Source organism: Ruminococcus flavefaciens MA2007 (genome assembly GCF_000621845.1).
Lineage (GTDB): Bacteria > Bacillota > Clostridia > Oscillospirales > Ruminococcaceae > Ruminococcus > Ruminococcus flavefaciens_E.
This window is the reverse complement of record NZ_KK211356.1, coordinates 2,713-60,383: the sequence shown is the minus strand read 5'-3', so window position 1 is coordinate 60,383 and position 57,671 is coordinate 2,713. Positions and strand designations below refer to the sequence as shown.

At 46.3% G+C, this 57,671-nt stretch carries 32 protein-coding genes and 1 pseudogene (1 of these 33 running past the window's edge); 20 read left to right on the top strand and 13 right to left on the bottom strand.

Annotation, left to right across the window (positions count from 1 at the left end; translation table 11 throughout):
- Positions 1 to 174, top strand: the 3' end of a protein-coding gene (locus tag T497_RS0114795; protein ID WP_028516283.1) for a GGDEF domain-containing protein. The gene continues 1,251 nt to the left of window position 1, outside the view; 174 of the gene's 1,425 nt are visible here — the last part of the coding sequence; its start codon lies beyond the left edge, outside the window; its stop codon occupies positions 172 to 174.
- 135 nt (positions 175 to 309) lie between these two features.
- Here T497_RS0114795 and T497_RS0114790 read toward each other — a convergent pair whose 3' ends face one another.
- Positions 310 to 1,098 carry an NrtR DNA-binding winged helix domain-containing protein gene (locus tag T497_RS0114790; protein ID WP_051530705.1) on the bottom strand — a complete coding sequence of 263 codons (789 nt, stop codon included), beginning with the start codon at positions 1,096 to 1,098 and terminating at the stop codon, positions 310 to 312.
- Between the two features lie 266 nt (positions 1,099 to 1,364).
- Between T497_RS0114790 and T497_RS0114785 the strand changes: the two genes are divergently transcribed.
- Genes T497_RS0114785 through T497_RS17100 form a run of 3 tightly spaced genes read left to right on the top strand, consistent with a single transcriptional unit; the run spans position 1,365 to position 4,483 of the window.
- Positions 1,365 to 2,336 (top strand): J domain-containing protein, encoded by a 972-nt coding sequence (locus T497_RS0114785; protein WP_028516281.1) that lies wholly within the window; start codon positions 1,365 to 1,367, stop codon positions 2,334 to 2,336.
- A 26-nt stretch (positions 2,337 to 2,362) separates the two neighbouring features.
- A complete protein-coding gene (locus T497_RS0114780; protein WP_028516280.1) occupies positions 2,363 to 3,271 on the top strand; it encodes a hypothetical protein in 909 nt (302 codons plus the stop codon).
- 9 nt (positions 3,272 to 3,280) lie between these two features.
- Positions 3,281 to 4,483, top strand: a complete 1,203-nt coding sequence (locus tag T497_RS17100) for an adenylosuccinate synthetase (RefSeq protein ID WP_051530704.1) — start codon at positions 3,281 to 3,283, stop codon at positions 4,481 to 4,483.
- A gap of 393 nt (positions 4,484 to 4,876) precedes the next feature.
- On the opposite strand, the gene T497_RS0114770 is transcribed toward T497_RS17100, so the two are convergent.
- A complete protein-coding gene (locus T497_RS0114770; RefSeq protein WP_037325337.1) occupies positions 4,877 to 7,759 on the bottom strand; it encodes a carbohydrate-binding domain-containing protein in 2,883 nt (960 codons plus the stop codon).
- 352 nt (positions 7,760 to 8,111) lie between these two features.
- On the opposite strand from T497_RS0114770, the gene lepB reads away from it, so the two are divergent.
- The 7 genes from lepB to T497_RS17815 all read left to right on the top strand — a co-directional run bounded on the left by lepB (position 8,112) and on the right by T497_RS17815 (position 19,119).
- Positions 8,112 to 8,747 (top strand): signal peptidase I, encoded by a 636-nt coding sequence (lepB, locus tag T497_RS0114765; protein ID WP_242840029.1) that lies wholly within the window; start codon positions 8,112 to 8,114, stop codon positions 8,745 to 8,747.
- Between the two features lie 37 nt (positions 8,748 to 8,784).
- Entirely contained in the window at positions 8,785 to 11,349 is a 2,565-nt protein-coding gene (locus T497_RS0114760; protein ID WP_028516277.1) for an LPXTG cell wall anchor domain-containing protein, read from the top strand.
- A gap of 50 nt (positions 11,350 to 11,399) precedes the next feature.
- Entirely contained in the window at positions 11,400 to 13,133 is a 1,734-nt protein-coding gene (locus T497_RS0114755; protein WP_196243053.1) for an isopeptide-forming domain-containing fimbrial protein, read from the top strand.
- A 66-nt stretch (positions 13,134 to 13,199) separates the two neighbouring features.
- Complete coding sequence (locus T497_RS0114750) at positions 13,200 to 14,033, top strand: class C sortase (protein WP_028516275.1); 834 nt, start codon at positions 13,200 to 13,202, stop codon at positions 14,031 to 14,033.
- Positions 14,034 to 14,063: 30 nt separating this feature from the next.
- Complete coding sequence (locus T497_RS0114745) at positions 14,064 to 15,071, top strand: Cna B-type domain-containing protein (RefSeq protein ID WP_028516274.1); 1,008 nt, start codon at positions 14,064 to 14,066, stop codon at positions 15,069 to 15,071.
- Positions 15,055 to 15,699, top strand: a complete 645-nt coding sequence (locus T497_RS0114740) for a sortase (RefSeq protein WP_051530703.1) — start codon at positions 15,055 to 15,057, stop codon at positions 15,697 to 15,699. Before T497_RS0114745 ends, T497_RS0114740 begins: the two co-directional genes overlap by 17 nt.
- A gap of 336 nt (positions 15,700 to 16,035) precedes the next feature.
- Positions 16,036 to 19,119, top strand: coding sequence for a family 43 glycosylhydrolase (locus tag T497_RS17815; RefSeq protein WP_051530702.1), 3,084 nt, complete (start codon positions 16,036 to 16,038; stop codon positions 19,117 to 19,119).
- Between the two features lie 68 nt (positions 19,120 to 19,187).
- On the opposite strand, the gene T497_RS17085 is transcribed toward T497_RS17815, so the two are convergent.
- Genes T497_RS17085 through T497_RS0114720 form a run of 3 tightly spaced genes read right to left on the bottom strand, consistent with a single transcriptional unit; the run spans position 19,188 to position 22,901 of the window.
- Positions 19,188 to 21,533: a CotH kinase family protein gene (locus T497_RS17085; RefSeq protein WP_051530701.1), complete on the bottom strand. Its 2,346-nt coding sequence runs from the start codon at positions 21,531 to 21,533 to the stop codon at positions 19,188 to 19,190.
- A 12-nt stretch (positions 21,534 to 21,545) separates the two neighbouring features.
- A complete protein-coding gene (locus T497_RS0114725; RefSeq protein ID WP_028516272.1) occupies positions 21,546 to 22,217 on the bottom strand; it encodes a DUF4956 domain-containing protein in 672 nt (223 codons plus the stop codon).
- A 15-nt stretch (positions 22,218 to 22,232) separates the two neighbouring features.
- The gene (locus T497_RS0114720; RefSeq protein WP_028516271.1) at positions 22,233 to 22,901 is read right to left on the bottom strand and encodes a polyphosphate polymerase domain-containing protein; all 669 of its coding nucleotides are present in this window, start codon (positions 22,899 to 22,901) and stop codon (positions 22,233 to 22,235) included.
- Between the two features lie 283 nt (positions 22,902 to 23,184).
- Here T497_RS0114720 and T497_RS0114715 point away from each other — a divergent pair, with 283 nt between their 5' ends.
- The 4 genes from T497_RS0114715 to T497_RS0114700 all read left to right on the top strand — a co-directional run bounded on the left by T497_RS0114715 (position 23,185) and on the right by T497_RS0114700 (position 27,510).
- Entirely contained in the window at positions 23,185 to 23,856 is a 672-nt protein-coding gene (locus tag T497_RS0114715; protein ID WP_028516270.1) for a response regulator transcription factor, read from the top strand.
- Positions 23,856 to 25,067: a sensor histidine kinase gene (locus T497_RS0114710; RefSeq protein ID WP_028516269.1), complete on the top strand. Its 1,212-nt coding sequence runs from the start codon at positions 23,856 to 23,858 to the stop codon at positions 25,065 to 25,067. Before T497_RS0114715 ends, T497_RS0114710 begins: the two co-directional genes overlap by 1 nt.
- A gap of 678 nt (positions 25,068 to 25,745) precedes the next feature.
- Positions 25,746 to 27,071 carry a hypothetical protein gene (locus tag T497_RS0114705; RefSeq protein ID WP_028516268.1) on the top strand — a complete coding sequence of 442 codons (1,326 nt, stop codon included), beginning with the start codon at positions 25,746 to 25,748 and terminating at the stop codon, positions 27,069 to 27,071.
- Positions 27,072 to 27,135: 64 nt separating this feature from the next.
- On the top strand, positions 27,136 to 27,510 hold the full coding sequence (locus T497_RS0114700) for a hypothetical protein (protein WP_028516267.1): 375 nt from the start codon (positions 27,136 to 27,138) through the stop codon (positions 27,508 to 27,510).
- 364 nt (positions 27,511 to 27,874) lie between these two features.
- Here the strand turns inward: T497_RS0114700 and T497_RS17810 are convergent, their stop codons facing one another.
- A complete protein-coding gene (locus tag T497_RS17810; RefSeq protein ID WP_051530700.1) occupies positions 27,875 to 31,129 on the bottom strand; it encodes a carbohydrate-binding domain-containing protein in 3,255 nt (1,084 codons plus the stop codon).
- Between the two features lie 342 nt (positions 31,130 to 31,471).
- Here T497_RS17810 and T497_RS0114685 point away from each other — a divergent pair, with 342 nt between their 5' ends.
- From T497_RS0114685 to T497_RS0114675, 3 genes are all read left to right on the top strand, one after another.
- Positions 31,472 to 33,565, top strand: coding sequence for a S41 family peptidase (locus T497_RS0114685; RefSeq protein WP_028516266.1), 2,094 nt, complete (start codon positions 31,472 to 31,474; stop codon positions 33,563 to 33,565).
- Positions 33,566 to 33,761: 196 nt separating this feature from the next.
- Positions 33,762 to 35,018 carry a hypothetical protein gene (locus T497_RS0114680; protein WP_028516265.1) on the top strand — a complete coding sequence of 419 codons (1,257 nt, stop codon included), beginning with the start codon at positions 33,762 to 33,764 and terminating at the stop codon, positions 35,016 to 35,018.
- 203 nt (positions 35,019 to 35,221) lie between these two features.
- A complete protein-coding gene (locus T497_RS0114675) occupies positions 35,222 to 36,466 on the top strand; it encodes a hypothetical protein (protein ID WP_028516264.1) in 1,245 nt (414 codons plus the stop codon).
- Positions 36,467 to 36,534: 68 nt separating this feature from the next.
- Here the strand turns inward: T497_RS0114675 and T497_RS17805 are convergent, their stop codons facing one another.
- The gene (locus T497_RS17805; RefSeq protein WP_051530699.1) at positions 36,535 to 38,205 is read right to left on the bottom strand and encodes a carbohydrate binding domain-containing protein; all 1,671 of its coding nucleotides are present in this window, start codon (positions 38,203 to 38,205) and stop codon (positions 36,535 to 36,537) included.
- 358 nt (positions 38,206 to 38,563) lie between these two features.
- Here T497_RS17805 and T497_RS0114665 point away from each other — a divergent pair, with 358 nt between their 5' ends.
- Positions 38,564 to 40,021 (top strand): dockerin type I repeat-containing protein, encoded by a 1,458-nt coding sequence (locus T497_RS0114665; protein WP_028516263.1) that lies wholly within the window; start codon positions 38,564 to 38,566, stop codon positions 40,019 to 40,021.
- 150 nt (positions 40,022 to 40,171) lie between these two features.
- Here the strand turns inward: T497_RS0114665 and T497_RS17800 are convergent, their stop codons facing one another.
- The 4 genes from T497_RS17800 to T497_RS0114635 all read right to left on the bottom strand — a co-directional run bounded on the left by T497_RS17800 (position 40,172) and on the right by T497_RS0114635 (position 49,707).
- Entirely contained in the window at positions 40,172 to 43,321 is a 3,150-nt protein-coding gene (locus T497_RS17800; protein WP_051530698.1) for a carbohydrate binding domain-containing protein, read from the bottom strand.
- 624 nt (positions 43,322 to 43,945) lie between these two features.
- Positions 43,946 to 46,282 carry a dockerin type I domain-containing protein gene (locus T497_RS0114645; RefSeq protein WP_028516262.1) on the bottom strand — a complete coding sequence of 779 codons (2,337 nt, stop codon included), beginning with the start codon at positions 46,280 to 46,282 and terminating at the stop codon, positions 43,946 to 43,948.
- Complete coding sequence (locus T497_RS0114640) at positions 46,269 to 46,823, bottom strand: RNA polymerase sigma factor (RefSeq protein WP_028516261.1); 555 nt, start codon at positions 46,821 to 46,823, stop codon at positions 46,269 to 46,271. The genes T497_RS0114645 and T497_RS0114640 overlap by 14 nt, the downstream gene beginning before the upstream one ends.
- Before the next feature lie 271 nt (positions 46,824 to 47,094).
- Complete coding sequence (locus T497_RS0114635) at positions 47,095 to 49,707, bottom strand: CotH kinase family protein (protein ID WP_028516260.1); 2,613 nt, start codon at positions 49,705 to 49,707, stop codon at positions 47,095 to 47,097.
- A 186-nt stretch (positions 49,708 to 49,893) separates the two neighbouring features.
- Between T497_RS0114635 and T497_RS17795 the strand changes: the two genes are divergently transcribed.
- Positions 49,894 to 51,126 (top strand): dockerin type I domain-containing protein, encoded by a 1,233-nt coding sequence (locus tag T497_RS17795; RefSeq protein ID WP_028516259.1) that lies wholly within the window; start codon positions 49,894 to 49,896, stop codon positions 51,124 to 51,126.
- Positions 51,127 to 51,235: 109 nt separating this feature from the next.
- Here T497_RS17795 and T497_RS17790 read toward each other — a convergent pair whose 3' ends face one another.
- Complete coding sequence (locus tag T497_RS17790) at positions 51,236 to 56,071, bottom strand: glycoside hydrolase family 11 protein (RefSeq protein WP_155266927.1); 4,836 nt, start codon at positions 56,069 to 56,071, stop codon at positions 51,236 to 51,238.
- A gap of 853 nt (positions 56,072 to 56,924) precedes the next feature.
- A pseudogene (gene bglS / locus T497_RS18620) lies at positions 56,925 to 57,554 on the bottom strand (beta-glucanase); the annotation flags it as partial.
- Positions 57,555 to 57,671: the final 117 nt, after the last annotated feature.

Here is a 57,671-nt window from a genome sequence, read left to right as displayed (position 1 = left end):
ATAAAACAGCTAAGGCTGTACCAGACTCAGCCCGGTTCAGTCAGCTTCTCGCTGGGTTACTGCTATTCGGAGGGCGAGATAGACATACGTCAGGCTATGAGCACTGCGGATAAGCTCATGTACAAGGACAAGCAGCTTTTCTACGAAAAATACCCCGAACGCAAGAGAAAATAATACCGCTCACAAAAGGCATATGAGGAACAGTACGATTTGTCCGAAATATCCGATGAGCTGTATTAGTATCGGAAATTGAATTTATAATAACAAAAACGTCTGCACCGAAAAATTCATTCAGTGCAGACGTTTTTTCTATATATCGTCCTTTTTGCTGTAAAGCTTTGAGGGACGGTGTCCCGCTCCGCCCTCGATACCGCCTGTTTCCTCTACATAGGGAGCAATTTTGCGTCTGAAATTAGCCATTATCAGCTTCTTATCAAGTATGGCTTCATAGACCTGCTGGAGCTCGGTAAGAGTGAATTTATCAGGCAGGAGCCTGAAAGCGGCATATGGCTTCTCGAGACTGCTTCTCAGCTTCAGAAGCGCATTTACGATTATCTCGGCATGGTCAAAGGCAAGGCTGTTTTTCGGTATCTCAGCCTCTGCGGACTGATTATACAGCTCGTTGGGATTGTTTATCCTGACCTCTGAGACGTACTCCCTGCCGCTGTCATCGGTAAGCACAAGAGTATGCCTGCCGCCCTCCTCTTTCAGCGAGACCTCATACCACTGAGCGTTCTTATCAATAGCCGCCTTTGTGTGTTCAATGACAGTCCAGTAGCAGCATGAGATTATCCAGCCTCTGGGATCTCTGCCAAATCTGGAAAGATTGCACAGCAGCGAAATGGGCGGACAGTCAATGCCCGTTTTTTCTTTCAGCTTGCGGAATGCCGTTTCCTCGATAGTTTCCTCGCGGCAGCAGAAGCCGCCGGGAAGGGACAGCATATCCACAAATGGCTCCTCCGTGCGCTTTACAAGAAGCACCGAAAGAACAGGCTTTGCAAGATGCCTGTAGCTCTCGCTGTCGCCCTTGCGGACTGTAAACACCACAATATCGGCAGCTACCGACGGTCTGTCGTACTTAGTTATATCGTAATCCATAGGAACCTCCGTTGATAATATCTGATTAATAATAACACACTTTTCCTGCCAATGTCAATACATACGGGATTTTTGTAAACTCTGCACATAGTTAATATCATTTTGATATTATCTGATTGTGGATAACATAGAATCAGCCCAAATGCTATTGACAAATCAAGCTGTTAATGTTATTATGATAATAACAAAAGGACATTAATTCAAATGTCTTATTTTTTTAAGTCGTGTTAATATCATTTTGATTCTATTATAAGGAGGGAAGCTGTATGGATATATCCGAAATTCTGAACTGCAAATGCTGCACTGACATTTTTCCCGAGGATATTTCCCTTGCACAGCCGCTTTACATGGCTCTTATGCTGAAATATCACCCCGATAAATGCAGTGATCCGAGGGCTCCCGAAGCAACTGCGGTGATAAACGAGCTGTACGGAAAGCTGAAAAAGGCTCATGTCGCTCAGGAAAAGCTTTTCCGCTGCGGCAGCCGCGCTGTCGAGATAAAGTATCTTATGGAACTCTCGCAGGAATACGGCATGGAGTACATCGGCGAGCGGAACGTTTACTTCCTTATCAGCAATAAGTTCACCGACTGCTTCACTAATTCCGAAGCAAAGTCAGACCTGTTTTTCAGGGAGTATCTTCCCCAGCAGATACTTGCACAGGCAGAGGTGTTCCTGCCGCTGGTAACTCACATCTTCAACACCGATGAGGGGCTTCTCATCGAGACCTGCAAGCGCACAGGAGAGCTCCCCCTCTCAAGGATACTGGACTTCTACGGCGGCAGCCTTGACAGCCGACACGCCGCATGGATAATATCACGGCTTCTGGGGATATGCTGCTACGCCGAGACGCGAGGGATAGTCTGGAACTGTCTCACCGAGGAAAATCTCTTCATTGATCCTGCCGAGCATACCGTAAGAGTATGCGGAGGCTGGTGGTTCGCCGCAAGAGAGGGCAGCAGAATGACAGGAGTCCAGTCAAGAGTATACGATTCCCTCTCGTCACTGACAAAGACCGACGGCATTGCGCGGCATATCACCGACCTTGAATGTGTGAAGGCACTGGCAAGGCGGATACTCCCCGATGACACTCCCGACGCCGTAAGGGATTACGCCGAGAGCATTTGCAGCAGCTCGGCTTTTGAGGAAATGGAAAAATGGGAAAAGGTGATAATCGACGGCTTCGGCGGAAGAAGATTCACACAAATGAACGTCAGACTGCCTGATATTGCAGGCTGAAAATAAAAATCACAGGAGGTACTAATATGGGATACGGTTCATGGAATTCAGCAGACTGGAAAAAATACTCGTCTGCAAGGATAAGCGGAAAAAAGGTAAACGACATCTACAAGGCAACTTCTATCGATCCGAAATACGACCCGAAGAAGATAAAATTCAGAGAAAGCCTTGATTCAGCGGATCACCCTGTAACTACGCCTATTATCATAGGACTTGACGTTACAGGCTCAATGAGCGACCTGCTGGACGTAACAGCAAAACGTCTCGGCGAAATGGTCAAGGATATTATTGAACGTCAGCCTGTTGAGGGACCGCAGATAATGTTCTGCGCTGTAGGCGATTCAAGATGTGACCGCTCACCGTTACAGGCTACACAGTTTGAGTCCGACATACGCATTGCCAGCCAGCTCACAGAGCTTTGGTTCGAGCGCGGCGGCGGCGGAAACAACTTCGAGAGCTATCCTCTTGTATGGTATCTCGCCGCAAACAAGACAAAAACAGACGCATGGAATAAGCGCAGGCAGAAAGGCGTCATCTTCACACTTGGGGACGACGGATTCCCAGAAAAGCTCCTTACTAAGGAGATAGAAAGGGTATTCGGGGACTATGTAAAGAAGGATATCGACACTGGAGCTCTCCTCGCACAGGTAAGCAGACGCTACGACGTGTTCCACCTTATGGTCATGGACGGGAGAAACGAAAGCATTGTAAAGCTGCCGGAATGGCGCAAACTCATGGGCGAAAGGGCTATCTCCGTAACAGACGTCAACGCTATCCCCGAGATAATCGTTTCCCTGCTTGAAAGCGTTGCAGGAAGAGACACAGAGGATATAATCAATTCATGGAACGGCGATACACAGCTTGCTGTAAGGAACGCTCTCAGCGGACTTCCCACAAGAAAAAGGAGCGTAATGAACGGAATATTCAGATTCTGAGGTGATAATATGAAAAAAGCATATGCGGTCATAGGAGCAAATTTCGGCGACGAGGGCAAGGGCTTGATGACAGACCTTTTCTGCCGTACTGAGGGCAGCGTCATAAACATCAGAAGCAACGGCGGCGCTCAGGCAGGTCACACCGTATGCACAGCCGACGGCAAAAGACATATCTTCTCCCACATAGGTTCAGGCAGCTTCGCAGGGGCGGATACCTATCTTTCCGAGTATTTTATCCTTAACCCTCTGCTTTTTTCAAAGGAGCTTGAAAAGCTCGGCAGGGACATCGGCAAGATCTTCATAGACAGGCGCTGCAATGTGACTCTCCCCTGCGATATGCTTATGAATCAGTTTGTTGAGACCATGCGCGGAAACAGCCGCCACGGCAGCTGCGGCGTGGGGATTTTCGAGACTATCGTCCGCAGCAGAGACAGCAGGTACGCTCTTGACTATGACTATGTTTTAAAAGCAGATAGGGACGCTGTACGGGAGCTAATAAACAAGATAAACAATGAGTACTGCTGCAAGCGAGCCGCAGAGCTCGGCATCACAGGCGGCGCCGAAAAGGAGCTGCTTGATATACTGGCAAATGATATGCTGACGGAGAACTACCTCGACGACCTGTACGCTATGGCGGCGATATGCCGCGGCACTGACGAGCAGATAATCGAGGAATACGATACTGCTGTATTTGAGGGAGCACAGGGACTTATGCTTGACCAAAACAGGGAGGACTACTTCCCTCACCTGACTCCCTCGGATACGGGTATGAAGAATATCCGCGCCATACTGAACAGACTTGAAAAGCGTGATACCGAGGTGTGCTACATTACAAGGTCGTTCTTCACACGTCACGGCGCAGGCAGATTCGATACCGAATCAAAGGCTGTCGCAGAGGAATACGGACTTTACGACAAGACCAATGCTCCCAACGAATTTCAGGGCGTTTTCAGATACGGCTGGTTCGACCTGCCCGAATTCATGGCTTCACTTGCACTGGATAAAAAATACATCGCAAAGGGCGAAAGAATATCCATAGCCGTAACTCATCTGGATATGACAGACGGCATGGTAGTATGCCCAACGGGAAAGCTCATGCCCGAGGATATCGCATATATGGCAATGGCAGATATGCTGTATAAGGTCAGCGGCGAAACAGCAGAGGACGTTGCAGTCCAGCCAGTTACCGCAAAAGCCCTGTCGAGAAGATAACTGCTTCTGTTGCTTGCAGATATACGCAAAAAGCTCAGACCATGTCCACGATACTTATACAGAAATTTTATGCTTATTATTGAGAGAGCCCTTTTGAAAAGGGCTTTTCTCGTATCTCTATCAAGACCGTTATTTCATTTTTTCTATAATAGAGCCCATATAAAAACTCGCCCCTCTGTAGTTCTTACAGAGGGGCTCTGTTATAAAAAATCAGCTAAAAGTCTTTGGAAAGGGGTTCGGGGTGACTCCCCGCAGTGCGGGGAGATGTCCGAAGGACAGAGGGGCGCGCCTCCGTCAGAGGGAAACTTTCCTCAGAAAGGTTTTCCCCGATAAATAACTATAAGCTTCTATATAAGTATTGCGGTTATGGTCGGAGCTTTTTGGTGTATGACATTATTTTTTGAGAGCCTCACGGATTATCTCGAATCTCTTGATAAGGAAGTCAACGACTGAAGTCTGACCGCCGCCGAACATTCCGTTGCCCCAGTCCATATCACCGAAGTCCATGTCGCCCCAGTCCATATTGCTCCAATCCATGTTTTCCCAGTCGAAGCTTGCGTCGCCGCCGAAACCGGGCCAGCCGCCGTTCTCGCCGTCACCGAATGCAGGTAAGTTACCGTTTCCGTCGCCGAATCCCTGCCATGCACCGTTGGCGTCACCGTTTCCGTTGCCGAATGCAGGGAAATTACCGTCTCCTGCACCCTGCCAGTTGCCCCAGCTCATACCTGTATCCTCTTCGCTGTACTGGAGTCCCTCTGCGCTCTTTGACGTATTCACATCAAATTCCTCAATCGTGAATGAAGCGCGGGGATCAGCTATAACGTGTGAGCGTATCTTCTTGGCATAAGCAGAAACATATGCTTCGGGATCGCTGTAGTAATTCAGGATATCGTTTACGATATCAACATACATATCGTAGTACTCAGGCACCTGTAAAAGCTTCGCAAGAGGACGGTCCTCTATTGTGGACTGATAAAGACTTGTAGTTATATCAGATGTAACAGAGTTTGCGCCGCCTGTGAAGTTTCCGAGACAGAGATTGTAGTCCCAGCCTACGAAATGAGCCTTGCCGCCCGAGAACATCAGGTAGTAGTTATGTGCAAGGGAGCCGTTGTAGCTGTCATAGTTGCAGAAAATGGAGTTGACTGCAAATCCCTTGAGGAAACTGGGTACGTCGATAACGTCCTCGATAAACTTGTAATCAGTGGGAGTAAGCTTGTTTATAGCTGTCTTTACGTCCTGAATATGCTTGAATTCGTCGTCCTTGCCGAATTTGACGTCGAATCTGTCAAGAGGCATATTCTCAGTGAATGAGCAGTAGCTGTCGCCGCCGAAGCCGCCCCAGCCGCCTTCTGCACCGTTGCTTTCAGTAGCCTTGTAAAGCACGGAATCGTCATCTACGGCATAGCGCTCGGCTACGGTAGTACCGGGCTGCTCAGCAAGGAGATAGAAGCTGTAGAGCTCGCCGTTGAGGTACATATCAGTATGTGCGGCATGAGGTGCAACGCCGTCGACTTCATACATAGCGTTGTAGCAGAGGATATCTCTGAGGCATGAAGCGTCCATGAGCATATTGTTCATGCAAAGCTCTGTAAGTCCGTGGTAGTTTACTTCCTTGTCGAACTTGTCTGTCTTGATACGGAAGCTGTACTTGCCGTTCTTAGCCATCATAAGGGAGCTGTTGCCCTTGGTGCGGATACCCACGTTTTTGAGTTCCTCGCCGTCGATAACAACATCACATGGAGTCCATTCCTCCTTGCTGGCGTTCTTGAGGAGATTATCCCACTGGGCTTCGTCCATTTTGACATCTATCTTATGTATCATGTCCTGACTGAAAAGTTCGCTGTAGAGCTGCTCCTCATTCTCCATGTCGTTATTGACTTCCTTGTATGAAGCAGGCTTTCCTGCCTTGAAGGTACTTCCTGCACTGTGCTTCATCTTGATACCGCCGACAAAGAGCTTGTATTCAGCACCCTCTATCTTAGAAGAGGAAACTATTGCATATCTGAACTTCTTTGAGGTATTCTTGTCAAAGAGCTCCTTGTTTGAAGAATCTGTAATTGCAACAGGATTGTTCTTGCCCCATTCCTTGACAAAGTCGAACATGAGAGTATTCTGCTCTGTTGAGGTAAGGTTCTCGCACTGGCAGTCGGTAGCTGTTGCGATGAGCTCGCCGCCTGTGATACTGATAGTGCCTGCGCTTGTGAGTCCCTTATCGCCGAATGCGGAGATATCGCCGCCGCTGATATTGATAGCCGTTTCAGCCTGTACAGCGTCATTGCCGCACTTGATGACTACCTCGCCGCCTGAGAGGTCAACATTTCCCTTTGTGGACTTGATACCGTCGCCCTCGGACTTGATGACAAGCCTGCCGCCCTTTACTGTGACTGAGGACTTGCCCTTTACAGCGTCATTTGGCTCGGTCTCGTTTAGAGTTTCGATGTTGGTGATACCGCCTGTGAACTTTATATCGTTGTTGCAGACGATAGCAGGCTGTGTATTGGCAGTTATGGTCAGTGTACCCGTGCCCTTGTCGCCGCCCTTGATAGTGAGATCGTCCTTTGCCTCGATTACTGCATTGGTCAGATCGTCGCCTGAGTAAGGTGAAGTACCGTCGGAAACTGTATTCTCTGTGCCGTCAGCAAGAGTGATAGATGTCTTGTCTGCGTTCTTAATAAGAACAGCAGGAGCGCTCTTGCCTGTGATATTGACGCCGCTGAATATGAGCTTTACTGTGCCCTTATCAGCCTCAGCATCAGGTATCTCCACATATATCTGACCGTCTGAGAGAGTACCGTCGATAGTGTAGCTTCCCGAATGAGAGATAGTCACCTTTGAGCCGTCGGCTTTAGCATACTGCCCATCAACAGTAATGGCATTATCTTTAAGGTGTATCTTTGTGTTTACCTCGTCCTTTGAAGAGGTATCGCTGCCCTTTCCGTCAGCAAAGCTCTCGGGCAGACTTTTTATAGTGCCGAGAAGATAGCGCTGTATGGAGAGGGCGTCATTGGCGGTGATACCGTTGCCGCGGTCGGAAACATCGGCAAGGTCTGCACCGTCGGCAGTGAGGTGCCTTTCGTCTGTGCCGGTTGTGCCGAACTTTGAGGGATTAGCCAGCGACTGCATTACAAGAACGCAGTCCGACATATCCACAGAGCCGTCGAGATTGGCGTCACCGTACACCTTGTCGGCTGCGGCGCCTGTGAGAGACAGGACTGATGCCGTGCCAACTACGCAGGCAGAGAGTATGCCTGCAAGCATTGTTTTTTTCTTCATTTTTATCATCCTCCTATAAATTATAAAAAAACAATATAAATATATGTGCATAAATCATAACCAATCATTCTTAAAATACTCTTAAAATTTGATGAAAATGTTTAATCCAAATAAAAAAACTTCATTTTCGTCCGCAAAAGCTGCAAATTTTTCACCTACAGCCGTGTTTTTTCGTCTTTCTGCAATATAATTTCCATTTTACAGGGAATTCATTGTCTCTCTGCAAAAAATCAACAAATCAAAGCATTAATTTTTGTTGGTTTTTTTATTCTCATTTTATTGATAAAAATATGAACGTGTGCTATAATTACTACATATTGTAATTCATTTTTGACAAAGGCGGGATAAAGAAATGTCAAAAAAGGAATTTGGAGACCTGAATAAACGGGAGCTTGTTGACCTCGTTTATACTATGATGAATACCGAAGATGAAAATAATTCGGAGCTGCCGCCTGTCGAACAGGTCGCAGCAGAACGGACAAAGCTTGATAACAAGGCAAAATTCCGACGAATATTAAAAAGCACTGTTTCCGCGCTCCTTGTGGCAGCTGCTATAGCAGTACTGATATCCATGCTTTTCCTGCCTGTTATACAGGTTTCGGGAGACAGCATGATGCCCACACTGAACAATGGAGATATTATACTCCTTGTAAAAACAAAGCGCTTTTGTACAGGCGAGCTATGCTGTGTTTCGTGGCAGAACAAGCTTCTGCTCAAACGTGTAATAGGGCTTCCCGGTGACAATATCGATATTGACGAAAAAGGAAATGTGTATCTTAACGGAGAGCTTCTTGACGAGCCTTATGTTACCAATAAGGCTCTCGGCGAATGTGATATAGATCTTCCCTATACCGTTCCCGAAGGGAAGCTTTTTGTCATGGGAGATCAGCGTGAGACCTCCGTTGACAGCCGAAGCACTGCTGTCGGCTGTGTAGATTACGACCAGATGGTCGGCAGATATCTTTTAAGGATATGGTCGGCTGATTAAGCATTAAATTATATTAAATAGGAAAGGGGGGATGCATTTGAATAACTCCTTGAAAAAATATCTTCACGAGCTTCGCATGGAAAAGAAACAAAAACGGCGGCTGGCTTCATTTATAACCGCCATGTCTGTATTTGTTTCCATAGGCGTTTTCTGGCAGCTGCGCGGTATAGGCACAGCATTGACAGATGATACGCTCAGCCCGAATGAGAGCAGCTTAGCAGCTGCGCTGTCGGCTTCCGACGGCTCTCTTTGCGAAACAAGTGAGATATGGGAATCGACACTTCCTGAGCTTACGGACGATATGGCAGAAAATGCCGCTCTTATAGCAGCTTCACAGTTGGACTATACCGAAAACGCTCAGAATTATATTATCGGCGACGACGGCTCAACTCACAAGAATTACAGCCGCTACGGCGCATGGTTCGGAAATCCCTACGGCGACTGGAACACCATGTTCACCTGCTTCTGCCTGCACTACGCAGGCGTAAAGGAAACGGAGATCCCGTTCGGCTCAGGCTGCTGGGCATGGTCACTGAAACTCAGTGAAAAAGGAGTACTCTCCCCTTTGAATAAGGGCTCGCCCAAACGAGGCGATGTACTTCTGCTTGATACAGACCTTGACGGTAAGGCGGACCGCTCGGGAATTATTTCCGAGTTCATTTCCGATACCGACGAGCCCTGTATAACCACCATAGAGGGACAGACAGACGGAGCTGTTTCGGAATGCAGATACTCCCCTGACGATGAGCATATCATGGGCTATGTGCCTGTTGAAACGCCTGAAAGCAGTAATATTTCCCATATGAAGTTCTCGGCGGAAAGCGAATCGGGAATAAAGGTGACTGCTTCGGCTGAACATGGGGTATTCCCCGACGGTACAGAAATGCGCGCCGCAGACGTCCCCCGTGACGAAGCCCTTGAAAAGGCGTCTGAAGCTCTGGGAGCAAATGATATCGAGGCTGTTGCCGTTGATATCTCATTCATGTCTCCTAACGGTATTGAACTCGAACCTGCCGACAGCTCTGCGGTACACGTTGAGATAGCTCTTCCCGAAGAACAAAAGCTCAGCGGCAAGGAATTCAACCTGCTCCATTTTGATGACAGCGGCGGTGCTGAAATAGTCAAAAATGCCGAAGTGTCTGAAAGCAGTGCTGTTTTTGAAGCAGAAAGCTTTTCCATATATGTAGTAACCGCTCTCGGTGAAGTCGAAAAAGACAAGCTCCATGAATCGCTGGAGGAGCTTACCTGGCTGCCGAATGACAACGGATACGTTCATAATTCTCCATATTTCCCGTATATTATCCAAAAGGGAGATACGATAACCATCGCAGGCTATTCAATGCTCCCTGACAAATGGTTTTATTATGATACAAATCGTGAAAACGAATATAAAAATATTCTGATACCCGGTGATTATGACGAATCACAGAGTATTTCTGTTACAGGCAGTGACGGAAATACCTACTACAAAAAGGTCAGAAAATATACAGCCAACAAAGCAGGCGATGTGGTCATAAAATACCAATTCTCTCAAAACGATGTAAAGGAATTTTATGTCAGAGTGCTTGAAGAAAAGCTTATTGACTATGATTTTTTAAGTATATATGGAAAGCATAATAATCAAAATAATCCGATAGTGATCGAAACAGGAGATACTATAAGATTAAAGATACCGATATCTCGAGTAAATCAGGATGCATGGTTCTATTTCCCGACGGATAATAATACGTCAAAGTGGATGACTCTTGAAAGCAGTGCCGATGGGAACTATAAATATGCAACTCTGAAAGCATTTGACAATACAGGCGATAATGTTCAGAGCGTAGCGATATACTGTGACGGCGAATACAAAACAATATACATTAAGGTCAGAGACGCAAATGTCAACCTTACTCATGCAGATATTGAAATAGCAGAAGGCGGAACGTATAAAGCAACTAAAAAAGTATCTGCCCCCGACGGAAGCTATATCGAGACTATTACTGAATATGAAGCATATGTTGCAAATGTCAACAGATGTGATATACTTGATTCAAATGGCTCTACGATACAAACTTTCATTACTGACGATTATTACCGCCACGGAAATCCGGGAGATACTCAGTATGAGCTTACTTCTAACTATATCAAATGTGAAGATCCGAACGCAAATCCAAATGCTATGAAGATAAAAAACGGAGATTACGTTTATCTGAGAAATGACAAAAACTTCTCGCTCTATAATACGGATACAGCTCTGTTTGATATTCAGCTTCTTCTCGTTCCAAAAACCGAAACAGTAACTAAATACAATGCAAGCGGCAATATCATCTCTTCATCATCAGATGATATATCTTCCAGAGATAACATATTCCTTGACAGTGTTAATTTTGAAATGGATCATCAAAGCGTTATCGACGCTCTGAACAAGTGCCCGACACACACAGGTCTTGACTTTACAATAAAGGCATCTCTGAACGAAGTGCTTCAGGAAACGCTTCCGATCTACAGACTGCCGTCAACAGGCGGTGTCGGCGTAGTTCCATATATGATAACAGGCTCAGCCGTTATCATACTCTCTTTCGCGGCTCTTCTGCTGCGGAAAAGAAAGGAGGATAAATGATACCTCCTCAAATGCATATCAAACAAAATTCTATTATGAAAGGTGATATTATGAAAAATACATTTAAACGCTTATCAGCAGCTTTATTTTCAGCAGCTATAGCTGCTTCACTCGGAATGTCCGCTATCCCTGCTTCTTATGCAGAAGACTACACAGTAACTATAAACAAGGCTGATGATTCAAATGATAAAGCCACACATACATATGAGGCTTATCAGGTATTCGCAGGCGACCTCCACGGAACGGGCGATGACGCTGTTCTTTCAAATGTTGTATGGGGCTCCGGAGTAAACGGCTCAGCTCTGCTTGATGCATTGAAGGCATCATCGGAATTTGGCACGCCAAGCGCATTCGCTTCCTGCGACAGCGCACAAAAGGTAGCTGAGGTCATAGACAAGTGGAGCGACGATACCAAAATGCTCCAGAAGTTTGCAGACATAGTTGCAGCAAATCTTTCCGCCTCACCAACAGTATCAGGTACAGCCGGCAACAACAAGCTTACAATGAACGCTCCCGGATACTACTTCATCAAAGACAAGGACGGCACACTGGACAACTCAGAGCTTGGTGCATATACCGATTATATCCTCAAGGTAGTTGATTCTGTTACAATAGAGGCAAAGGAAGACGTTCCTGCTATCACAAAGAAGATAATTGAGAGCGACGGACTTAAAGAGGCAAATACAGCAAGCATCGGAGATTCTGTTGATTTCCAGCTTGATTCAAAGGTCCCTGACATGAGCGCTTATAACAAGTATTTCTATGTTATCAACGATACAATGGGCAGCGGACTTGATTTCAAGCCTTCAACCGTAAAGGTCTATATCGACGATATGACCACTCCGATAAACTCCTCTAACTATGAAGTACAAACAGGAGCTGCTGCTGACGGCTATTCATTCCAGATAGTAATGAAGGATTTCAAGAGAAACTACGGCGATCAGACAGGCAAAGCCATAAAGGTGACTTATTCCGCAGAACTCACCGATAAAGCCGACAGAACCGAAAAGGGCAATGAAAACAAGGTGAACCTTACATATTCCAACAATCCGAACCATGAGTACAAGGGTGAAAATGAGCCCAGCACAACTCCGGGTGACGGAGATGTTACCGGCAAGACTCCTGATTCAAACACTAAGACCTATACCACAAGCCTCCTGCTCAACAAGATAGACGGCGCTGACAACTCAGCTCTCGCAGGAGCAAAGTTTGAATTAAAGGGCTCAGGCGTCAACAAGGTAATAATCGCAAATGCTGAAAGCTTCAAGGCTGATGCCGCAGGAACATATTATAAGCTTAACGACGGCACATTCACACTGACAGCACCTACACCTGAAACATCTGCTCAATACGTGAGCACAGAAACCAAGTACATACTTGATGAAAAATCAACTTCGCACAGCGGAAGCGGAGAGGATTCATATGTTGAAGCTATAACTGATGACATGGGCAAGCTTACATTTGCAGGACTCGGCTCAGGCACATATACTCTAACTGAGACCGAAGCTCCTTCAGGCTACAATAAGCTTGCTAACCCGATAAATATCAGTATCACAGCTGCTCCGACACTGGAAGGTCCTAACTGGACAGTAACAAAGGACGGAGAGGCACTTACAAAACCCACAGGCATATACGAATTCACAGTTGAAAACAACAAGGGTGTAACTCTTCCGAGCACAGGCGGCATGGGTACAACAATATTCTATGTAGTCGGCGGACTTCTGGTTGCAGGAGCACTGATTCTTCTTGTTGTAAAAAAGAGAATGAATATCAAGGAAAAGTAATTTCCTAAATCAGCAGTATCGCGGCGGTCATTCTGCCGCCGCAGATATTGCAGCAGGGAGGATCCGATGAAAAAACATTTTTTCAGCATTGCAATTTTCATAATGTTTATCGTCGGATTGTCCGTGCTGCTATATCCAGCAATAAGTGATTATCTTAACTCAAAGCACGCCTCAAAGGTAATCTCAGAATATAACGACAAGCTCAGCGTTTCATCGGAAGAAGAGATCGAGGCTGTGTTTAAAAAAGCAGAGGATTACAACAAAAGGCTCCATGATTCGCCCTCGGCGTTCTTTGAGCCCTCTCTTGTAAGCGGCTACAAGGACACTCTCGATATCACGGGAACAGGCATAATGGGATATATCGACATTGACAGAATAAATGTAGAGCTCCCCATATACCACGGTATCAGCAAGGAACTCCTTCAGGTGGGCGTCGGACACCTGACAGGAACAAGCCTGCCTGTAGGCGGCGAGTCAACTCACTGTGTACTCTCAGGACACAGAGGACTTCCCAGCGCTAAGCTCTTCACCGACCTTGACGAGCTTGAAATCGGCGATACATTCACCATTACGATACTTGACCGCCGCTTCACCTATGAAGTGGATCAGATAAAAACAGTCCTCCCCGAGGAATTCGACGATCTCCGCATAGCAGACGGAAAGGACTACTGTACTCTCCTGACCTGTACTCCCTACGGTATCAACACACACAGACTGCTCGTCAGAGGAGTACGAACCGAAAATACCGAGGAGAAAAAAATCGGCGTATTTGTTAAGAACGAAGCTTTCAGGATAGATCCGCTGATAGTAGCTCCTATTGCAGCTGTACCGCTGCTTATAATAACATTCACGCTGATATTCATCAGCGACAAACGCCAAAGGAAAAAAACAAAAAAATGATAAATACCAAACAGTTAGCAGGGTGATAAGATGTCTGAAAATAAAAACAGAATATGTTCAGTTCTGCTGAGTATGCTATGTACAGTCATGCTTCTCGCCTCTGTCGTTCCATGCAGCCATTCAGCCGCAGAAAAGTCGTCTGTCTCTCTTATATGCGCACAGGACAGCGTCAAGGTCTCAGACATGAACTGGAAGATATACAAAGTAGGTGAACGACGCAGCGGCAATTTTGCCCTCACAGGCGAATTCGGAAAATATCCCGTTGATATGAACGAGCTTTCCTCCGAGAACGTCCGCGGGATCGCTCAGGCACTGGAAAGCTTTATAATAGGCGACCGCATAAAAGCCGACGCGGAGGGCGTCACTGACAGCAATGGCGCGGCTGTATTCAGCGGTCTTGACAAGGGACTATATCTTGCTGTTGCCAAGAGAGTCAAAAAAGAGCCGCTGACCTATATCGCCACTCCCCTTCTCTTTGAAATAAAGGAAGACGGCTCAGCTGAAGAAGCCTTCCCAAAGATATACAGCGTAATAGTTCTTCAAGGACAGGTCAGCAGCTATACCGTAAAAAAGGTATGGGCTGACAATGACAACGCCTATGAAGCACGTCCCGTAAATGTGACCGTTGACCTGTTCAAGGACGGCGAGCTCTATGATACGGTAGTCCTTGACGAAGCCTCAAACTGGCAGCACCGCTGGAACACCCTCGACCTTGACGCCGAATGGCGCGTAGTCGAGCGCGATATCCCTGTAAAATACTCAGTTCTTGTGGATTACAACTCCAAGCAGTTCCTTATCAAAAACTCCTATACTCCCGACCTTATCATTGACAGCGGAGAATACACTAAGCTCACAACGGTTTCTGTCACCACTTCCACAGTGAGCACGACAAGCTCAGCAGCTGCAAAAACTTCCGGCTCGGGACTCCCCCAGACAGGACAGCTCTGGTGGCCTGTGCTCCCCCTTGTACTTGGCGGTATGACACTCATATGCATAGGTATGCTTTCAAGAAAGAAAAACAATGACGATGAGAAATAAACTGCGCAGGCTATGCATTATCTCGGGCTTTGTACTTATATTTGCAGCTTTTTGCCTGTGTGTTTTCAATATTGCCGAAAGCAGGACAGCAGCCAGGCGCTCAAAAGCTTCGCTGTCGGAGCTGAAAGACATCATCGGAAAGGCTACCGAACCCACAGCCGCCGCAAGCACCGAGGACGACCTCTTTGCCCGATACGATGAACCTGCTCAAGCCGAAATACCCACTGTCAGCATTGACAATACGGGCTACTGCGGATATCTCACCATAGCAGAGCTGGGACTGGAGCTGCCTGTGATAAATGATTTCAGCTATGAAGCGCTGGACACTGCACCATGCAGATACAGCGGCTCTGCCGAAAGCAACGACATTATTATTGCCGCTCATAATTTCGGCAGTCACTTCGGCAAACTGGGCAGTCTTTCCGACGGCGCTGAAATAGTCTTTACGGATTGCAGCGGAAGAAGTTTCCGCTATAGCATAATAAGCATTGAAGAGATACGCGGCAGCGATGTTGAGGAAATGCTCAGCAAAGAAAGCTCACCATGGGATATGACGCTTTTCACCTGCACACTCAGCGGAAAAAGCAGAATAACCGTCAGAGCAAAGCTTATAAATAATAATAACTGAAAGCTCCCTTCGGGGAGCATTTCTTGTTTATATGAGGTCGGTTTTATCCGTCATAAGATATCATTTCACCATTTTTATATTCAAAAAAGGATAATTTGCGCTATTGCCTTTGTAGCTTTCACCAAGTTATCAGAAGATGAAATCGTGAAATTATCCAAAATGTTTATAAACTTCCGCATTTTATCCACTTAACACGTAAGAATGTGGATTGAAATTGTCGAAATATTATGCTAATATTATATTAAATATATATTTATCGTAAACTGACTGCGGAAAGGAACCGCAGTCAAAACAAAAAAGGTTAAAACGGGATATTAATTAAAAAGGAGAATTGGTATGAAAAAGTTTTTTTCGGCGATCGCCACGGCTGCATTGTCAGCCGTAACTCTGTGCGCGGCAGTTCCTGCTGTTACACACGCAGAAAACCCAATAGTGCAGACATCATTCACCCCCGATCCTGCTCCGGTAGTATTCGGAGACGAACTCTATGTATTCACAGGCTGTGACCGTGAAGGCAACAACGACTTCTACTACATGACAGGCTGGCAGTGCTTCTCCACAAAGGATATGAAGAACTGGACAGACCACGGCAGAATACTTGAGGATACAAGCTTCAGCTGGTGCAACAAGAACGACGCATGGGCTTCGCAGTGTATCGAGCGCAACGGCAAGTACTACTTCTACTTCACCACCACAAACAAGAGCGGCGGCGGAAGAGCTATCGGCGTTGGTGTTGCCGACTCTCCCGAGGGACCGTACCGTGATCCGTTGGGCAAGCCTCTTTGCGGTCCTAACTGGGACTACATTGATCCTACCGTTATTATCGACGACGACGGTCAGGCATGGCTCATGTTCGGAAATCCGAAATGCTACTATGTCAAGCTTAAAGAGGACATGGTAACACTGGACGGTCAGATACAGACATTCAATCTGTCACTCAAGTCCGGTACAAAATACACCGAAGGTCCTTGGATATACAAGCATGATAAACTCTATTATCTTGTCTTTGCTTCAATGGTTAACGGATTCGGCGGTGAGAGCATTTCCTACTGTACAGGTCCGACTGTTACAGGTCCGTGGACGCATCGCGGCACAATACACGAAGGTTCAAACTGTTTTACAACACATGGCGGTATCATCGACTATAAAGGTCATTCATACTCATTCTATCATATGAATGGTCTCCCCGGAGGCGGTTCGTTCAACAGAAGTGCTGCCTGCGAGGAGTTTACATACAATTCCGACGGTTCTATCCCTGCGCTCAAGTCTACAAAGACAGGTCCTGCGCAGATCGAGCCTCTCAACCCATTTGAGCGCGTCGAGGCGGAAACTATCTGCTGGAGCGAGGGCATCAAGACCGAAAAGGACGAGAATAACTCTGTATGCATAGGCAGTATCAAAAAAGGCAGCTACATAAAGGTCGCAGGCGTTGACTTCGGTGATGGCGCTGATAAATTCACAGCCTCTGTAGCTTCTGCCGAGAGCGGCGGAAACATCGAGCTCCACCTTGACAGCAAGACAGGACCTGTCGTAGGCACCCTTAAATGCAGCGGCACAGGCGGCTGGCATAACTGGGAGGAGGTATCATGTGACGTTGCAGGCGCAAGCGGCGAGCATGACCTATATCTGGTATTCAACGGCGGCGACGGCTACCTTATGAACGTTGACTGGTGGAAATTCGACGGAGCAGGCTCATCTGCTTCTGACGCTGACCAGACATATATCTTCAAGAGCACATTCGAGGGCAAGCTTGACGGCTGCTCAGACAGAGGCGGCGCAACAGTTGCTGTAAGCACTGATGAAGCGTATGAGGGCGACAGCTCGGTATACTGCTCAGACCGTTCAGCTTCATGGAAGGGCGTCGGCAGAAGCCTTAACTATAAGTTCAAAGCAGGCGAGAAATACAGCTTCTCAACTATAGTAAAATATAATGAGGGCGCAGATTCTACCAAGTTCCACCTTACTCTCCAGTATGACGGAGCAGACGGTGAAGCTCACTACGATAAGATAGATACAAAAGAAGTTGCCAAGGGCAAGTGGACACAGCTTGCAAACACAAGCTTCCAGATACCGGCAGGCGCTAAGAATCTTCTTGTATATGTTGAAACAGAGGGCGACTCTGACGATTCAACTCCTGCTACCAATTTCTACGTTGACAATTTCTATGCAGCAGTAGACGGCACTGTCATAGACGGTCCAAAGGGTGAGGAGATACCTCCAACTACCGTAACACCTCCTACTACACAGGATCTGAAGGATATACTTGATTCAAAGGTATCAAAGTGGGGCGACGCCAACGGCGATAAAGAAGTTGATATGAGCGACGTTGTTCTTATAATGCAGTCACTTGCAAACCCTGACAAGTATAAGCTCAGCGATACAGGACTCTTCAATGCAGACGTATGTGAAGCAGGCGGCGGTATCACTTCAAATGACGCCCTTGAGATACAGAAGTTCCTCTTAGGAATAAACACAAAGCTTCCCGTAAGCTATTCTGAAAACATCAAGACAGTTACAGCACCTGTAACGACCACATCGACAACTACTACAAAAGCGACAACTGTTGCAACAACAACTACTACGACTACAACTACTGCAGCAAGTGCACATCTTTCCATGAAGGACTTTACTGCAAAGGTTGCGTCAAGTATAGCTGAAAAAGAGCCCGATTCCGCAAATCAGACCAAGAACGGCGTGAAATACGGCGAGATACAGAAAAAGAGCTATTATTCAAATACCTGCAAGAGAAACAAGAAATACAACGTTCTTCTGCCTCCCAACTATGACCCGAACAAGAAGTACCCTGTAATGTATATTCTCCATGGTTACTGGGAGAACCCCGACAGAATGCTCACACAGGGCAACGCTGTGATGCATACCCGCGAGATGCTCGGCAATGCTATTGCAGAGGGCGCAGCTAAGGAAATGATCTGCGTATTCCCCGATGTTTATTCGAGTGCTACTCAGGATGCCTGCTCGGCTATGGATAACAACAACAACGCTGCTTACGATAACTTCATCAATCAGCTCACAAAGGACCTCATGCCCGAGATCGCAAAGAACTACAGCGTTCTCACAGGCAAGGACAACACAGCTATAACAGGCTTCTCCATGGGAGGACGCGAGTCACTCCTCATCGGAATGAAGATGGCTGATCAGATCGGCTACATCGGCGCTATCTGCCCCGCTCCCGGTGTTTCGGGCTCGTTCAAGTGGGATAGCAACAACGAGCCTTACTTCCTGATGATAACAGGCGGAAGCAACGACCAGACTGTTTACGACAATCCCAAGAATTATCACAATAACTTCGAGAAGAACGGCGTTCCTCACGTATGGCACTATGTAAACGGCGGTTACCACGGTGATAACTGTATCAGAGCTCATCTTTACAACTTCTTCCGTATAGCATTCCAGAACTGACTTTTATTATAAAAGCTCCGACCGAATGGTCGGAGCTTTTTTGCGTATTATTCTGTTTTCTGTAAGGCTCATCTCTTGAATTTCAGGGCAAATCCAAGACCGAGCAGAAGTGCCAGAGCTGACACGCCAAGCAGTATATATGCTGTGGTGTTGTTCTGCTGAGGTGCTCCGTTCATATCGGGGAAGTCTCCCATCTGCGGTCTTTCGCCGCCTCTTGACTTATTTTCATTCTGAGGAGCGGAACTGCTGTTTTCATCACCATTCGGCGCAGGCTTTTCCACGTTTTCAGTGCCTTTTTCAGCCTCTGTGACCTTTTCCGTCTCGGAGCTGTCTGCGTCCTCATCATCTGTTTTGGCGTTATCTCCGAAAGACGGAGCGCCGTCAGGCATATTATTCGGATCAAAGTCACCGGGCATTTCGCCGTCAAAGCCCTGAGGGGGCTGACCGCCGAAATCAGGCATATTGCCAGGATCAAAGTCGTCGGGCATTTCTCCGCCGAAGCCCTGAGGAGGCTGTCCGCCGCTAAAGTTGGGCTTCTCGCCGCTGCCGCGCTGTGGTTTGCCGCTGCGGCTGGAATTATCCTCGTTTGCAAGCGGCTGGATATTGCTCAGCATCTTTAAAGAGATAGATGAAGTATTTGAAGTCTGCACTATCTCGGAGTCTTCAGTTTTCTTTGAAGTATCAGATGTAGCTGCCTTTTTTGAGCTGTTATTCCTGTCGAAACCGCCCTTCTGACCTCCGCCGAATCCGCCTTTTCCGCCGCCCATGGAGCCCATATCAGAGGTGTTCAGACCGTCTGTGTCAACGAGTACAGAGCTGTCCTCTTTCTGTCCCTCTGTGGTAGACGGGATAGTGCCGTCGAGCTGTCCGCTGACGCTTTCTGCGCGGAGAGTGCAGAACTTGCTGATAGCTTCAACGCCTGTTTTGAACTCGTCGCAGGTGCAGAATTTTGTAGGATCTTTTTCGACGTATTTGTCGATAAGCTCTGCGGTATCTGCCACAAGCTTTTCAAAGTCCACGCTGTCAAGGAACTCGCTGAAAAGCTGATGATACTGCTCTGTGTATTCCTCATTATCGAATATCCAAGCGATCATAGGTCTGTCGCTCATGCCGTTTGTCACAGGAGTATCGATTGGCGAATTAACGGAAGATGAAGCGTTTCCGCCCATGAATGAACCGTATGCAAGGTTATAGTCCCACGGTATCATAGAGAGCTGACCGTCTTCCTCATAGAGGTAGTAGTTGTGAATCATCTGACCTGTGTAGCTGTCGCCGTTTACAAGGAAATCATGAACTACAAAGTAGCGGATAACTTCCTCAACATCGACGGTATTTTCAAGGTCTGACTGCTCCGAAAGAGCTTTCAGTGAGCTGATAAGGCGCTTTTTATCGGCTTTATCAACTGTAGTTTTTGCGTTATTGAAGATGTTGGAATAGCTGTCTATATCGTCATCGGTATATTTAAGCTTTACATCGTCGCTTCCCATACCGAAGCCGCCGCCGAATCCGCCTTTTCCGTTCATGTCAGGCATCTGACCGCCGCCGAAGTCGGGCTTTTCGCCGTTCTCGCCGAACATCTTTGAGGGATCGAAGTCCTCAGGCATATTTTCGGGATCAAAGTCACCGAAATCAGGCATTTCACCGCCGAAGTCAGGCATTCCGCCTCCGAAATCGGGAGGAGTGAACTGCTTGTTGTTATCATTTGAATTGTCGGAGCTTTCTGTATCTTCTCCGCTCTCTTTATCCATAAAATTCCCCATACTAAAGTCCTTGCCGTTGCCGCGTCCGCCGCCGAAGCTCATAGCGTCTGGCTTGTAGAGGTCGCCGTAATTGCTGCCGTAGTTTCTTTCAAGGAATGACTCCTCGATAGCTTCAACAGCAAGATACAGTCCCCAGTCCTCGCCGTTCACCGTGATATAGGCATAGCTGCAAAGGGGGGCGTCCACGCCGAAATCATACATCAGCGTATACGCAAGGTAGTCCTTCATGTAGGTGTTGTCCTGAATGATATTGTTCAGGCACAGCTTGTCAAGGCCGTGATAGGTCTTGCCGTTTTCGTACTGGTCGAACTCTATCTTGAAGCTGTAGCGGCTGCTGTCCATATTCTTTACGGAGCTGAGGGAAGTATTGCCCTTTGCTCTGATACCGACGTTTTTCACAGCTTCGCCGTCGATAACAAGATTGCAGGCGGAGTATTCCTCGCTCTCGCAGCCCTCTATGAAGCCCTCCCAGTCGTTCATGACTATGTCAATGGTATGCACCTTTGAGCGGTCAAACAGGCGGTTCTCATAGCCTATGGCATGAGCCGTCGTTTTTATGCCCAGCGCCTGACTATTGCAGAAGATAAAGGCTATGACAAGGGCAAAAGCTGTTATCGCAATGCATATCCTGTCTATGTTTTTATGTACTGACATCAAATCACACCCTTATCCCATGTAGTCGCCGTTGTAGCTTACGAGGACAGCACTGCTGACGCCCTCCATATCTGCAAGGGTATTGACGAAATCAGTGTTGTCGTCCTTGAGGCGTATCTCCATATTAAGCTCAACAGAGCCCTTCTGAGCTGTCTTGCTCTTTACTACGCATCTTTCGGTCTTGCCGTCAAGGAAAGCCTTAGCCTTTGTCTCGCTGTCGTGACCGTCACAGCGTACAACTACGATGTAAGGGTTCTTGCTTGCCTTGCGGTTTACGAATACCAGCAGGATAACGCCGATGATAACGCTGCCGATAACTGCAAGAGGTATCATGCCTGCCGCAAGAACGATACCGACTGCGATAGACCAGAACAGGAATGCGATATCAAGAGGTTCCTTTATTGCTGTACGGAAACGGACGATAGAAAGTGCGCCCACCATACCGAGCGAAAGTACCACATTGCTGGTAACTGCGAGGATAACTACTGTGGTTATCATTGTAAGTGCAACGAGTGTTGTGCCGAAGCTTGCGGAGTACATAACTCCCGAATAGGTCTTTTTGTAAACGAGGAATATGAACATTCCCAGACCGAATGCAAGAAGCAGGGCTACTGCCATATCAAGAACGCTGACGCTGGTCACATTCTCTATAAAATTAGACTTGAAAATATCACTGAAACTCATAATAAAAACTCCTTTTTATCCGTATATCCTACAGGCTGCATATTTTGAGAAAGCTCCCTCACGCCTGTCTGAGAGGGAAACTGCGTCTCTGATTATATCGGGAAGAAAACCGTCCCACTTGACTTCAAGAACGATAGAATCCGAAACGGGTACTGTCACGCAGTCGGGGCTGAGAAAATCTGTACACCGCAGACCGCTCCTGATATTATAATCAAGGGTGACGCGGACATTTCCCGCGGGATAGATGAATGGCTCTCTTGTATAGTCTACTATAGTTTTGGGAGCTATCCCCTCTGTTGCCATTTTGGTGTACAGCTCACGTATAAGTGGGTACTGTGAATCTATCATCCATTTCGTATCCCCGTCAACTATGCTCTGAGCCTGCTGTGCTGTCAGCGGTGCGCTCTGCTTGTTGCCGAGGTGGTCTATCTTGCTTTTCTTTTCAAGATGAATGACCGAGGTATCGCCGTTGTAGTATCTGATACGGAACTTTTCACGGCGGTTCATGCCGTTTATCTTTTCCATAAGCGCATTGTCTGCAAGGTTATCGAAGTAAAGACTGCGGATAAAGTATTTTCCGTCTATGGCGTGTGGATCGTGATATGCTACTGCGCTGAGTCTGTGGCGTATCGTTATCATGTCGGAGTAGTTTATCTCATGCTTTATCTCATGTCTGAGATCCATAGTTTTCACCTCTTTTCATTGGTATAGGTGCGCACACAGCCATTGAATGGGCAAGTTATGTCTGCGTGCGCCGTATCCTATGCTTAAATTATACCTGTAAACGCTGAATTGACACTGAAAAACAGTGTGAATGCTGTAAAACCAAAGTGAAAGTTAAGTGAAATTACAGCAAAAGCTTTTATTTTCAGCTTGTATTCAGCTCTGTGTTGTATTATAATTAATGTAGGAAACGCCGCCTCGGCGTTACGTGCGTATATATTATGTGAAGAAAGGGGAATCACATATGAAGATACTCATTATAGAAGACGAAAAGGTGCTTGCTGATTCGCTGAAGCTTATGCTGGAGTCAAAGGGCTTTGAAGCAGAGGCTGTTTATGACGGCGAAAGCGGCGAGCAGTACGCTATGCTGAATATCTACGACCTGATAATACTCGATATAATGCTTCCGAAAAAGAACGGCTATCAGGTGGCAAAGGCTGTCCGCGCCAAGCGCAATTCCACACCTATTTTAATGCTGACGGCAAAATCCGATATTGAAGACAAGGTGCAGGGGCTTGACGCAGGTGCGGACTATTACCTCACTAAGCCCTTTGACGCAAGGGAGCTCCTCGCCTGCATAAATGCGCTTCTCCGCAGACAGGGCTCGCAGGTCAACGAGCTTACCTTCGGCAACACACGCCTTGATATGGAGTCGGCTTCGCTGATATGCGGCGAGAATAACGTGAGACTTTCCGCAAGAGAGTTTGAAGTCATGCGAATGCTTATGGTCTCGGGAGAAAAACACATCTCAAAGGAGACCTTGCTCACAAAGGTATGGGGATACGATTCAGATGCTGTGGAGAACCACGTTGAGGCATATGTGAGCTTCCTGCGTAAGAAGCTTGTAAGTATCGGCTCAAATGTCCGTATCGAAGCCATGCGTCGTCTGGGCTATCATCTGGAGTGTGATGGATAATGCTGAAACGGCTGAGGATAAAATTCATTGCAGTGATAATGAGCATTGTCACTGTCCTGTTTATCGTGATTTTCGGACTTGTACTGCACTTTACAATGCAGAATATGGAGCGCGAGAGCGAACAGATGATGAGAACTATGGCATTTCGTCCGCCTGCCGACGCTTCAATGCATAAGCCCGACAAAACTCCCGATAATATACGTCTCCCCTTTTTTACGGTAAATATCTCCCATGACGGCGAGATAACTGCTTCAGGCGGAGATTATTTCGACCTTACAGATACAGAGATGCTGGAAAAGCTTGTGGATACTGTAAATGCCAGCAAAAAAGAAACGGGAATACTGCCGGACTACGGTCTGAGGTACATGAAAAACTACCGCGGACGCATGAGATCTATAGTTTTTGCGGATATATCCAGCGAAAAAGCCATGATAAAGGGACTTATCAGGAATATGGTCATAATAGGTCTTATAGGGTATGCGGTGTTCTTTCTGATAAGCCTGCTCCTTGCAAAATGGGTGACAAAGCCTGTTGAAAAGACATGGAACGAGCAGAAGCAGTTCATTGCGGACGCTTCCCACGAGCTGAAAACTCCGCTGACTGTTATCATGACAAATGCGGAAATGATGAGTGATAAGAGCTACTTGGAAAGTGCCAGAGACGGATTTACAAAGAATATCCTCTCAACATCACAGCGTATGAGAGGACTGGTCGAGAGCCTTCTGGAGCTTGCAAGGCTTGACAATAACAGAACGCAGATAAAGTGCGAAACAGTTGACCTCAGCAAGCTGATAAACGACAGCATACTCCCCTTTGAACCGCTGTTTTATGAGAATGACATGGAGCTCTCATCGGATATCGACAATGATATCAAGGTCAGCGGCGACAGGGACAAGCTGAGACAGGTGGTGAATATCCTGCTGGATAATGCGCTGAAATACTCCGATCCAGCCGATAAAGTCACCGTGAAGCTGAAGCGTCACAGCTCGGAATGTATCCTGTCAGTAGCAGGTCTCGGCACTCCCCTTACAAAGGAGGAACGCGAGAATATCTTCAAGCGGTTCTACCGCGTAGATCAGGCAAGAAACGACGGACAGAGCTACGGTCTCGGACTTTCTATAGCCGACAGCATAATCAAGGAGCATAACGGAAAAATATGGGCTGAAAGCGAGAACGGATACAATATTTTTTATGTTTCTTTGACGATGTAACAGAATAGCATCAAAGGCTCCGACCATAACCGTAATACTCATATAGAAGCTTATAGTTAATTATGGGGGAACCCTTTTTGAAGAAAGGTTCTCCCCCATACCCCTTTCCAAAGACTTTTATCTGGTTTTTTCTCAGATAGGGCGCTCCTGCATTTTGCAGGACTTTTTTATTTTATAAAGCGCTCTATCTGAGAAAAAACAAAACGAAAGTTTTAGGGAGAGAGTTTGAGAGTGACTCCCCGCAGTGCGGGGAGATGTCACGCAGTGACAGAGGGGACGTCCTCCGTCAGAGGAGCCCCTTTTTCAAAAGGGGTTCTCTCAATAATAAGCATAAAACTTCTTTATACGTACTACGGTTATGTCGGAGCTTTTTTATTTATATTTGGCAAGAAAAATCACAAAATGGCAAATATAGTATTGACATTCAAAAACAGCTATGATATAATACTAACGACTTTAAGTATATAAGCACTTGAAATCGACAAAATGTATATTTATTTCCCAAAAAGCTAAAAGCTTCTGTAAAGAACACATCATGATTTTATAATGTCTTCTTGTCCTGTTTTTCGATTCAAAAATTCCGTATTATTTGTACTATTGATGTTTTTTGCCGTGTTTATCAGAAGTAAGTTCAGCTTCTTAATATGCCATTTGTAATAGAATAAGGAGGACATAGTAATGAAAAAACACCTTGGTTTTAAGAAAACAACTGCATTTTTAATGTCAATGGCTCTTATTGCAGGAGCAATGCCTGTGAATGCAGGCGGCTTTTTCAATGCAGGCAGCGGTATCACTGCCAATGCAGCAGCAGAGAAAAAAGCTCCAGCAGTAGGCACACTTTATAAAGAAGGCGACACCATTGCTATTACAGGCGAGACATGGTTCGTAGTCGATGATGATCCTAATTCGGGTTATCCCTCAGCAAAGGTAAGCAGTGATATTACAATAACCGCATTTGAAAACTCCGACGCAGATAATCAGTATATCTGGAAAACAGGCGACACCATGTTTACGGAAGTACATAACGGTTTTTATGTAACTCGCAAGGATAAGTCTGTAACTCCTAAGGGCTTCTATATAACAGGCGGTAAGGGCACAGAAACCGAGCCTTATATTATCGGACTTTCAGTTCCAAAGTTCAGCAGCAAGAATATTACTCTCAACGACGGCATCGGCTTGAACTTCATCGTCGGTGAGGTAAACGAAGAAAACGCTGACAGCTTTAAGGTGAAGTTATCAGGCGACTGCGACGAGGCAGGCAATACTCTTCACGAACTTGAGCTCAAAACAATAGGCGGCAAGGAAGTTTACTGCGTAACAGCCAATGTTGCCGCAAACAAAATGAACAGCAAGATAACTGCCGAGCTTTATTACGGCGGCAGCAAAACACCTGTTGATACTCTTGCTTTTTCAGTAAATGATTATCTTGACGCTGTTGGCACTTCAGACAATACCAAGCTCAAAGCCCTTGTAAACGCAACAAAGCAGTACGGAAAGGTCTCCGAAGCATATTTCAGCAACGGAACTCTGCCCGAGGTAAAGGACCACTCAAAGGATATCCTCGACGCAAAAACAGTATTCGGCGAGTATTCTTTCAATAAGTATCAGCCAATGTTCGATTCAAGCGAAGCTTTAATGTCACTTGTTCTTAACTCAAAGCTGGCTGTTCGTCTGTACACAGCCAAGTATGAGGAGTCAGGCCACGATGTTGCTGCATATGATATGTGGACATTCGATGAGAACAATAAGCTTGTAATTTCACCATTTGCTGAAACCTATGCATTTAAAGGCGCAAACGGAAAGGTCTGTTTTGAAGTTCCGGGCATAACACCTACACAGCTCGGTACTACATTCAATTTGAACTATCAGGGTACTGATTACTTATTCAGCCCTATGTCATGGGCTTTCCGTGTTATGGGCAAGAAGGACGCTGCTAAAAAGGATATCGTAATGGCTAATGCCCTTTACGAGTATTTCATCGCCGCATCTGATTATGCCGAATAAATAAGAATACTATAAAAACAGGCAGCTCATTAATATGGCTGCCTGTTGCGATAAGAGGAGAATCATGAAAAAACTGATACATATTTTTCTTGCAGCCTCTCTGCTGCTGACAGGCTGCAATGTAGAAAACAGCGATACCGACAGCAGCAACAGCTCTACTGATACGTCAGTGACTACTGCCGCAGCTGCGGCAACAGAAAGAACTGCAAATACAACAGAAGCTGTTACGTCCGAAACTGAGACAACAAGCAAAAGCGATGAAAAGCAGCCCGAAAAAACGGAAGCAGAGACAACACAGGCAGCAAAAGAAGAGATAACAGAGGCATATACTGCGGAAACAGCAGCGTCTGCCGAAGAAAACACAACCGCTGCAAACGACAGCGTAAAGGTCAATCCCGACGGCTCCATAGACCTTCCCATAATCCCTGCGGACCAATAACACAAGCAAAAGCCACGGTATAACCGTGATACTTATATAGAAGCTTATAGTTATTTATGGGGGAAACCTTTCTGAAGAAAGGTTCCTCTGACGGAGGCGCGCCCCTCTGTCCTGCGGACATCTCCCCGCACTGCGGGGAGTCACCCCCATACCCCTTTCCAAAGACTTTTTTAGCTGATTTTTTCTCATATAGGGCTCGCCTAAAATAAAAAAAGCCCTGTAATAATACAGAGCGAGCCCTATATGAGAAAAAATAAAACTGAAAGTTTTAGGGAGAGAGTTTGAGATAACCCCTTTTTCAAAAGGGGTTATCTCAATAATAAACATAAAATTTCTATATGGATATCACAGTTAAGCCGTGGCTTTACTTTACTGCTGTGCCGCCTGTTAATGTACCGCCGTATGCAGCAAGCTGTGTCTGGTCAAGCTGCTGGAAGTATGCAGAACCGCTGAGAGTTCCGCCTGTATAGAACGAAGCTCCCGAAGTATTTGTGCCGCCTGCCTTGAGCTGGCTTACAGCCTTGTCAACTATGAATGAAACTATGACCTTGCCGTCCTTGCCAACAAGTGAAAGCCTTGTATTGGCGCTGACATTAGAAGAAGCTGTTACAGAAGCTGTCATCTCGCTGCCGCCCATGCTCATGCCGCCTGACGGGCAGTTTGATACCCATGTTCCGCCGTTTACGATGATAGAGCTGCCGCGGTCTCCGCAGTCAAATGGCTCGTTGCCGTTTGATACGATATATCCGCCGTTTATCTCGATATTACCGTTGGAATCATAGCCGTCATGGTCGCCGTTGGCAGCATTGACTATTGCAAAGCCGCCGTTGAACTGCATGAGGTAGTCTCCTGAGCTGCCGCCGAAGCCGCCTCCTCCGAAGCCACCGCCGCCCTGTCCCCAAGGCATACCGGGATTGCCCATGCCTGAACCGTCGCTGCCGCCTGCCGCATTGAAGCCGTCGTCAGTGGAGTTCACAACAACAGAACCGCTGTTCTGGTAGATTTTCTGAGCTTCGATACCCTCGTAGCACTTCTCAACGTATATAACTATGTCGTCATACTTTCCGCTGGCCTTTGTGCCGATTGTGAGAGTATGGTCTGAATGAGCTCCGTCATCAGCAGAAGCAAGCTTCAGCTCGCCGCCTGTGAGAGTCATATCGCCGCCGCAGTGTATGCAGTCATCGGAGGAATCAATGGTTATCTTACCGCCGTTGATATCAATATCGCCTGCGCTCTGCCATGTAGTGCCTGCCTCGTCATAAAGACCTACAGCCTTTATGCCCTTTGCGGAGATATCGGTCTTGTTGGCATTGCCATCCATACCCATTCCGCCGCCGCCCGGTCTGCCGCCGAAGCCGCCCTGCTGACCGCCTGTGTTTGCGCCGCTGCCTGTGTAGGAGCTGCCCTGATAGGTCTTGACAGTCAGGTCGCCGCCGTTCATAACGAAGAACTGCTCAGCAGAGATGCCGTCTGCGTAGGAGTCGATATTTACAGTACCGCCGTTGACAGTAACGATACCCAGCTGCTTTGCTGTCGAAGAAACATCTGTAGCTGTTGCCTTGATACCGTCGCCAGCCTTGGTCTTTACGGTTACAGAGAGCGCTGAGTAATCGACCTCTGTACCGTCAGATGATGTATTGCCAATAGTAACGCTGTCCTTGCCGCGGATTCCGTCGTCAGCAGCATTAACCACCAGTGTGCCGTTGTATATCTTGATATCGTCCTTGCCGACGATAGCGTCAGCGGCGTTGCCGTTTACAGTGAGCTTGCCCTTGCCCTTGAACTTGATATCGTCCTTGGAGTAGATAGCTCCCGTATCGTTGTCTGCGTTGGTGTATTCTGTTCCGTCTGAAATAGTATTTTCTGTGCCGTTTTTAGCGACGATAACTACCTCGTCTGCGATAGAGGCTACATATATAGGTGAATCCTTGGTGTTTGTAAGGCTCATGCCGCTGAGGTCAAGCTCTACAACGCCCTCGGGATATTTAGTCTTGTCCACATCAACAACTATCTGTCCGCCTGTCATCTCGCCTGTTACAGTGAATACACCCGGCTGAGTAATAGTGCATACGTTGTTTTCGATTTTTGCTTCTGAGGACGCATTTGTGGTCATGCCTGAGTCTGAAAGGGTTATAGTAAGTCCGTCAGCTGTCGGATCAGGCTCAACGATCGTTCCGCTGCCTGCGCCCGAAGGATCAACGTTATTGAATACAGTTACAAGACTGAGCTGGAACTGCGTCTGCTTGCCGTCTGTATGTGTTACCGCCGCACCTGTTGAAAGGTTCTTGAAGCCGCAGGACTTTGCTCCGTTTATGGACTTGTCGCTGATAAGAACATACTTGAACTTCTTGGTGTACTTAACATCGAGACTTCCTGTAACTATGGAATTATCCTTTTTCCATGTGCCGTCTTTTTCATTGGTTGGATCGGCAATGCAGTTGAGAAGAGCTGTTGTCTGGGTAGTTCCGCCCATGAGCTTCTCGTCTGCCTGATTATCGGTAGCTGTAGCGATAACTGTACCGCCTGTGATGTTGATGCCTGTAACAGCTGTGAGGCCTCTGTCTCCGCCTGCAACGAGCTTTCCGTCGCTGATGTCGATAGTTGTTTCAGCCTGTACAGCGTCATTGCCTGCCTTGATTCTTGTAATACCGCCCGAAACAGTAACAGCGTCCTTGGTGGACTTGATACCGTCGCCTGCAGCGTCTATATCGAGAGTACCGTCCTTGATGGTAACAGACTTTTTAGCCTTGATACCGTCGGTCTTGGTCTCGGAATTATTTGTGGTAATATTGATAATGCCGCCGTTTACCTTGATGTCATTATTGCAGGATATGGCGTCCTGAACATTAGCGGTAATATTGAGGACTCCGTCGTCCTTTTCGCCGCCCTTGAAGGTAATATCATCCTTGGCTTCGATAAGAGCTGCCTTTGCGAAGTCGCCTGCGTAAGCAGTCTCGCCGTCGGTGATAGTATTCTCAGTACCGTCAACGATATTTATCGAGGTATTCTCAGCGTTTGTCACGAGAATAGCAGGAGCGCTCTTGCCTGTGATATTTGCGCCATTGAGGAATATCTTTACGGTCTCTGCGTCGGCAGTCTCGTCAGCAATATTTACATTTATCTGACCGTCGTCAAGAGTACCGTCGATGTAGAACTCACCCGAATGTGTTATAGTAACGGTAGTACCATCAACTGTGGCATTCTCGCCCTCAACTGTGATAGTGGTATTCTTGAGGTGTATCTTTGTGGCTTCTACAGCAGGAGGCTGCTCATCAGTCTTGCCGCTGCTTATCTCGCCCTTGCCGAGGAGATAAAGCTGAATGGCAAGCGCGTCGTCTGTGGAAACTCCGTCAGCCTTGCCGTTGCAGTCCGCATTTTTCCAGCCCTGCTCAGTGATAGCGTGTTCGTCGGTTCCGCCCAGACCGAACTTGTTTGGATTTGCCATTGCCTGCATGATAAGGACAACGTCTGACATATCAACGCTGCCGTCGCAGTTTGCGTCGCCTACGACTGAAGAGACCTCTGTCTCTGCCGCAAAGCTCACAACAGGCATTGCCGCCGCAGCTATACAGGCTGCCGAAAGACCTGCAAATAGTTTTCTTAAACCGTTGTTTCTCATAAATATCATTCTCCTTTTTTTTAATATCGCCCATTCAAGTCAACCATTTTCTTGACTATGTTCATTATATACTATATAACTTAAAGGAGTCTTAAAATAATATGATGAATCAACAGTTTTTTTGTGATAAAAAAGTGGATTCTCAACAGCATGAAGTACGGCAAATAATATCGGATACAGCTTTTTGCCGAAAATATGTTAAGCTATTGACTATATATGATAAAATGTGTTATAATAAAACATAACTTTCAGAACTTATAAACTATACAGCAATTTCCCTAAAGATGAAATTGCTTTGTTTTTAAGTTCTGGACTGTTAAATTATTATCAAGGAGAATGATCATGAACAGCAAAAAAACTATCGCAGGACTATCCGCTCTTTCCGTACTTATAAGCTCCGGCGCATTCACTGCAATGACAGCCTTTGCAGCAGATACTGCCGAGTACACCACAGGAAAGATGACAGCGCACCTCTATTCAGATGAAAAACTGAAAGAGATCGAGTGCCGCTACTACAACGATATGCCGAATGTACCCTACATCAAGCTCTCAGACTACTACAGCTGCTGGCTGTGTCAGTATCCGGATCAGGAGCTCGCTATCACAAACAAAAATGACGGCACCTATGAAGTAAAAATGCCCATCGGCGCTACAGGTATCATCGACACAAACAAGGATACAGTTTCAACTGATGACGCCGCAGGCTTTTTATATCCTCAGTATATATTAGAAAGCAACGGTGAAAACATCTTCACATATGTAAAGGGAGATTCATCGGCGGAAGAAGATGAAGATGAAAAGGTAAGCTATACTCAGGACTTCTCCGTATATGACATAGATATCCGCGGAGACGAAAAGGATATATGGTGGCCTGCTACGACCTTATGTGATTTTTATGAGTATTCTCTTAATCAGGGTGCAGTAATCGACGATGACCTGTATTTCTTCCCTCAAATCCTCTCCACTTATTCAAGAACAGCTCTTGCAGGTACTCCCGAACACACCGCTGCATTTATTGAGAAATACAAAAACGGACGTCCAAAGGATATGATAGAGTACAACTACAACGAGCTCTGCTTCTGTTTCGACAGAAACTACGGTTTCCCGGGAAGATTCAAGTACAATGAGCTCCTTGAAGAGAACGGCTTTGATAAAATGCTCTCAACAGCAAGCGACGGCACAAAGAAGATAAAGGAGCTCCTCCTTTCAGAAGACCTTTATGATTACTGTGCAGGCTATGAAATGCTCAACGACTATCTCTGGGACGGCGGACATACTGTATTTACTGATTTTATGCTTCAGAACAGCAAAGACCTCGCTTCTGCCGTTTCAGCTAAATTCCAGACTATAGCAATGCCCGAGGACGCTTTTGACCATTATGCCGTGCTGAATAATTCCAACAACAGCGGATATACCGCATTAAAGACAAGAGAAGAAATGTACAAGACTGCCGATACTTATGAGAAGGGCAACGGCTCGGAGTATTCCGTAAAGGGCGATACTGCCTTCTTCGCTTTCAACTTTTTCGAGGACAACGCAGCAGGCTGGTACAACTACTACTTCAATAACGGCGAGCTGCCGCAGGACGTTGTAAGTGAATTCTATAACAGCATAAAAAAGGCAGACGCTGATCCGGCTGTAAAGAACTTCGTTATCGACCTCAGCACAAACGGCGGCGGAAGCCTCAGCATAGTACAGTATATGATGGGACTTATAAACGACCTCGACAATGTAACTGTCGTTATGAACGGCAAGACTGAAAATGCGAAGTTTGTCATTGACAAGAACCTCGACAAGGCATACGACGACAAGGACAAGGCTTTCAAGACAGACCTCAGATTCGGTATCATCACATCTAACTACTCATTCTCATGCGCTAATCTCATGCCCTCACTTGCAAAGGACGCAGGCATAATGCTCATAGGCGAGAGAAGCGGCGGCGGCACCTGTGCAACAAACCGCTACTTCACACCTGACGGTCTGTTATACGCCCTTTCAACAGGTCTGAAGTTCGTTGACAAGGACGGCAATACTATCGACGACGGTATCGTTCCTGATTATGATATAGTAAAGAAGAATGCAGACGGCACAAAGGATTACTCCGACGTATACAACTACAGCAAACTCAGCGCACTCTTCGATGAATTCTACGGCAAAAAGACTGACAGCAGCCAGTCAACATCAACTACTACAACCACAACAACGACCACCACTACTTCTGCAACTACCACTACATCTGCTACAACAACTACCGCAGCATCTTCAACAAGCACATCATCTTCTGCTGCTTCTACAACATCAGGCAGCACAACAACTACAACAAACGTTTCCACACTTCCGCAGACAGGCAACAAGTCCGCAGCAGCAGCCTGCGCAGCTGTACTCGTAATGGCAGGCGGAGCATTCATGCTTATGTCACGCAAAAAGGAAAACTGAGCTCAGCAAGATAAAAGCGCCGATATAGCTTGACTTCCTAAGCTTTATGATGTTGTCTCAACTGTCCGATAAAAAATTTTTTGCCGATAGTGTAACATTTTACCTGCTTCTTTCGATTAGTATTTATGAAAGCCGATATCACCAATATAAAAATGCAGGGCTTTCATCTGATTTTTAACGAAAGAAGGTATTTACTATGAATGAAAGAAAGCTTAGTGAAATGAAAAACAACGACAACAATAATGAGTACACTGTGAAAGTGGAGGGAGTTGAGCCCTACCGCCGTCCTATATGGCAAAGATTCTTCAGCAGTGCGGCTGCCGTTGCTGTTATGGCAGGAGGTGTAGTCGCAGCTGCTTATATGCTGCCTAAGATGAGCGGTTCAAATCATTTAGCCGCGCAGGCTGAGGAACAGACCGAAGAAGCCCACGCCGTTACAGAAGCAGCCACAGAGGCAGCTGCCGAAACAGCAGATAACGCTGTATCAGCACCTTTATCCAATGAGGAGATGAAAAAGCTCTTTGAGGATAACGTGAACGTATACTTTGAAGCAGCTGCTTTAAGCTCGGATACAAATACCGACAACAGCGCAGAGCCTATACAGTTCTGGCGCTACTGGGGCGAATACGATGAGAGCCTCGGTGATGACTTCGGTATGAGACGAGAGGGCGATTCACTTTATTATCTTGCCACATATTACAAGGTAAAAGAGCCCCGCTCCAATGATATCAACGAGCTGAAGGACTACTACAGTCAGTACATCTACGAGCCCGAGCGCGAATTCGGCTTAGGCTTTGACCTCAGCGACTGCGCTGTTGGCTCTGTCATTCATCAGCCTACACGTTATCTGGATATAATCGGATACAACGGCGGTATATACTCAACACAGCACATCGTTACAGCTATGCCCGTCAATGAAGCCGACAGAGGTGAGATAATCTGCGACAAGGCTCTCTATGCTACAGACGATTCCTTTACATGGGAAAGGATATACAAGGTATACAACGCCGATATAGGCGGTCAGACCATACCCGTCAAGGCTGAGTCCATACAGCTCGATTTCGAGAAGCTCAGCGACGGCAGCTGGAAGGTCACAAACGGAGAGGTCGCAGGCGATGAATACAACAGCACTCTTGATTATTACGCACTGGATACTGTATTCTCAAACGCAGGCGGAGCTTATATCTCGTCAAATATGTGTATAGACTTTGCTAAAGCCAGCAACGCCGTTTCTGATTATATCACGGACGTTATCAACAGAGAACGCGCATTTTATATGCTCTGGGAGCGCACAGACAAGCTCCCCGAGAATTATGAGCATATCACAGATGATTACGTAAAGGACAACAACTGGCTGAAATTCACCTACCGTGAAGCCTTCACCCACGACGGACCTGACGTTGACATCTTCACAGACAGCAACGGAACTATTTTCGCTGTTGCAGAGAGATAAACCGTTGAGCGCGATATAAAAAGGTACTTTCCGGAAATAACGGTGCTGATATATAAGTTTTCGCCATAGTATTTCTGATTTACGGTCAGAAGTGCTATGGCGTTTTTTCTATTGACAACCATGCAGGAAAATGATATTATATTAGCAGTATAAATTGGGGTATATCAGGTCAATCAACAATTTAATGATAGGGAGATATTTATATGGGGTACAATTTTTTTAATATCAAAGAAGTTTCAGGTGTTTTTGACCGCAAATTAAATGATTTCAGAGCCTCACTCGGAGCGGCTGTCTGCAATGGAAAAAGCATACCATTTGCAGATAATGATATTACATATATACTCAAGCTCCAGCATGACAGGCTTTCCAAAAAAGGACTGGAAATTTCCTATGATATCTATTCAAGAGACGATAATAAAAACAAATTCATCGCAGGAAACAGCTGGAAAGACGCCCACTATGAAAGCACTGTCTGCTTTAATCAAAGCGGAATAAAACGTAAAGTAAAACAAAACGTCAGGATAAAGTATAAAGATGACCGCAAGAGCGTTTTATATGAAACAATAACAGACGTAGTCAACGGTATCCACCCTGATAACGATACGTATTGCTGTCCGAACTGCGGTGCTGTATCCACTGTTTCAGGTCTTCAAAACGGCTGTTCCTACTGTGGGACAAGGTTTCAGATGGACGACCTTTTCCCAAAGGTCACGTCCTATTATTTTATAGATACTTTCGGAATGACAAAAAAGGAATTCTTATCGGGATACCTCACTTCTTTTATCATCATGCTTATCGCCGTGTATATCCTTGGCATTATATTCAGCAAGGGATCAGGCTATTATATAGGATTTACCATATTAAGTATTTTTATAGCCTATTTTCTGTATGTTTATTTCCTGTTTATGAAAATGATAGTAAGAGTTATCTCTTCTGCGGGAAAAATGGGAACTGCCGGTTCACGCAGAAAATTTGAAACAAGAATGAAAAAAATCAGTCCTGAGTTTTCTTATGAGTATTTTACGAGCAAGACTTTGTCCCTTATAAAAACAGCTGTATTTTCCGAGAACGAGAATGAGCTTTTGTTTTATAAAGGGGGAAAACTTGATCCTAAGATGAAGGATATCATAGATATGAATTATGGCGGAGCGTTAGGCTGTAAAAGTATCCATGAAGAGGGAAATTTCGTAACAGTTGAAACAAAAGCATATTTTGATGTACTTTATGCGAGTAATGACAAAGTATTTTTCAAAAAACAGATTTTTAGCGCAACATTAAAACGCCGCACTGATATCCCTGTGAATTTCAACTTTTCCATGACAAAGATCGCGTGCCCGTCTTGCGGTGCAAGTTTTGACGCAACGAAAAACAAAACCTGCCCGTACTGCGGAAACAAATATGAGATAACCACAGATGACTGGGCTTTAGTTGAGCTGAAATACAATTGAATATCCAAATAAAAAATACAATGCCCCGAAGCGCTTCATTAACGCTTCGGGGCAAATTTTTGCATTTATCATGCCTTGAATATGAACCTTATGAAGTTATACATAAGCGGAATTACCGTATTGCTGTCGTGACCGCCGCCCGGTACCGAGATATAGATATTCTCTGTGCCGTGCTGTGTGAACAGGTCGCTGTACTGCTTCGGGAAGTCGTTTACCATAGTGTCGTTGGTTCCTCCTGCTATCATCAGGATATACGGTGAATACGGCGGATCAATGCGCATATCATCCTTGCTCATAACACCGGGGTGAGTCATGAACTGGTCTCTTGTCGGGAAGATACCCGGGGCAGGAGCTCCGCCGCCGATGTAGCCCACCTTGTCGCAGCACTTCATACCGATGTAGAGGGATTCTCTGCCGCCCATTGAGAAGCCTGCAACCGCGGTATTCTCGCGTCCTGTCTTTACAGGGTAGTGGGATTCGATATAAGGCATAAGGCTGTCGGGCATATCCTCTACGAAATTATCGTATCCCGGAACATCTGCCTGACCGTTGCCTGTCTGCTTTTCGTGGTTCGGATCGGTATACTGGTTTGCGAATACGATTATCATAGGCTCTGCTTCGCCGCTCTTTATGAGGTTTGTAGCTATCTCGCGCACGCCCATACCGTTCATCATAGAGAACTCATCGCCGCCGTATCCGTGGTTCACATAGAATACAGGATATTTCTTGCTGCTGTCATATCCTGGCGGCAGCCAAACATTTGCGCCCTTATTGCGGTTAGCCTTCTTTGAGAAGTATGTGATATGCTCTATCTTGCCCTCTGCATTTTTCAGCACATTCTGCGGAACATTTACTGTTATCTTATCCCTTATGCTTGCCATGTAAGCGCTTGGATCGGCATTGCTCGTGGTAGTCGTGGTCACAGGAGGAGCTGTCGTAGTTGTTGTCGTAACTATCGGCTCAGGGAACTCCTTTACCTTTCCGAGAATGAACTTTGACAGCATAACAATGTCGTTTACAGCAAATTCGCCGTCGCAGTCAATGTCTGCCACCGTCATAACTGTATCTGTGGCTGAACCCGATGTATAGCTGACCAGTGACTTCCTTGCAAGGACAAGGTCGAATATATCAACTCTCTCGTCGCCGTTGAAGTCGCCCTGTATCACATTAATAGGCTGAGGCACGTCAGGCTGTGTGCCTGCCTTTGCAGCGATGACCTCGTCAACAGAGAAGCTCGCTGTGCCGTCCTCTGTCTCAACATAAAGGATATATCCCGAGCCCTCGGGGAGCTTATAATTCGTATTGGAAAGCAGTACATAATCGCCCTCGGACTGACCGCTTGCTATATGTCCGTAGGCTGTTTTTCCCGAAGCGTCTGTGTACTGGAGAGATAACATCATATTGCCCGAGCCTGAAACAGCCGCACTGAAGCTGTACTCCTCCCCTGCCTTGAAGGTCTGTGAGTCGAGGGCTTTCTGAGCGCCGTGCCACGAACTGCCTCTGTCCGAGACTGTGAGAGCCTTACTGCCTGCGTAAGCCGTACCGCCTGTAGAAACAGAAGCACCGCCTCTCCCCTCCCAGTCGTCTGTGCCGTTTTCAAATGTATCGTGATAATAGTATCCGTTTGCGTCAGGCTCCTGTGCATTAGTAACGGCAGGCATTGCCGAAACAGCAGAAAACATCATAGCTCCTGCTATCATTCCCGAAAGCCCGAACCTGACAGTTCTGGATTTTTTCATAGTCATTTCCTCCTTTAATGTCATGATTTAGCCTATGTATAGTAAAAAAGTAATACACTTTTATCATACAGCATATGCACAAAATGTTAAACCCATTTTTTTAAAGCTTAGGTGGATAAAAATCAGAATTTTTCCTGCTGAATATAAATATCAGCCGCTTTTTTCGCTGTATACCGACAATTTCAGAATTTTAAAAAAATTTTGAAACTGTGTAACACTTGATATTTCAGCTTCGATTGTTCTTTATGAAAGGTCGACCAACAGAACACAGTCCCCTGCGGACTTAACTATCAAAAACAAAACTGCGCACACGGAGTTCGTGCAGCAGTATCACATTTATATATCGGAGGAAATTATTATGAAAAACTTTGTATCTGTTATCGCTGCACTCAGCCTTATGCTTTCAGCAGCTCCCGCGATCACATCTTATGCAGCAGAGACTGCAACAGCTTCCATAACATCTGAGGTTTCCGCTGAAACCACAGATATCGCTCATATTGCAGGCGAATGGAAATACCAGAACTCGGATACCAACTTACCCGTTAATATCACACCAACAGACTACGGCACAGTCGTTATAAACAAGGACGGCACTTATACTTTTACCGACCTCAGCGGCAAGACCTCATCGGGAACAGTTCAGTTCAGCATTGAGACTATCGGCGACACACCTTTTCAGTGCATAAGCTTATATGAAGGCGAAGAGCGCAGATTCGGCGGCTACTATCACAGCGATGATCCCGACGCTATCTATTACGGAAACAATCACGTTTCACGCCTTGTCCGCAAGGGTGCGGCAGAAACAAGCCTCAGCGGATTCACAGGTGTATGGAAGTATCAGGAGTCAAAGGGCGGCTTCCCTGTTGACGTATCTGCAAGTGAGACAGGTACATTTGAGGTAAATGCAGACGGCACATATAAATATACAGATATTGACGGAAACACAGTCACAGGCGAAGTAAAGCTTGGCGACGAAACTATCGGCGGCAAAATGTTCACAGTTCTCAGATTTTTCGAGGGTTCAGAAATAAAGTATACTGCTACATATCGTGCAGAAAGACCTGACGAGCTCTATATCGGAAACGCAGGCAGGATACGCCTTGTACGTGAGGCAGACAAGAAGTCCCTTGCTACTCACGCTATCGAAAAAATGGACGCTTACTCATTCATTGATTTTACATTCGCAAGCGGTCTTGCTCACAGCGACAAGGCTGACTTCAAAGTAAACAACACTCCCTACTACAAAGTAACAGACCTCTCACTGTTCAAGTCAGTTGATGAGGTCAAGGAGCTCATCGGCAAGAAATTCACAGGTGAGGTCAAGGACTACTTTATGAGTGAATGCAACGCACGTTTCCTTGAAAAGAACGGTATCCTTTATATGAATGAAGGCGCAAGAGGCTCACTGGCATTCAATACTACCGACGGCGTCGTTATTTCCAATGTGACCGCAGACAGCTTCACAGCAACAACTGTTTCAAGCAATGATATACAGGGCAAGTGCAGAGCCGTATTCGCATTTGAAAATGGCAGCTGGAAGATGAGCAGCTTTACCACAGGCGATTTCAAGACCGACAGCGCTCCTGCTACACAGCCAGCAGTTCTTGTCAAGGGCGACGCAAACTGCGACGGTCAGACAGATATGTCAGACGTAGTCCTCATCATGCAGGCTCTTTCAAATCCCAACAAATACGGTGAAAACGGTACTGCGTCAATACACCTTACCGCACAGGGCAAGGCTAATGCCGATGTAAACGGCGGCGGACTCACTGTCGGCGACGCACAGGCTATCCAGCAGGCTCTCCTCAACAAGTAAGCTGCTTCAATATTTATATACGCAAACTACGTTCCGAACTTCCCCATTCGGAACTGAGTTTAAAATCCCCGAAGCTTTCTCTCCTTCGGGGATTATGTTTTATCCGTAAAAAAGGCTCCAACATAAAGTTGAAGCCTTTTAGTATCAGTTTTACTTGATAAGACCTACGCCCCAGATTGTGAAGCTGCCGCTTCCGCTGATAGAAACGTCAAGGTCACCTGTTGTATCCTGATAGTAGCCAAGCTCTGCGTCAGGACCGCCCCATGTATACTGCTTGTTGCCGTTTACCTTTGTGGTCTTGCCGTTTACAGTAACATTGATGCTGCCCATGCCTGAGCTGTTTGCCTTGAATACGATGATGAGTCCCTTGCCCTGTGTCTTGAAGGTCATAGGACTGCCGCCGTTGAGTGTGTATGAGTAGTTGAGACCAGGGTTATTGTTATAACCGCCGCCTGACTTCCATGAACCTGCGTTGAAGTTTGTCAGATTCTTAGGATCAACGTTCACGCAGTTTGCATACTCTGCGCCGTATACGTACTTAGTAGGCTGAGTATAGCCTGCGGACTGGTTCTCGCTCTTTAATGCCTGACGAACATAGTAAGCCATACAGTCAGCTACAAGCTGTCCGCCCTTCTGGTGTGGGTGATACTCGTCTGTGTAGTAGTCGCCTGGCTGGAGGAAGTTGCTGTTGAATGCCTTTGTAAGAGCGTCGTCCATGCTAATTACAGGGATATCGAAGTTCTTGCCGATAGGATACATCTGTGACTGGCTTGAGAAGCCGCCCTTTGCACGGGTGATGATGATACCTACAGCCGGCTCGTTAGGCATATCAAGGAACTTCTTGATACAGCTCTCGAAGCACTTCTTGTACATGATATCCTCGTGGTCGTTTACCGAGAATTCGAGGAAGATGATATCAGGCTTCTGCTCAACTATCTGCTTTTCGCTGCGGACGAGACCAACAACGGAAGAAGTTCCTGAGAGACCTGCGTTTATCTCCTTGAAGCTGCCCTTAGCAAATGTTGTCCTGAGGTAGTTGGAAAATGGTGTTGTGTAATTCTTGCCCTCAGTGATAGAACCACCGAGGTAAGCAACTGTCAGAGGTGAACCGCTCTCAGCAGCAGTGAGCTTCTGAGTAAGTCTGTATGTGTTGCCCATGTGCTTTATCGAGCTCTTGTAGAAGTCGATATACTGAGCCGAAGCTGTCTCCTTGTAGTTATCCCACTTAGTAGTGTCTACTGTAGGTGTAGGAGGAACAACTATCTCAGGCACCTTGCCTGTGCCGCCTGTTGTAACTGCTGACTTTGTGCCCTCAGCTGCAACCAGTACATCGTCAATATAAATATCCATAAGGTCTCCCGAAGACTCAACAGTCTCAACGTAGAGTGTCATATCGCCTGCATTGTCAGGGATAGTGAATGATGTGTTCTCTATCTTTGTCCATACGCCGCTCTCGCAGGTCGCCTTTGCGATAGATGTGTAAACAGCGCTTCCGCCGCCGTTGCCGCCCTGCTGGAGAGATATCTGTATCTCAGCGGAGCTGCCTGACATCTGGAGAGCTGCAAGACTTACGCTGTATGTCTGACCTGGCTGGAAGTCTGAGCCGAGGCTTATAGCCGCACCGTTCCACTCAGCGTTTCTGTCTGTGATAAGCATAGACTGACCTGACGCGCCGTAATAAGCTGCGTCTGTAGCGGTAACAGAAGCTGAGCCTCTGCCTGCCCAGTCGCCAACGCCTGAATCGAAGTTATTATTCAGAGCGCCGCCTGATACAGGAGCTGCAGTAGTAGTTGTTGTAACTTCAGCAGTTGTTGTTACTGTTGTAGTAACAGGTGCTGTAGTCACATTTACAGAATAGCTCTCAGGAAGCTTTGTTATCAGACCTAAGAGGTACTTCTGGATAGCAAGGGCGTCGTTTGAAGTAATACCGCTGCCTGCCTCATAAGCGTCTGCGTTGTAGAGACCTGGCTCTGAAAGCTTATACTTATCGGGGTTGGCAAGAGACTGCATGATAAGAACTACGTCGCCCATATCAACTGTGCCGTCGTTGTTTGCGTCGCCCCACTTAGTTACCTTTGCGGAGATATCGCCGCCGAAGCCGCCGCCCTGTGAGTTCTGCTCATTCTGAACTGTAGTTGTAGTAACTACGGGTTCTGCTGTGGTAGTTGTTGTTGCTTTAGTAGTTGTAGTCGTTGCAGCAGTTGTAGTAGTTGTTGTAACAGGCTCACTTGCTGAAGCCTTGAAAGCATATCTCATGAATGTATAGAGATGAGGCTTTACAGAGTTAGCGTCATGTCCGCCGCCGGGGATAGACTGGTAAACGTGATTAACGCCGTTTCTTGTGAGAATGTCGCTGTACTGCTTGGGGAATGTACCAACAACGCTGTCGTTGGTTCCACCTGTTATCATGAATACAGCAGGCTCGGGACCTACGTCTCTGAACTTCATCTCACTCTCCTGCATACAGCCGGGGTGAGTCATGAACGAGTCCTTACCGGGTGTGATACCGGGTGCAGGGCAGGCGCCGCCTACATATCCGAATACATCGGGGCGCATAAGTCCGCAGTAGATAGCCTCACGGCCGCCCATTGAGAAGCCTGTGATAGCTGTATATTCTCTGCCTTCCTTAACGGAGTAGTTCTCCTTGATGAAAGGAAGAAGGCTGTCTGTAACGTCATAGAGGAAGTTGTCGTACTCTGCACAGGTCTGCTGGTTGATACCGCTTGGGCTGTTCATAGTCTTGCTTGTGAACATATTCGGAGTTACAACGATGAACTCCTCAGCCTGACCGCTTGACATAAGACCTGTCATGAGCTCCTGAACGCCCATGCCGCTTACCATATCGTTCTCGCTTCCCATGATTCCGTGGAGAACGAACATTACAGGATATTTCTTGCTTGAATTGTAGTTCGGAGGGAGAATAACATTGCACTTTTTCTGCTTGCCTGTAAATTTGCAGTTATAGGTCTTGTTCTCCACCTTGCACTGGCTTGTCTTTTCAGCGCCGTTCGGTACCCTTGTAGGCATATCGCCCTTGATCTGAGAGTTGAGACCTGACTGAGCGTTTCCGCCATTGCCTGCGTCTGAGCCTATGTTGGTGTTTCCGTTGGTCTCGAAGCCGCCCGCAAAGCCGCTCCAGTCCTGTCCGCCGCCGTTATTTCCCCAGCCGCCCCATGTCATGCCGCCGTTATCACCGCCGAAATTGAAACCGCCCGCATTAGCTGAGATGGGTACGGACGCCGCGATCATTACTGCGGATACGGTTCCGCTGATGATCTTCTTCATTTTTGAAAGTTTCACTTCAATCACTCCTTTTATTATATGTAGTCCTGAATAACGTTCCGTAAAATAAGCAGGACAATTTTTCTGGTTTAAATGCAGAAGCCGCCGTATAAGAGGGGTACAGCTGACCTCTGAATGTCCCAGCCAGAAGAAACACTGTGATAAATAATCCACCCAAAACGGTTATTATGCCTAATGTATGGCATAATTGTCTAATATCTTTATTTTAAATATACAATAAACAATAACAAAAGTAAATAAGCTATTAACAAAACCGCAATATTTAGCTATTACTTCGCAATAAATGGTCAGGTTTTTTGTAATATTATGATATTATTATGATATTTTTAGCATTTTTATTACCTAAGCAAACTATTTCCGAAATATTTCGTTCACACAGTTCACTAAAAACTGTAAAAATGAGCTTTTGGTGATATTGTCCAAGGAATTTCAGTTTTATTGCGCACACGTTCCGGCTGCGAAAAATGTCTTATCAATTTCACAAAATACTTTAAACATTATATTTCATATTACGCCTACCGCGCAGTTACAAAGAACACTGTTAAAATGACGCTTGAAGAATTTCTGAAGTAAAAGAAAAAAGCCATGCAGGGGCATTCCTGCATGGCTTTTATTATGCTTTTAGTTTTTTACTGCATTTTCAGCATAGGCCGAAAGTATCTCGGAAGCGTCTACGCTGTTTACTTTTCCGTCTGTGTTGACGTCTGCCATATACTCCATGTGAGCTACGGTAACGTTGCTTATCTCCGCATTTACAGATGTTTCTGCATAGTAGCTGAGCACATAGCTTGCGTCGATAGCATTTACACTGCCGTCGAAGTCAACGTCGCCTGCTTCCTTGTCCTTGCAGAGCTGCTCGATATATGGTCTGATATCGCTGAGGTCTACCAGTCCCTTTTTCTCAAGAAGCTGGAGGTAGTATATATCCAGCTTGTACTGAGGCTGTTCAAAAGGCGAGCCAACTGCGGCTTGATACAGCATGAAATCGCCGAATGTTCCCGGGATATCATCATTGTCAAGCTCTACATTCTGGTCGATGAAATTCCACATATCAGCAGGAAGTATACTCTTTTCAGCAGTTATGCCTTTGATAAGGTCGCCAATATACAGCTCAAAGACATATGAATCCAGATAATTTATCTCGCCGTCCTTATTTATGTCGAACATATCATTTTTGAGACCGCTTTTCAGCACATCCTTTGTCTCAGCTATCATTGCTCTGTAAATATCGTTATCATGCATATAATCGTGATCTGCGATAGCTGTATAATACTTTTCGGACGCTTTTCTTTCGTAAATGTCATCATTCTGACTATCCGTCCTGTTAAAGTGCTGCCTTAATATCCATGATAACTCACCTGCAAAGTACTCACTTACAGAATGGTCGCAGAGCATAAGGTCTCCGTGATACTGTACATAATACAGACTGCTCATATTTACCATGTCAAGCTCCGTATTGCTGACGATATATCTTGCGATAATGTCAAATACTGTCTGATCGCACAGATACATATCGTCCTTGTAGTAATCTAAAAACGAATAAACATAGTCGTATAACGGCTCGCACTTAGCCCAGAGCTGCTGCTTGAACTCCTCTGACATAGGAAGGCGCTTGCGAAGCGGATTATCTTTATCGGCAACGATCCATGTCTGACCGTTGATGATCTTTTCGACATTATTAAACTGTCCGAAATAAGAATTCTTGCATATCGGGCCGCCCTCGTCAGCAGAAGCTACATCATAGATAAAAATGTCATAGAGGTCTTTCAGATCAACGATTCCGTCCTCATTTATATCAAAGCTGTACTTTTCTGCGTCATAGTTTTCGATGAATCTCTTATAATATGCGTCGTTATACTTATCATAGGTATACTCGGTCGGAAATGCAGAATTTCTTAGATTAAAGAAGAAATAGTCTATAAAGATTTTTTTGTTCTCGTCCGAACCATAGGTATAGCTCTCGTCAACATAAACATTATTCAGAAGCTTTTCTTTCAGCTCGGCAGGAGCGTCGGGAGATACTGTCCTGTAGACGTGTTTATGAGGATCTGTACCCGCAGGGAGCAGATATTCAGCATTGTCTATATAATTTCCATAATCTTCCAGCATATATCTGAGTTCACATATCTCCTTGAACAGGTCGGTGTCGAGAGTATCGATTACTCCGTCCTTGTTGAAATCACCGTACTCAGCACATTTTGCAGCATAGCCCTCGGGGAGCGACTCAGGCTCATTCATATATGTGAAAAGCGCATATGCATCGAAGCCGTTTAATTTTCCGCTGCCGTCAAAGTCCATTTTATCGGTATTTGCCTCAAAGTAAATGACAGCGTCTGCGAGAGAGTCTATAGGCTTGGGTGTGTACATAGCCTGAGCATTTGCAGGCATATTGACTGAAGCGGAAGCCATTGCGGCTGCTGAAAGAGCAGCAAGATATTTCTTAACGTTTATTACTTTCATTCTGATTACCTCCTTGCAATCATCTTCATTGATATCGGTAGTAACAGGTGGTTGTGTGTTGTTCGTGTCAGCATTTGTGTCAGCTTTTGCAGCATCTGATACTGTTGTCACAGTATTCACTGCTTTGTTTCCTGCGGCTGATGATATCATGGAGAAAGCGGCTTTTGTCACGGAAGTTACGGGCTTTGCTGTCGTTTTTACAGGAGCTGTTGTATTGGTGACAACAGTCGATACAGCTGCTTCGGTGCTGCGCACATCGGTAACCGTCTCGCTTGCAGCCTCGGTAGTCACAGCAATTACCGAGCTCATCTCAGGCTGACGCGAAGGCTTGCTGTCATAAGCAAGGTCGGCTGCTTTTGCGGTTATGACAACTGCGGCAGCAATAGCCGAAACTGCGGCACAGGCTTTCTCGGCACGTATGCGCTTTTTTCTCTGCCTTGCAAGATGCTCGTCACGTATCCTGAATACGGCTTCTGCGATATCCTTAGTATCTCTCATAAATAAAGCCCTTCCTTTCAAGTTCAGATCTTAATGACTTTCTCGCTCTGAAAATCAGATCGCTGACCTGTCGTTTTGCTTTGTGCATTATCCTTGCTATATCCGAGGTATCAAGGTCCTCGAAATACATAAGGTAGAGCACCTGATAATACTCGGGATTAAGGCGCTTCATAGCTCTGTAAAGCTCCTTTTTCTGCTCTTCCTTGAAGTATTCCTTTTCTGTGTCGGTAACATCGGATATAACAAGATATTCATCAAGAGACAAATCTGAAATTTTCTGATCCTTCCTCAGATGGTCGATTGCGCAGTTCCTCGCAATAGTGAAAAGCCACGTCTTGAATGAGCACTTCCCCCGGAAAGGCGGCTTTTTAATGGCAAGCTTTACGAAGGTCTCCTGCACTATATCATCGGCAAGGCACATATTATTCACTATACTGTTGAGGTAAAGCGACATTCCCTCATGATATTCATCAATTATTTCTATTAATCCATTATCATCACCATCAAGGAAACGGCGGTAGCGCTCTGCATCGTTTCCCATTAGATTACCCCCTTATGTTTTTAAGGCAAATTTGCTTTATATCTATTAGACGTATGAACTCTGAAATTTACGCACCCAAATTTTTATTTTTCCGAAAAAAATTTTTTTCTCTCGGACACATATCTTCAATTATATCATAGCACTGTATTTTCAGCCTGTCAATCAAACATTACAGCGTATTGCGGAACATTCTGTTAATTTGCTTAATGTTTGACTGCAATGCCGCTATAACAGCAAAACAGCTCCCCGAGGGGAGCTGTTTGATATGGTATTATTGTTTCAGGAGTTCCTTTCTAAGCAGAACAAGGTCGAATATATCGGCGGCGCCGTCCTCGTTCATGTCAGCAAGCATGAACTGCATCTGACTGAAGCTTTCTGCTCCTCGGAGATATTTACACATAAGAAGCAGGTCGGCTACCTTTATTTTGCCGTCAAGGTCTACGTCGCCCGACTTGTAGTCCTCCTTGAAGGTACAGGTCAGCGTGACTGCCTTGTCGGCGTCAACGGTTATAGTCGGAGAATCGGAAGTCACAGCTCCTGACCAGCCTGCGAAAACATAGCCCTTTTCAGGATTTGCAGTAATAGTCACCTTTTGTCCGCTGTTATATGAGCCCGTCCAAACATTTCCCGAAAGCGCTGTATCAGCCGAATCAACGGAAATACTTCCCTTTCCCTGTGCTGTTACGGTAACAGTCGCGGTATTATCGGAGATACCAAGGTATTTCTGCATATTTGCCACGGCATATCCTGCGCGGTTCTTGAAAAAGGTGCGCATTACGTCCATTTCATCGTGATAGAAGCTCTCCTGCTCCGCTATGAACGTGTCAAAGTCCGTATCGGGAGCGCCGTCGCACCAGCGCCATGCAGTCATGGTCAGGTAGTCCATGTACCTGCTTTCCTCGTCGTCAAGCTCTTTCACCATTTTGTCCGACTCGAATACAGAGTAGGCATAGGAATAGAACTTATCCGCAAACATCTGCTTGAACTCGGGATTTTTGAGGAGCTCCGCAAATATCACAGTGGGGATAGCGTCTGAAACACCGTCCATTTTTGTGAAGCTGTCGTGCTGATAGGACTCAACACCGCCGAAATCATCATAGGTAAGTCCCACTGAATAATCGAAATCAAATGCGCCGAAACGCCATTTTCCGTCGCTGTAGACATTACCGTCTATGGCGTCGCCTGTGTATCTCCACATGAGATAGTTGTAGTTAGGCCAGTCCCATGTGCCGAGGTACAGACCTGTGCAGTAGCAGTCGATAAGGCTCTCGAAGTCTACCTGTGAAGCCACATATTCGTAATTCTCGGGAACTGTCAGGTCATTATCGCGGCAATATTCACCAAGGAGCTGAATATTCAGCGGCTCGTCGTCAGGACCTTCCTCAAGCTCGCCGTTCTTTACTAAAGAAACGTTTTCCGCAGGAACGCCGTAATTGGACTGTATGTAGTAATCCGAGGCTTTCTCGGTTATCTCGTACATTCCCCACAGCTCGCCGTCGATGAACAGCATACATCTGTCCCCTGCGTAGGTAGCCAGTGCAGGCATATCGCGGAGAGACGAATTCACCACGCGCTCTCTGAGCCTGTCCACCCATGAGACTGCTCTCAGACCGAATGAATCGTAGCGCTTTATCTTTTTGCCGTCATCTGTGGAATAATTGTCGTCAATGAGCTTATAATCCAGCTTTGAATCGCCGTATTCGCTCCTTGCATAGACATTGAAGCTCTTTACAACGCTGTTCCGCGTGGACGAGCCTCTTATGCGTATGCCCATTTTCTGTGAGAAGCCCAGCTCTCCGTCCTTGAAATAGGTGATATCAGCCTCGCGCTCCCAAGCCTTTCCCGTTGAAATAAAATTTGCAGGCATTTCCGTTGTGCCGTCGGTCTTCAGCCAGTCAAGATACTGCTGACCTGTAACGTATATGCCCTTATCCTTGCCGAAGAGGTTATCGGGATCGGTAACGAGAGAGACTACAGGTATACCCGAGTAGTATTTCAGCTTTTCATCGTCCATTACGAAATATGTCTTTGAGGATACTCTGCCAAAGGTACCGTCTGCGGACTTTGAGACCGCTCTTACGATAGTTGCCTTGTCCATTTTCTCGGGATTAGCCTCAAACCACTGGGTAGGCGTTATGGAATAGGCGCTGTTCTCCTCATGCTGATACTTGCTGTAGACGTTCTCATCAGCGCTCCTGTCATACATCGGTATAGCGCCGCTGTAGACCTTTGCGGTCTTTGATGTGGTCGGATCGGAGCCGTCAAGGGTATAATAAACCGTGTCCGACGAGCTGATAGTCAGCTCCTTGACCTTGTCTGCGCTGTAAAAGCCGGATTCCAGCGAGAATACAGGCTCCGCAGGCATATTTTTATTTGCAGCAGCAGGAGTAGGCGGCATTACCGCAAAGCTGCCGTTTGCTGTACGTCCGTAAGAGGAGTCCTCCGCAAGTGCAGGTATCTCAAGCTTTTGAAGAGCTGTTCCGTCAGGAGCCGAAAGTATAAGAGTCTCCTCTGACTTGCTCAGTCCGAAGCCCGTGTTCAGTTCTGTCAGTCCCTCAGACTTTTTATCGGCAACTACAAGGAGATATCCTCCCTTTTTTATAACAGTTCCCGACGGAAATACGAACCTCAGCGGCAAATCCGCGCTGTCGGATATACCGAAGCCTGACAGGTCGATATCCTTGCTGCCGCCGTTATACAGCTCTATCCAGTCTGAAGCTCTGCCGAGGCTGTCTTTGAAGCTGCTTTTATTCTGGGTGCAGACCTCGTTTATGAAAAGTCCGTCTGCGCTTTGCTCAGCCATAGTACGCGGAAATGCGCATTGGAGTGAAGCGGCCATAAGGAGAGCCGCCGCAAAGCTCCCGATCTTCTTTAGTTTTTTCATAAAAATGCCTCTCTACATATTAATAATAAACCTATTATAGCACATTACTGATAACAGTTCAATGATTTTTTGCGGCAAAGCATATATTTTGCCGCTTTTTCTTTATATACCGCAAAAATTGATTAGAATCACGGCATAAAAATGGATATAATTAAACATGACATATTCTTTGAAAGGACTAAAAACATGAAAAAAACAAGAATAATAGCCGCTGTTATGGCACTTCTTATGGCTGGCGGCTCGGTGAATTATTCACTGTATAATTCTGCCGACAGTTTTTTTGCGGCTAACGCAGCAACAGCCACAACTGCCGCAGACCTGAACCTTAAAGGTATCTTTTCAAACAGCGATTACTATGAATTCAAACAGGGCAGCGGCGATAATTCATTCATTTTCAGCATTGAACTTTACGATGACCGCGGAACATCTGCAAAGCTCCTTAAATTCCGTGAACAGATCAAGGATTTTGAATACGACTTCGTATTTGATGATAAAAACGTGGTCGTACAGAAGAAAGAACTGTGCAATTTAGGCGACTTCTATTCCGTTCAGGCAAAACTGAAATTCCCCGAAAACACTCCTATGCGCGAATACGGATTTAAGATCGTTGTAACAAAAGCTATTGATAAAAATGGCAATGATGTTACATCTAAATTCAATACATATAACGGCAAATATTCCATACTTGACAAAAACGGAAAGGATACGGGAAGACCTGATCCCGAGGTTGAAATAGTAAAAATAACCTCGATGAGCATAAGCCGAGCAGCCAGCGGCAACGAAAAGCTTACAGGCAACGAAAGAACGCTGACCGACAAAGGCTATTATGTATCAGGCAATATCAACGGCAAAGACCATTATTTCAAGGAATTTGACTATGATGTTGAGCTTGATGACTCAAAAGCTGTGATACTTGAAAAGAAATTATCAGCTGAGCAGCAGAGTTACGGAGGCTATTTCTTCTACCCTACAGTTAAGATAAAGATACCCGATGATTCAGCTGTCGGAAATCATGAATGCAAGCTAACCATAAAAAAAGCCATTGATCTCAACGGCAAAGATGTCACAAACAAACTCCTCTCCAACACATTATTTTATTATTATACAGTAACCGGCAATGAAGGCACAACACCAGTAACAAATGGCAAGCCTTCACTGGGCGATCCCAACGGCGACGGCGCTATCAACGCTATCGACGCTTCGATCATTCTCACTGCATACACAAGGGCAGCTACAAGCAAGTCCAAGCCCACAAGCGATGAGCTGACATACTGCGACGTAAACAAGGACGGAGCAGTAAACGCTGTGGACGCTTCATACGTGCTCTCCTACTACGCATATAACGCAACCAGCAAAACAAAGATAAGCTTTACCGATTATCTGAAAAAAGACAAGTCCTCCGAGACAAACAGCCACTAAAAACAGCTGTCGGGATAAACAGATCCCGACAGCTTTATTTTTTACCGCAAAAAACTCCCGCACAGATGTACGGGAGTTTTAAAACAAATATTATAATGACAAATACCGATCAAGCGCGTGTGTGGACCTGACCGCCGCCAAGTGTCTTTCCATGAGCCTTAGCCATATCAGAGATGTTTACGTTCTGGTAACCATTCTGTGCGAGCCATGGGAGGACTTCTTCCATAGCCGCTGCTGTGTTGGCATATGTCTCGTGGCAAAGAACGATAGCGCCTTCAAGTGAGCCGTTCTGTGCAGCCTGCTTGATAGTATTTACGATCTGATCCTTAGAAGCGCCGTTCCAGTCCTGTGTATCGATTGCACAGCTGATAAGCGGTACATCGTTGAGTGCGGACTGAACTGTTGCATTGCTCTCAAGGTAAGGAAGTCTCATAAGCTTTGAAGGATCAGCGCCGATGATGCTCTTGAGCTTGCTGTTGCACTGCTCCCACTCGCTTCTGATCTGTGAAGCGCCCATCTGTCCGAGATGTGGATGAGACTTTGTGTGGTTAGCTACTTCCATGCCGTTCTGGTACTCATACTTGATCTGGTCGTTGGACTTGATCCAGTCGCCTACGTTGAAGAATGTAGCTGTCATGTTGTTCTTGATAAGTGCGTCGATAATTCTGTAGCCCGGATCTGACTTGCTTGTAGCGCTTGCACCGTCATCGAATGAGATAGCGCAGAGCTTCTTGCCGCTCTGAACAGCTGTGTTGTTCTGCTGCTGTGGCTGCTGATTATTCTGCTGCTGATTCCAGTTCCACTGGTTCTGCTGCTGGTTGTTGTTCTGCTGCTGATTCCACTGGTTGTTCTGCTGCTGAGTATTATTATTGCTTCCGCTGCCGCTTGTGCCGATAGTGAGCTTTGATACGTTAGCCTTACCGCTGCTCTCCCAGCCCTCAACATTGAGTGCTACCTCTGTGAGGTTACCGATGTTCCAGCCTGCTTCTGCCCAAGCCTTGAAGTGGTCTGATACTGTGATAGTACCTGATGTTCTCTTTGACTTGCGGACGCTGAAGTACTGCTTGAATGTCTCGGTAGTGCCGAGGATAGTAGGACCTGTGTGGTCGAGCTGGAATATCTCATACTGAGCACCGTCGATAGTAACTGTCTTGCTCTGTCCGTTTGCTGACGGGCACCAGTTTACCCAGTCCTCGATGATGTAGTACTCTACGAGCGGATTCTTCATCCAGCCGTATACGCAGAGACGTGAGTTGCCCTGTGAGCTTGCTGAATAGTCAGCTGCATAGTCCATTACGATCGGACCGTAATCTGTAGCCTTCTTTGATGCGTCATAGTTTCTGCCGCGGCGAGCAAGGAAGTTACCTCTTGAAACTGTAGCATTCCACTCTGTGCTGAATGAACCGCCGCTGCCAAGTGTCATTGAACCGCTTCCGCCTGTGTTGTCAAGCCATATCTCATAGCTGTAGCCGTCAACGTTGTCGCCCTTGTGCTGAGTCTGACCGCTGCCTACGCTGAACTTCTGTCCGCTTGCTGTGAAGTTGGAGCTGTTGTTCTGCTGCTGCGGCTGCTGATTCTGCTGCTGATTGTTGTTCTGCTGCTGATTCCAGTTCCACTGATTCTGCTGCTGATTGTTATTCTGCTGCTGGTTCCACTGGTTGTTCCAGTCGTTGCTGCCGTATGGGATATCAGGTATCAGACCGAGGAAGAACATCTGGAGCGATGCTGCGTCAAAGTTTGTGATACCGCTTCCGGGGTTGTAAACGTCGCCGTTGTAAGCGCCCTGCTCGGAAAGATTATACTTGTTCGGGTTGGCAAGTGACTGCATGATAGATACAGTATCGCCCATATCTACATTATTATCGCCGTTTGCGTCGCCCCACTTTGTTACGTTGTTGAACCAGTCGTTGTTCTGGTTGTTCCACTGATTGTTCCAGTTGTTGTTCTGTGGCTGATTCCAGTTCTGCTGCTGGTTATTATTCTGCTGCTGGTTCCACTGGTTGTTCTGATTCTGATCCCAGTTCCACTGCTGCTGTGGCTGCTGATTATTCTGCTGCTGATTCCAGTTCCACTGGTTCTGCTGCTGGTTGTTGTTCTGCTGCTGAGTATTGTTATTATTGTTGTTGTTTGAAGGTGTAACGCTGCCGCCCTTTGCAAGAGCAACTACTCTCTCATAAGCTGGCTTTGGCTTGTAGCCCTGTGAGAACAGGAGCGGATTCTGTGAAGATCTCCAGCTTACGTTATCTGATGTTCCCCAGATAGTAAGAGCAGGTATCTTATCAGAGTTAGCCATTGCGATCTTGAAGATATCCTCATAGAGGTCAGCCTGTGCGTTAAGGTCTGAGCAGGTGATGTCCAGCTCAGTGATCTGAACGTCCAGACCTGTGCTGAGGAACTTCTTTAAAGCTGTCTCAAAGGTCTTTGCGTCAGGATAGTTTGTAGCAAGATGAGCCTGCATACCGATACCGTCGATAGTACCCTGCTGCTTGAGCTTCATTGCCATGTTGTAGATATCGTTTGTCTTAGCGCCGATGTACTCGTTATAGTCATTCAGGTAGAGCTTGCAGCCTGCAGGAGCATACTTTCTTGCATACTTGAATGCGTTGAGAACGAATGAATCATCGCCGTAGACCTTTACCCAGTTGGAGTTGCTTGCAGGTCTGAGTCCGCCGCCGTCGTTTACGAAGAGCTCGTTGCATACGTCGTATGCATAGACGTCAAGCTTAGGATACTGAGTCTTGAGTGCCTCGAAAGTATTCTTTATCATGCTCTCAAGACGCTGATCCATGATATCCTTTGATACGTAAGCGCCGTTGCTTGAGAAGTTCTCACGGAAGAACCAGTCAGGAGTCTGGCTGTACCAAACGAATGTGTGACCGCGGAGCGAGATGCCATTGCTCTCGCAGAACTTCAGAGTCTGAGCAGCTCTGCTGAGGTTGATCTGTGTATTTACATTGTTTCCTCTCTGCTGACAAGCTGACTGATCGAGTATCGAATCAGGCTTGAGCTCGTTCTCGGGAGTGATAGAATTGTAGTTCTCCTTGAGGAATGAAGCACCTGAATTAAGCTCGTTAGGGCTTACGGAAGTACCGATCTTGAACCAAGGAGCAAAGATGTCCTTGAGTCCTGATCCCTGTGAAGTGCTTGTGTTGTTATTCTGCTGCTGATTCCACTGGTTCTGCTGCTGGTTGTTATTCTGCTGCTGATTCCACTGGTTCTGCTGCTGGTTGTTATTCTGCTGCTGATTCCAGTTCCACTGATTCTGCTGCTGGTTATTGTTCTGCTGCTGGTTCCACTGGTTCTGCTGCTGGTTGTTGTTCTGCTGCTGGTTCCACTGGTTCTGCTGCTGGTTGTTATTCTGCTGAGTGTTGTTGTTTCCGCCGCCGCTTGTGCCGATAGTGAGCTTGGATACGTTAGCCTTACCGCTGCTCTCCCAGCCTTCTACGTTGAGTGCTACTTCTGTGAGGTTACCGATGTTCCAGCCTGCCTCTGCCCAAGCCTTGAAGTGGTCTGATACTGTGATAGTACCTGATGTTCTCTTTGACTTACGAACACTGAAGTACTGCTTGAATGTCTGAGTATTGCCGAGGATAGTAGGACCTGTATGGTCGAGCTGGAATATCTCATACTGAGCACCGTCGATAGTAACGGTCTTGCTGCCGCCGTTTGGTGACGGGCACCAGTTTACCCAGTCCTCGATGATGTAATACTCAACAAGAGGATCCTTCATCCAGCCGTATACGCAGAGTCTTGAGTTACCCTGTGAGCTTGCTGAATAGTCAGCTGCATAATCCATTACGATAGGACCATACTCTGTAGCCTTCTTTGTAGCGTCATAGTTTCTGCCGCGGCGAGCAAGGAAGTTACCTCTTGAAACTGTAGCATTCCACTCTGTGCTGAATGAACCGCCGCTGCCAAGTGTCATTGAACCGCTTCCGCCTGTATTGTCGAGCCAGATCTCGTAGCTGTAGCCGTCAACGTTGTCGCCCTTGTGCTGAGTCTGTCCGTTGCCTACGCTGAACTTCTGTCCGCTTGCTGTAAAGTTTGAGCTGTTGTTCTGCTGCTGCGGCTGCTGATTCTGATTCCACTGATTCTGCTGCTGATTGTTATTCTGCTGCTGGTTCCAGTTCCACTGGTTCTGCTGCTGGTTGTTGTTCTGCTGCTGATTCCACTGATTCTGCTGCTGGTTATTGTTCTGCTGCTGATTATTATTGCCTGAACCGCCTGTTGTTACAGTAACGCTCTTTACATTAGCCTGACCGTTTGAACGGTAGCCCTCGATATTGAGAGATACCTCATAGAGAGTACCCGACATATCAAGTCCTGCCTTTGACCATGCGTCAAAGTGCTTTGAAACGTCGATAGTGCCCTTCATGTAGTTTGTAGTGTTGTTCTTGGAACCGCTGGACTGACGAACGCTCCAGTACTGCGGGAATGTTGCAGTACCGTCGAGAGACGGCTGATTGTAACGCATTGACTTACGGATATCGTAAGTATTGCCGTTAAGAGTTACAGTACCCTTGTTCTCGCCGTCATTTCCGGGTGGTCTCCAGTCGCCCCAGCCTTCTACGATGTAGTATTCCATAAGAGGATTTCTTGTCCAGCCGTATACGCACATATACGAATTTCCTCTTGGTGTGTACTCTACATCATAAGTGAGGACAATATCTCCGAAAGCCTTGTAATTCTTCTTCTGGCTGTCGAAATTCTTACCCATACGAGCAAGGAAGTTTTCGATATTGCTCCATGAACAAGTAAATGAACCTGCACCCGGGTTCATTGAAGCCTGTCCCTGACCATTCTGGTTCCACATCTCGTAGTCATATCCGCCGACATTTCCTCTCGTCTGCTGATCAGCAGCCGAAGCAACAGCGGGTATGCTTGAGGCTATCATCAGCGCTGAAACAGCTCCGCTGATTACCCTCTTCATTTTTGATAGCTTCACTTTAGATCACTCCTTTGAGTTTTTGATTACGGTATCTGCCGAAGCCGCCATACAGGCTGAAACCTCGGAGAAACCCTTGTTAGATTAAGAATCCCAATAAGTGCATATTTTTATATCTTATACACTAATTATAATATCTTAACTAATTAAAGCACAAGCCAAAATTTGCTGTCATTGACTTTTTGACCAGATATTGCGGATTCTTCAATACTACACATGGCTAAAATCAGGCAGAAATCAAATATTGCTATCTGCCCGAAAGTGCCAAACGCAATTTTTGATAAGTAACATCATTTAAGTGCACTTTTTTTCAGATGTGCTGCAAGGTCCATTTTTTAACTGGTTATCTCATTTAATCTCCGCAAACATCGCATTTTCGCAGTATTTCATTTTGTGCACAAAATATTACTTACTTTATTCGCAATAACTATTGCTATATTCCAACCTCACATTTATACTGCGAAAGCTTTGCCTCTCCGAACTGTAAAATCAAACCAGAATATTACAATTGGTAGGAATATCCTTATTTTCTCCTGAAAAATCCTGCCGCAGACCAAAGCATATTTCATTTTTTGCGCTTCTTTTGTCATTTATTGCTCTTTCCTGTCTCGGGATTTTGTAAACCACGGGTGGAGTATTGCAGACAAGTTCTGATAAAAGCGCATAACTTGGCTATATTTCGCGCAGTATGATTGTGCATTACGCTGATTTTTGCAAAATCAAAACTGTTTATCCCCGAAAAATCCCTATCCGTAAGATCTCCAATGCCGCTTATTTCCATAAAAAAACAGACGCAAAGAATTATTCTTTACGCCTGTTTTGTTTTTATGCTATCGGGCAATTACTGCTTGTTGTATGTTACCCACTGATAACGTGCTGTGAGCGGAGTTCTGCCGTCATAATGTGCAAGCCACTCGTCAACACCTCTGCCGGGCCATGCGTTCATCATGATCTTACCGGGTGTCTGAGGAATGTTCTGATTAGCTGTGTAAACTGCCTTGCCGTCTACATACCATGTGATATGATCGCGCTGCCAGTCGAATCCATAGGTGTGGAAGCCCTGTGAAGCGTCGAAGCCAAGGTCGTACATGAACTCATGCTTGCCCTGTCCGTTGGTATAGTAGTTGAACTGTACCTTTGTAGTGTCCTTGCCGAGGATCTCGATGTCTATCTCGTCCCAAGGATTGCCGTCGGACTCGCCTGTGTAGGTGAAGAATGAAGAAACAACGCCGTTGTTCTTGATAGCCTGCATAGATGTCTCATAATAGCCGAAGCCGTAGAAATCATTGGTTCTGTACTCAGCGCCTGCATAGTTGTACTTGCCTGTATTGTCTCTGTCGATAGTGAGCTCGAGAGCGCCGTTTCTGAAAGCTGTCTGTGAAGCATACCAGCCGCAGTCAAACGGATCGCCGTTCTCCCAGCCGTCAGAAGCTATGAAATGGCGTGATGAGCCGTTTCTGAAATCATCAGACATAGTAGCATTCTTGTTCATCTCAGTGCCTGCGGGAACTGCATTGTTCTGAGGCTGCTGATTGTTCCACTGGTTGTTCCAGTCGTTATTCTGGTTCCAGTTCTGCTGCTGATTCTGGTTGTTCCAGTC

Coding starts and splice junctions, on each gene's coding strand:
- T497_RS0114790 (WP_051530705.1), bottom strand. CDS start 1,098: ATGGATTACGATATAACTAAGTACGACAGACCGTCGGTAGCTGCCGAT.
- T497_RS0114785 (WP_028516281.1), top strand. CDS start 1,365: ATGGATATATCCGAAATTCTGAACTGCAAATGCTGCACTGACATTTTT.
- T497_RS0114780 (WP_028516280.1), top strand. CDS start 2,363: ATGGGATACGGTTCATGGAATTCAGCAGACTGGAAAAAATACTCGTCT.
- T497_RS17100 (WP_051530704.1), top strand. CDS start 3,281: ATGAAAAAAGCATATGCGGTCATAGGAGCAAATTTCGGCGACGAGGGC.
- T497_RS0114770 (WP_037325337.1), bottom strand. CDS start 7,759: ATGAAGAAAAAAACAATGCTTGCAGGCATACTCTCTGCCTGCGTAGTT.
- lepB (WP_242840029.1), top strand. CDS start 8,112: ATGTCAAAAAAGGAATTTGGAGACCTGAATAAACGGGAGCTTGTTGAC.
- T497_RS0114755 (WP_196243053.1), top strand. CDS start 11,400: ATGAAAAATACATTTAAACGCTTATCAGCAGCTTTATTTTCAGCAGCT.
- T497_RS0114750 (WP_028516275.1), top strand. CDS start 13,200: ATGAAAAAACATTTTTTCAGCATTGCAATTTTCATAATGTTTATCGTC.
- T497_RS0114745 (WP_028516274.1), top strand. CDS start 14,064: ATGTCTGAAAATAAAAACAGAATATGTTCAGTTCTGCTGAGTATGCTA.
- T497_RS0114740 (WP_051530703.1), top strand. CDS start 15,055: ATGACGATGAGAAATAAACTGCGCAGGCTATGCATTATCTCGGGCTTT.
- T497_RS17815 (WP_051530702.1), top strand. CDS start 16,036: ATGAAAAAGTTTTTTTCGGCGATCGCCACGGCTGCATTGTCAGCCGTA.
- T497_RS17085 (WP_051530701.1), bottom strand. CDS start 21,533: ATGTCAGTACATAAAAACATAGACAGGATATGCATTGCGATAACAGCT.
- T497_RS0114725 (WP_028516272.1), bottom strand. CDS start 22,217: ATGAGTTTCAGTGATATTTTCAAGTCTAATTTTATAGAGAATGTGACC.
- T497_RS0114720 (WP_028516271.1), bottom strand. CDS start 22,901: ATGGATCTCAGACATGAGATAAAGCATGAGATAAACTACTCCGACATG.
- T497_RS0114715 (WP_028516270.1), top strand. CDS start 23,185: ATGAAGATACTCATTATAGAAGACGAAAAGGTGCTTGCTGATTCGCTG.
- T497_RS0114710 (WP_028516269.1), top strand. CDS start 23,856: ATGCTGAAACGGCTGAGGATAAAATTCATTGCAGTGATAATGAGCATT.
- T497_RS0114705 (WP_028516268.1), top strand. CDS start 25,746: ATGAAAAAACACCTTGGTTTTAAGAAAACAACTGCATTTTTAATGTCA.
- T497_RS0114700 (WP_028516267.1), top strand. CDS start 27,136: ATGAAAAAACTGATACATATTTTTCTTGCAGCCTCTCTGCTGCTGACA.
- T497_RS17810 (WP_051530700.1), bottom strand. CDS start 31,129: ATGAGAAACAACGGTTTAAGAAAACTATTTGCAGGTCTTTCGGCAGCC.
- T497_RS0114685 (WP_028516266.1), top strand. CDS start 31,472: ATGAACAGCAAAAAAACTATCGCAGGACTATCCGCTCTTTCCGTACTT.
- T497_RS0114680 (WP_028516265.1), top strand. CDS start 33,762: ATGAATGAAAGAAAGCTTAGTGAAATGAAAAACAACGACAACAATAAT.
- T497_RS0114675 (WP_028516264.1), top strand. CDS start 35,222: ATGGGGTACAATTTTTTTAATATCAAAGAAGTTTCAGGTGTTTTTGAC.
- T497_RS17805 (WP_051530699.1), bottom strand. CDS start 38,205: ATGAAAAAATCCAGAACTGTCAGGTTCGGGCTTTCGGGAATGATAGCA.
- T497_RS0114665 (WP_028516263.1), top strand. CDS start 38,564: ATGAAAAACTTTGTATCTGTTATCGCTGCACTCAGCCTTATGCTTTCA.
- T497_RS0114645 (WP_028516262.1), bottom strand. CDS start 46,282: ATGAGAGATACTAAGGATATCGCAGAAGCCGTATTCAGGATACGTGAC.
- T497_RS0114640 (WP_028516261.1), bottom strand. CDS start 46,823: ATGGGAAACGATGCAGAGCGCTACCGCCGTTTCCTTGATGGTGATGAT.
- T497_RS0114635 (WP_028516260.1), bottom strand. CDS start 49,707: ATGAAAAAACTAAAGAAGATCGGGAGCTTTGCGGCGGCTCTCCTTATG.
- T497_RS17795 (WP_028516259.1), top strand. CDS start 49,894: ATGAAAAAAACAAGAATAATAGCCGCTGTTATGGCACTTCTTATGGCT.